The 54975-nt window shown below is 71.0% G+C and carries 55 protein-coding genes, 2 pseudogenes and 1 riboswitch (2 of these 58 running past the window's edge); of the genes and pseudogenes, 32 read left to right on the top strand and 25 right to left on the bottom strand.

What is annotated here, in order from left to right; translation table 11 throughout:
* From ABH941_RS10730 to ABH941_RS10705, 6 genes are all read left to right on the top strand, one after another.
* Positions 1-286 carry the end of an ABC transporter ATP-binding protein gene (locus ABH941_RS10730; protein ID WP_370128557.1) on the top strand. It extends 1484 nt beyond the left edge of the window, so only the last 286 of its 1770 coding nucleotides appear in the window; its start codon lies off the left edge, out of view; it ends in the stop codon at positions 284-286.
* Between the two features lie 138 nt (positions 287-424).
* Positions 425-1189 (top strand): IclR family transcriptional regulator, encoded by a 765-nt coding sequence (locus ABH941_RS10725; RefSeq protein ID WP_133996131.1) that lies wholly within the window; start codon positions 425-427, stop codon positions 1187-1189.
* Between the two features lie 240 nt (positions 1190-1429).
* Positions 1430-2140: an MIP/aquaporin family protein gene (locus ABH941_RS10720; protein WP_370128554.1), complete on the top strand. Its 711-nt coding sequence runs from the start codon at positions 1430-1432 to the stop codon at positions 2138-2140.
* Between the two features lie 95 nt (positions 2141-2235).
* Positions 2236-3768 (top strand): glycerol kinase GlpK, encoded by a 1533-nt coding sequence (glpK, locus tag ABH941_RS10715; protein WP_370128552.1) that lies wholly within the window; start codon positions 2236-2238, stop codon positions 3766-3768.
* 138 nt (positions 3769-3906) lie between these two features.
* The gene (locus ABH941_RS10710) at positions 3907-5508 is read left to right on the top strand and encodes an FAD-dependent oxidoreductase (protein WP_370128550.1); all 1602 of its coding nucleotides are present in this window, start codon (positions 3907-3909) and stop codon (positions 5506-5508) included.
* Between the two features lie 217 nt (positions 5509-5725).
* Complete coding sequence (locus tag ABH941_RS10705; RefSeq protein ID WP_370128548.1) at positions 5726-7396, top strand: molybdopterin-dependent oxidoreductase; 1671 nt, start codon at positions 5726-5728, stop codon at positions 7394-7396.
* 9 nt (positions 7397-7405) lie between these two features.
* Here ABH941_RS10705 and ABH941_RS10700 read toward each other — a convergent pair whose 3' ends face one another.
* The 3 genes from ABH941_RS10700 to ABH941_RS10690 all read right to left on the bottom strand — a co-directional run bounded on the left by ABH941_RS10700 (position 7406) and on the right by ABH941_RS10690 (position 10231).
* Positions 7406-7972, bottom strand: a complete 567-nt coding sequence (locus ABH941_RS10700; protein ID WP_370128546.1) for an isochorismatase family protein — start codon at positions 7970-7972, stop codon at positions 7406-7408.
* Positions 7973-8054: 82 nt separating this feature from the next.
* Positions 8055-9503, bottom strand: coding sequence for a sensor histidine kinase (locus tag ABH941_RS10695; RefSeq protein WP_370128544.1), 1449 nt, complete (start codon positions 9501-9503; stop codon positions 8055-8057).
* Positions 9500-10231, bottom strand: coding sequence for a response regulator transcription factor (locus tag ABH941_RS10690; RefSeq protein ID WP_370128542.1), 732 nt, complete (start codon positions 10229-10231; stop codon positions 9500-9502). Before ABH941_RS10690 ends, ABH941_RS10695 begins: the two co-directional genes overlap by 4 nt.
* Positions 10232-10413: 182 nt before the next feature.
* Between ABH941_RS10690 and ABH941_RS10685 the strand changes: the two genes are divergently transcribed.
* Together ABH941_RS10685 and ABH941_RS10680 are read left to right on the top strand one after the other, a co-directional pair.
* Positions 10414-11811, top strand: a complete 1398-nt coding sequence (locus ABH941_RS10685) for a ferric reductase-like transmembrane domain-containing protein (protein WP_370128540.1) — start codon at positions 10414-10416, stop codon at positions 11809-11811.
* 35 nt (positions 11812-11846) lie between these two features.
* Positions 11847-12332: an FMN-binding protein gene (locus ABH941_RS10680; RefSeq protein WP_370128537.1), complete on the top strand. Its 486-nt coding sequence runs from the start codon at positions 11847-11849 to the stop codon at positions 12330-12332.
* Between the two features lie 26 nt (positions 12333-12358).
* Here the strand turns inward: ABH941_RS10680 and ABH941_RS10675 are convergent.
* Positions 12359-12634 (bottom strand): annotated as a pseudogene (locus ABH941_RS10675) (short-chain dehydrogenase); the annotation flags it as partial.
* A gap of 115 nt (positions 12635-12749) precedes the next feature.
* On the opposite strand from ABH941_RS10675, the gene ABH941_RS10670 reads away from it, so the two are divergent.
* Together ABH941_RS10670 and ABH941_RS10665 are read left to right on the top strand one after the other, a co-directional pair.
* Complete coding sequence (locus ABH941_RS10670; RefSeq protein ID WP_370128535.1) at positions 12750-13217, top strand: N-acetyltransferase family protein; 468 nt, start codon at positions 12750-12752, stop codon at positions 13215-13217.
* Between the two features lie 60 nt (positions 13218-13277).
* Positions 13278-13769 (top strand): hypothetical protein, encoded by a 492-nt coding sequence (locus ABH941_RS10665; protein ID WP_370128533.1) that lies wholly within the window; start codon positions 13278-13280, stop codon positions 13767-13769.
* Between the two features lie 70 nt (positions 13770-13839).
* Here the strand turns inward: ABH941_RS10665 and ABH941_RS10660 are convergent, their stop codons facing one another.
* Positions 13840-14763 carry an LLM class F420-dependent oxidoreductase gene (locus tag ABH941_RS10660; RefSeq protein ID WP_370128531.1) on the bottom strand — a complete coding sequence of 308 codons (924 nt, stop codon included), beginning with the start codon at positions 14761-14763 and terminating at the stop codon, positions 13840-13842.
* Positions 14764-15038: 275 nt separating this feature from the next.
* Between ABH941_RS10660 and ABH941_RS10655 the strand changes: the two genes are divergently transcribed.
* Positions 15039-16751 (top strand): serine/threonine-protein kinase, encoded by a 1713-nt coding sequence (locus tag ABH941_RS10655; RefSeq protein WP_370128529.1) that lies wholly within the window; start codon positions 15039-15041, stop codon positions 16749-16751.
* A gap of 49 nt (positions 16752-16800) precedes the next feature.
* On the opposite strand, the gene ABH941_RS10650 is transcribed toward ABH941_RS10655, so the two are convergent.
* The 3 genes from ABH941_RS10650 to ABH941_RS10640 are packed head-to-tail and all read right to left on the bottom strand — an operon-like array spanning position 16801 to position 19372.
* Positions 16801-17400 (bottom strand): cysteine hydrolase family protein, encoded by a 600-nt coding sequence (locus tag ABH941_RS10650; protein WP_370128527.1) that lies wholly within the window; start codon positions 17398-17400, stop codon positions 16801-16803.
* Positions 17397-18896 (bottom strand): MFS transporter, encoded by a 1500-nt coding sequence (locus ABH941_RS10645; protein ID WP_370128525.1) that lies wholly within the window; start codon positions 18894-18896, stop codon positions 17397-17399. Before ABH941_RS10645 ends, ABH941_RS10650 begins: the two co-directional genes overlap by 4 nt.
* Positions 18893-19372 (bottom strand): MarR family winged helix-turn-helix transcriptional regulator, encoded by a 480-nt coding sequence (locus ABH941_RS10640; protein ID WP_370128523.1) that lies wholly within the window; start codon positions 19370-19372, stop codon positions 18893-18895. Before ABH941_RS10640 ends, ABH941_RS10645 begins: the two co-directional genes overlap by 4 nt.
* A 139-nt stretch (positions 19373-19511) precedes the next feature.
* Between ABH941_RS10640 and ABH941_RS10635 the strand changes: the two genes are divergently transcribed.
* Positions 19512-20738 (top strand): low temperature requirement protein A, encoded by a 1227-nt coding sequence (locus tag ABH941_RS10635; RefSeq protein ID WP_370128521.1) that lies wholly within the window; start codon positions 19512-19514, stop codon positions 20736-20738.
* 246 nt (positions 20739-20984) lie between these two features.
* Here the strand turns inward: ABH941_RS10635 and ABH941_RS10630 are convergent, their stop codons facing one another.
* Together ABH941_RS10630 and ABH941_RS10625 are read right to left on the bottom strand one after the other, a co-directional pair.
* Positions 20985-21635 carry a response regulator transcription factor gene (locus tag ABH941_RS10630; protein ID WP_143600460.1) on the bottom strand — a complete coding sequence of 217 codons (651 nt, stop codon included), beginning with the start codon at positions 21633-21635 and terminating at the stop codon, positions 20985-20987.
* Entirely contained in the window at positions 21623-22870 is a 1248-nt protein-coding gene (locus ABH941_RS10625; protein WP_370128519.1) for a sensor histidine kinase, read from the bottom strand. The genes ABH941_RS10630 and ABH941_RS10625 overlap by 13 nt, the downstream gene beginning before the upstream one ends.
* A 213-nt stretch (positions 22871-23083) precedes the next feature.
* Between ABH941_RS10625 and ABH941_RS10620 the strand changes: the two genes are divergently transcribed.
* The 4 genes from ABH941_RS10620 (at position 23084) to ABH941_RS10605 (ending at position 26278) form a co-directional block, all read left to right on the top strand.
* Positions 23084-23809 carry a class I SAM-dependent methyltransferase gene (locus ABH941_RS10620; protein WP_370128516.1) on the top strand — a complete coding sequence of 242 codons (726 nt, stop codon included), beginning with the start codon at positions 23084-23086 and terminating at the stop codon, positions 23807-23809.
* A 121-nt stretch (positions 23810-23930) separates the two neighbouring features.
* On the top strand, positions 23931-24851 hold the full coding sequence (locus ABH941_RS10615; protein ID WP_370128514.1) for a helix-turn-helix transcriptional regulator: 921 nt from the start codon (positions 23931-23933) through the stop codon (positions 24849-24851).
* Between the two features lie 11 nt (positions 24852-24862).
* Positions 24863-25285 carry an organic hydroperoxide resistance protein gene (locus ABH941_RS10610; protein ID WP_370128512.1) on the top strand — a complete coding sequence of 141 codons (423 nt, stop codon included), beginning with the start codon at positions 24863-24865 and terminating at the stop codon, positions 25283-25285.
* A 447-nt stretch (positions 25286-25732) separates the two neighbouring features.
* Complete coding sequence (locus ABH941_RS10605; protein ID WP_370128510.1) at positions 25733-26278, top strand: AAA family ATPase; 546 nt, start codon at positions 25733-25735, stop codon at positions 26276-26278.
* A gap of 61 nt (positions 26279-26339) precedes the next feature.
* Here the strand turns inward: ABH941_RS10605 and ABH941_RS10600 are convergent, their stop codons facing one another.
* Both ABH941_RS10600 and ABH941_RS10595 read right to left on the bottom strand, forming a co-directional pair.
* The gene (locus tag ABH941_RS10600; RefSeq protein ID WP_370128508.1) at positions 26340-26894 is read right to left on the bottom strand and encodes an XRE family transcriptional regulator; all 555 of its coding nucleotides are present in this window, start codon (positions 26892-26894) and stop codon (positions 26340-26342) included.
* 9 nt (positions 26895-26903) lie between these two features.
* Positions 26904-28934: a transcriptional regulator gene (locus ABH941_RS10595; RefSeq protein WP_370128506.1), complete on the bottom strand. Its 2031-nt coding sequence runs from the start codon at positions 28932-28934 to the stop codon at positions 26904-26906.
* Between the two features lie 96 nt (positions 28935-29030).
* Here ABH941_RS10595 and mug point away from each other — a divergent pair, with 96 nt between their 5' ends.
* Positions 29031-29618, top strand: a complete 588-nt coding sequence (gene mug / locus ABH941_RS10590) for a G/U mismatch-specific DNA glycosylase (RefSeq protein WP_370128699.1) — start codon at positions 29031-29033, stop codon at positions 29616-29618.
* Between the two features lie 36 nt (positions 29619-29654).
* Here the strand turns inward: mug and ABH941_RS10585 are convergent, their stop codons facing one another.
* Positions 29655-30836, bottom strand: coding sequence for a transglycosylase family protein (locus tag ABH941_RS10585; protein ID WP_370128504.1), 1182 nt, complete (start codon positions 30834-30836; stop codon positions 29655-29657).
* A 6-nt stretch (positions 30837-30842) separates the two neighbouring features.
* A riboswitch (cyclic di-AMP (ydaO/yuaA leader) is annotated at positions 30843-31003 on the bottom strand.
* Positions 31004-31287: 284 nt separating this feature from the next.
* Between ABH941_RS10585 and ABH941_RS10580 the strand changes: the two genes are divergently transcribed.
* From ABH941_RS10580 to ABH941_RS10570, 3 genes are read left to right on the top strand one after another with little or no spacing between them, the layout of a single operon-like run.
* Positions 31288-32973 carry an FAD-dependent oxidoreductase gene (locus ABH941_RS10580; protein ID WP_370128502.1) on the top strand — a complete coding sequence of 562 codons (1686 nt, stop codon included), beginning with the start codon at positions 31288-31290 and terminating at the stop codon, positions 32971-32973.
* Between the two features lie 8 nt (positions 32974-32981).
* Positions 32982-34427, top strand: a complete 1446-nt coding sequence (locus ABH941_RS10575) for an ATP-binding protein (RefSeq protein WP_370128697.1) — start codon at positions 32982-32984, stop codon at positions 34425-34427.
* Positions 34420-34773 (top strand): UBP-type zinc finger domain-containing protein, encoded by a 354-nt coding sequence (locus tag ABH941_RS10570; protein WP_370128500.1) that lies wholly within the window; start codon positions 34420-34422, stop codon positions 34771-34773. Before ABH941_RS10575 ends, ABH941_RS10570 begins: the two co-directional genes overlap by 8 nt.
* Positions 34774-34777: 4 nt before the next feature.
* On the opposite strand, the gene cpt is transcribed toward ABH941_RS10570, so the two are convergent.
* The gene (gene cpt / locus ABH941_RS10565) at positions 34778-35311 is read right to left on the bottom strand and encodes a chloramphenicol phosphotransferase CPT (protein ID WP_370128498.1); all 534 of its coding nucleotides are present in this window, start codon (positions 35309-35311) and stop codon (positions 34778-34780) included.
* Between the two features lie 116 nt (positions 35312-35427).
* On the opposite strand from cpt, the gene ykgO reads away from it, so the two are divergent.
* Positions 35428-35550: a type B 50S ribosomal protein L36 gene (gene ykgO, locus ABH941_RS10560; protein WP_133996189.1), complete on the top strand. Its 123-nt coding sequence runs from the start codon at positions 35428-35430 to the stop codon at positions 35548-35550.
* Positions 35551-35690: 140 nt separating this feature from the next.
* A complete protein-coding gene (locus tag ABH941_RS10555) occupies positions 35691-36512 on the top strand; it encodes a pentapeptide repeat-containing protein (RefSeq protein ID WP_370128496.1) in 822 nt (273 codons plus the stop codon).
* A 90-nt stretch (positions 36513-36602) separates the two neighbouring features.
* Here ABH941_RS10555 and ABH941_RS10550 read toward each other — a convergent pair whose 3' ends face one another.
* On the bottom strand, positions 36603-37160 hold the full coding sequence (locus tag ABH941_RS10550; protein WP_370128494.1) for an NAD(P)H-dependent oxidoreductase: 558 nt from the start codon (positions 37158-37160) through the stop codon (positions 36603-36605).
* Positions 37161-37278: 118 nt separating this feature from the next.
* On the opposite strand from ABH941_RS10550, the gene ABH941_RS10545 reads away from it, so the two are divergent.
* Positions 37279-37932, top strand: a complete 654-nt coding sequence (locus ABH941_RS10545; protein ID WP_370128492.1) for a TetR/AcrR family transcriptional regulator — start codon at positions 37279-37281, stop codon at positions 37930-37932.
* 95 nt (positions 37933-38027) lie between these two features.
* On the opposite strand, the gene ABH941_RS10540 is transcribed toward ABH941_RS10545, so the two are convergent.
* The gene (locus tag ABH941_RS10540) at positions 38028-39269 is read right to left on the bottom strand and encodes a peptidase S8 (RefSeq protein ID WP_370128490.1); all 1242 of its coding nucleotides are present in this window, start codon (positions 39267-39269) and stop codon (positions 38028-38030) included.
* A gap of 442 nt (positions 39270-39711) precedes the next feature.
* On the opposite strand from ABH941_RS10540, the gene ABH941_RS10535 reads away from it, so the two are divergent.
* Entirely contained in the window at positions 39712-39939 is a 228-nt protein-coding gene (locus ABH941_RS10535; protein ID WP_133996199.1) for a hypothetical protein, read from the top strand.
* 28 nt (positions 39940-39967) lie between these two features.
* On the opposite strand, the gene ABH941_RS10530 is transcribed toward ABH941_RS10535, so the two are convergent.
* On the bottom strand, positions 39968-40459 hold the full coding sequence (locus ABH941_RS10530; RefSeq protein ID WP_370128488.1) for an FBP domain-containing protein: 492 nt from the start codon (positions 40457-40459) through the stop codon (positions 39968-39970).
* A gap of 153 nt (positions 40460-40612) precedes the next feature.
* Between ABH941_RS10530 and ABH941_RS10525 the strand changes: the two genes are divergently transcribed.
* Complete coding sequence (locus ABH941_RS10525) at positions 40613-41431, top strand: class I SAM-dependent methyltransferase (protein WP_370128486.1); 819 nt, start codon at positions 40613-40615, stop codon at positions 41429-41431.
* Here ABH941_RS10525 and ABH941_RS10520 read toward each other — a convergent pair.
* The 4 genes from ABH941_RS10520 to ABH941_RS10505 form a co-directional block, all read right to left on the bottom strand.
* Positions 41428-42429 carry a glycoside hydrolase family 5 protein gene (locus tag ABH941_RS10520; protein WP_370128484.1) on the bottom strand — a complete coding sequence of 334 codons (1002 nt, stop codon included), beginning with the start codon at positions 42427-42429 and terminating at the stop codon, positions 41428-41430. The two genes, ABH941_RS10525 and ABH941_RS10520, sit on opposite strands and share 4 nt — an antisense overlap.
* 140 nt (positions 42430-42569) lie before the next feature.
* Positions 42570-43595, bottom strand: a complete 1026-nt coding sequence (locus ABH941_RS10515) for a LacI family DNA-binding transcriptional regulator (protein WP_370128482.1) — start codon at positions 43593-43595, stop codon at positions 42570-42572.
* 135 nt (positions 43596-43730) lie between these two features.
* The gene (locus ABH941_RS10510) at positions 43731-45059 is read right to left on the bottom strand and encodes an aspartate aminotransferase family protein (protein WP_370128480.1); all 1329 of its coding nucleotides are present in this window, start codon (positions 45057-45059) and stop codon (positions 43731-43733) included.
* A complete protein-coding gene (locus ABH941_RS10505) occupies positions 45056-46522 on the bottom strand; it encodes an APC family permease (protein ID WP_370128478.1) in 1467 nt (488 codons plus the stop codon). The genes ABH941_RS10510 and ABH941_RS10505 overlap by 4 nt, the downstream gene beginning before the upstream one ends.
* Before the next feature lie 220 nt (positions 46523-46742).
* Between ABH941_RS10505 and ABH941_RS10500 the strand changes: the two genes are divergently transcribed.
* Entirely contained in the window at positions 46743-47633 is an 891-nt protein-coding gene (locus ABH941_RS10500) for a LysR family transcriptional regulator (protein WP_370128476.1), read from the top strand.
* Positions 47634-47646: 13 nt separating this feature from the next.
* Here ABH941_RS10500 and ABH941_RS10495 read toward each other — a convergent pair whose 3' ends face one another.
* The 3 genes from ABH941_RS10495 to ABH941_RS10485 all read right to left on the bottom strand — a co-directional run bounded on the left by ABH941_RS10495 (position 47647) and on the right by ABH941_RS10485 (position 50568).
* On the bottom strand, positions 47647-49197 hold the full coding sequence (locus tag ABH941_RS10495; RefSeq protein WP_370128474.1) for a flavin-containing monooxygenase: 1551 nt from the start codon (positions 49195-49197) through the stop codon (positions 47647-47649).
* Positions 49198-49199: 2 nt separating this feature from the next.
* On the bottom strand, positions 49200-49664 hold the full coding sequence (locus ABH941_RS10490) for a cupin domain-containing protein (RefSeq protein ID WP_370128472.1): 465 nt from the start codon (positions 49662-49664) through the stop codon (positions 49200-49202).
* Positions 49665-49788: 124 nt separating this feature from the next.
* Positions 49789-50568: an IclR family transcriptional regulator gene (locus ABH941_RS10485; protein ID WP_370128470.1), complete on the bottom strand. Its 780-nt coding sequence runs from the start codon at positions 50566-50568 to the stop codon at positions 49789-49791.
* Between the two features lie 81 nt (positions 50569-50649).
* Between ABH941_RS10485 and ABH941_RS10480 the strand changes: the two genes are divergently transcribed.
* From ABH941_RS10480 to ABH941_RS10455, 6 genes and pseudogenes are all read left to right on the top strand, one after another.
* A complete protein-coding gene (locus ABH941_RS10480) occupies positions 50650-51426 on the top strand; it encodes an SDR family oxidoreductase (RefSeq protein WP_370128695.1) in 777 nt (258 codons plus the stop codon).
* On the top strand, positions 51426-51980 hold the full coding sequence (locus tag ABH941_RS10475; RefSeq protein WP_370128468.1) for a cupin domain-containing protein: 555 nt from the start codon (positions 51426-51428) through the stop codon (positions 51978-51980). Before ABH941_RS10480 ends, ABH941_RS10475 begins: the two co-directional genes overlap by 1 nt.
* Positions 51977-52858, top strand: a complete 882-nt coding sequence (locus ABH941_RS10470) for an alpha/beta fold hydrolase (RefSeq protein WP_370128466.1) — start codon at positions 51977-51979, stop codon at positions 52856-52858. The genes ABH941_RS10475 and ABH941_RS10470 overlap by 4 nt, the downstream gene beginning before the upstream one ends.
* Positions 52855-53790, top strand: a complete 936-nt coding sequence (locus tag ABH941_RS10465; protein WP_370128464.1) for a 2,3-dihydroxyphenylpropionate 1,2-dioxygenase — start codon at positions 52855-52857, stop codon at positions 53788-53790. The genes ABH941_RS10470 and ABH941_RS10465 overlap by 4 nt, the downstream gene beginning before the upstream one ends.
* Positions 53791-53875: 85 nt before the next feature.
* Positions 53876-54169 (top strand): annotated as a pseudogene (locus ABH941_RS10460) (4-hydroxy-2-oxovalerate aldolase); the annotation flags it as partial.
* Positions 54166-54333 (top strand): hypothetical protein, encoded by a 168-nt coding sequence (locus ABH941_RS10455; RefSeq protein ID WP_370128462.1) that lies wholly within the window; start codon positions 54166-54168, stop codon positions 54331-54333. The pseudogene ABH941_RS10460 and the gene ABH941_RS10455, both read left to right, overlap by 4 nt.
* Before the next feature lie 105 nt (positions 54334-54438).
* On the opposite strand, the gene ABH941_RS10450 is transcribed toward ABH941_RS10455, so the two are convergent.
* Positions 54439-54975, bottom strand: the 3' portion of a protein-coding gene (locus ABH941_RS10450; protein ID WP_370128693.1) for a response regulator. Its footprint extends 165 nt past the window's final position; only the last 537 of its 702 coding nucleotides appear in the window; its start codon lies beyond the right edge, outside the window — the gene reads right to left on this strand; the stop codon is at positions 54439-54441.

Raw genomic sequence — 54975 nt, 5'->3', positions numbered from 1 at the left:
GATCCTGCTGCTCGACGAGGCGACCAGCGCCCTGGACTCGGAGAGCGAGCTCCTGGTCCAGGAGGCGCTGTGGCGGCTGATGGAGGGACGCACCGCGCTGGTGGTGGCGCACCGGCTGAGCACGGTCGCCACCATGGACCGGCTGGTCGTCCTCGATCGCGGACGGATCGTCGAGCAGGGCACCCACCAGGAACTGCTCGCCTCGGACGGGGCCTACGCGAAGCTGTGGCAGCACCAGTCGGGCGGGTTCCTGAACGACGACCCCGCCCGGGCCGACCTGCTCTGACCCTCCGGCGGCGGGCGTTTCACCGGGCCGATATGGAGTAGCGGCTGCCGGACTGGCACACTCTGGGAAGAAGAGTTAGCGGTCGACATACTCATAAGGTGTTCTACATTGTCGACCGTATCCCAGCGGAGGTGTGCGATGCCCGGCCCGATCCAGTCGCTCGAGCGCGCGGCGGCCATTCTGCGGCTGCTCGCCGGAGGCGAGCGCCGACTCGGCCTGTCCGAGGTGGCCGCCTCCCTGGGCCTGGCCAAGGGCACCGCGCACGGCATCCTGCGCACCCTCCAGGCGGAGGGCTTCGTCGAGCAGGACCTGGAGAGCGGCAAGTACCAGCTCGGCGCGGAGTTGCTGCGCCTGGGCCAGAGCTACCTGGATGTGCACGAATTGCGGGCGCGCGCCCTGGTCTGGGCGGACGACCTGGCCCGGGCCAGCGGCGAGACGGTCTACCTCGGAGTGCTGCACCAGCACGGTGTGCTGATCGTCCATCACGTCTTCCGGCCGGACGACAGCCGGCAGGTGCTGGAGGTGGGCAGCATGCAGCCGCTGCACAGCACGGCGCTGGGCAAGGTGCTGCTGGCGCACGACCCGGTGGCCCGCGGCGAGCTGGAGGAGTACCCGCCGGAGAGCTTCACCTCGCGGACGCTGGTGGACCTGGCCGCCATCGACGAGGAGTGCGCGCTGACGCGCGAACGCGGCTGGAGTGCGGCCGTCGAGGAGACCTGGGCGGGTGTGGCCTCGATCGGCGCGCTGATCCAGGACCGCCGCCGCAATCCTGTGGGTGCCGTATGTATCAGCGGCGCGGTCGAGCGGGTGTGCGAGGCCGGAGTGGTCCGTCCGGAACTGGTCGTCGCGGTGCGCGAGGCGGCCCGCGCCATCTCGCGTGACCTGGGCGCGGCCCGGTTCTGACCGGTCCCGTTCTGCCCATTCCAGCCGATTCCGAGCCGGGCCTTGGCCTGTCCATGCGCGGACAATTTGTCCGTATTCACTGGTGTTTTAACCGCTTTTTCACGAATGAGTGGCGGTCTTGACGTAATGCCGGACAGGGGGAAAACTGCCGCATGGCGGTCGACAATGTCGAACATTGTTCACGGCAGCCGCATCACAAGCCCTCTCCCACCCACAGGGGACACGGACAAAGGAGTCGTTGTGTCCAACGGCCACATCTTCGTAGGCGAGCTCATCGGCACTGCCCTGCTGATCCTGCTCGGCGGTGGCGTCTGCGCCGCCGTGACGCTCAAGAGATCCAAGGCGTTCGGCGCCGGCTGGGTCGCCATCGCCTTCGGCTGGGGCTTCGCCGTGATGATCGCGGCGTACGTCTCGATCCACCTCTCGGGCGCCCACCTCAACCCGGCGGTCACCCTGGCCGTCGCCATCAAGAGCGGCGACTGGAGCCACGTCCCGGTCTACCTCGCCGGACAGATCCTCGGCGCCATGCTCGGCGCGTTCCTGGTCTGGCTCACCTACCTCGGCCAGTTCCAGGCGAACGACGAGCCCACCCTGGGCATCTTCTCCACCAGCCCGGAGATCCGTAACCCCATACAGAACCTGGTCACCGAGATCATCGGCACCCTGGTGCTGTGCATCATGATCCTGGCCGAAGGCCTCACCCCGGGTCTGGGCCTGTCCGGCACCGGCGTGCTGATCACCGCCCTGGGCGTGGTCGGCATCGGCTTCTCGCTCGGCGGACCGACCGGTTACGCGATCAACCCGGTCCGCGACCTCGGCCCGCGTATCGTGCACTCGCTGCTGCCGATCCCCAAGAAGGGCGGCTCAGACTGGGGCTACGCCTGGATCCCGGTGGTCGGTCCGCTGGCCGGCGGCGCGCTCGCCGGCCTGCTGTACAACGCCGCTTTCTGATAGGCCGCTGTCCGAAACACCCGGCCGGGAGACCCCACCCCGCCGCACCACCCTGCCGCACCCCTGTCCGCACCCCGACCCAGAGGACCCAAGCCGTGACCACACTGTCCAATGGCGGCCAGTTCATCGCCGCGATCGACCAGGGCACCACCTCCAGCCGCTGCATCATCTTCGGCGCGGACGGCCGCATCGTCGCCGTCGACCAGCAGGAGCACAGCCAGATCTTCCCCCAGCCCGGCTGGGTGGAGCACGACGGCGCCGAGATCTGGACCCGGGTCCAGTCCGTGGTGGCCGGCGCGCTGGAGAAGGCCAACCTGACCAGGGCCGACATCCGCGCCATCGGGATCACCAACCAGCGCGAGACCACCATCCTGTGGGACCGGCACACCGGTGAGCCGGTCCACAACGCGCTGGTCTGGCAGGACACCCGGACCGAGGCGCTCTGCAAGGAGCTGGGCCGCAACGTCGGCCAGGACCGCTTCCGCCGCGAGACCGGGCTCCCGCTGGCCAGCTACTTCGCCGGCCCGAAGATCCGCTGGCTGCTGGACAACGTCGAGGGCCTGCGCGAGCGCGCCGAGGCCGGCGACGTCCTCTTCGGCACCATGGACAGCTGGGTCATCTGGAACCTGACCGGCGGCGTCAACGGCGGCGTGCACGTCACCGACGTCACCAACGCGTCCCGCACCATGCTGATGAACCTGGCCACCCTGGAATGGGACGCCAAGATCCTGGAGTCGATGGGCGTCCCGGCGGCGGTGCTGCCGGAGATCCGCTCCTCCGCCGAGGTGTACGGACACGCGGTGGGCGTGCTGGAGGGCGTCCCGGTCGCGTCCGCGCTGGGCGACCAGCAGGCCGCGCTGTTCGGGCAGACCTGCTTCGACGAGGGCGAGGCCAAGAGCACCTACGGCACCGGCACCTTCCTGCTGCTCAACACCGGCGAGAAGGCCGTCAACTCCTACCACGGGTTGCTGACCACGGTCGGCTACCGGATCGGCAAGGAGAAGCCGGTCTACGCCCTGGAGGGCTCCATCGCGGTCACCGGTTCGCTGGTGCAGTGGTTCCGCGACCAGCTGGGCATCATCTCCACCGCGGCCGAGATCGAGACCCTCGCCAACACCGTCCAGGACAACGGCGGCGCCTACATCGTCCCCGCGTTCTCGGGTCTGTTCGCACCGTACTGGCGCTCCGACGCCCGCGGCGTCATCACCGGCCTCACCCGCTATGTGACCAAGGGCCACCTGGCCCGCGCCGTCCTGGAGGCCACCGCCTGGCAGACCCGTGAGGTCGTCGACGCGATGGCCAAGGACTCCGGCGTCACGCTGACCGCGCTCAAGGTCGACGGCGGCATGACCAGCAACAACCTGCTGATGCAGAACATCGCGGACGTGCTGGACGCTCCGGTGGAGCGGCCCTTCGTGGCCGAGACCACCGCGCTGGGCGCGGCCTACGCGGCCGGCCTCGCGGTCGGCTTCTGGCCGGACCTGGACACCCTGCGGGCCAACTGGCACCGCGCCGCCGAGTGGACCCCGCGCATGGACGAGGCCACCCGCGACCGCGAGTACAAGAACTGGCTCAAGGCCGTGGAACGCACCATGGGCTGGATCGAAGAGGACCAGCCCTCGGCGTAGCAGTACCGGCACGGGTGGGACCCGGACCCACACCCCGGGTCCGGTCCCGCCCGTGCCGACAGCACCACTTCTGAGACACCCTTCCTGAGAGGAGCACGGCAGGTCCCGCGTCAACCCGCGGCCCCGCCGGACCAGCTGATGAACACCATCCCGACCCTGGGCGCCAACCACTCCGCCAGCCGCGCGCAGTCGCGGCACCTGCTCAGCAGCGCCACCTACGACCTGCTGGTCATCGGCGGCGGCATTCTCGGTACGGCGGTCGCCTGGACCGCCGCCCAGTCCGGTCTGAAGGTGGCCATGGTCGACGCCGGCGACTTCGCCGGGGCCACCTCCAGCGCCTCGTCCAAGCTGGTCCACGGCGGGCTGCGGTACCTGCAGACCGGTGCGGTGAAGCTGGTCGCGGAGAACCACAAGGAGCGCCGGGCCCTGGCCACCGACGTCGCCCCGCACCTGGTCAACCCGCTCACCTTCTTCGTGCCGGTCTACAAGGGCGGCCCGCACAGCGCCCCCAAGCTGGGTGCGGGGGTCTTCCTGTACTCGGCGCTCTCGGCGTTCCGCGACGGCATGGGCCGGGTCTCCACCCCCGCGCACGCGCTGCAGCAGGTCCCGGCGCTGAAGGCGGAGGGGCTGCGCTCGGTGGCGGTCTACGGCGACCACCAGATGAACGACTCCCGGGTCGCGGTGATGACGGTGCGCGCGGCGGTCGACTCCGGCGCGGTGGTGCTCAACCACGCCGAGGTGACCGGCCTGCGGTTTTCTGGAGGTAAGGGGGGTACCGGCGGCCGGGTCACCGGCGCCGACCTGAGGGACCGGCTCGACGGCACCGAGTTCGGCGTGAACGCGCGGCTGGTGCTCAACGCGACCGGACCGTGGGTGGACCACCTGCGGACCATGGAGGACGCCGGCTCCGCGCCGAGCATCCGGCTGTCCAAGGGCGCGCACGTGGTGGTCAAGCGTCGCGCGCCGTGGCATGCCGCGCTGACCATACCGATCGACAAGTACCGGGTCTCCTTCGCCATCCCCTGGGAGGACCACGTCCTGCTGGGCACCACTGATGAGGAGTACACCGGCGACCCGGCCGACGTGCGGGCGACCGAGGCCGACATCGACCAGATCCTGGGCGAGGCCGGGCACGCGATCCAGGACGAGCACCTGGACCGCGACCTGATCACCTACTCCTTCGCCGGCCTGCGGGTGCTGCCCGGCGGCCCCGGGCAGACCGCGGCGGCCAAGCGGGAGACCGTGGTCACCGAGGGCCGCGGCGGGATGCTGTCGGTGGCCGGCGGCAAGTGGACGACGTACCGTCACATCGGCCGGGTGGTGCTGGACAAGCTGGCGCACGTCGCCGGCACCGGCCTGGCCGAGGACATCTCGGCGATCCCGCGCACCGTGCCGCTGCCCGGGGTCGCCAGCCCCAACGCGGTGGCGCACCGGCTGCTGGTGGACCGCGAGCCGGGGACCAGGATCGACCCGCTGGTGGCGCGCAACCTGGCCACCCACTACGGGACGCTGTCCTTCGAGATCGCCCAGCTGATCGCGGACAACCCCGAGCTGGGCCGGCCCATCCACCCCGACGGCCCGGACGTCTGGGCCCAGGTCGCCTACGCGGCCGCGCACGAGTGGGCGCAGACCCCGGACGACGTGCTGCGGCGGCGCACCACCATGGTCGTGCGCGGACTGGACACCCCGGAGGTCCGGGCCGAGGTCCAGGCGTACCTGACCGCGCACCACGTGGACTGACGTCCTGCGCAGAGCCGGCAGCAGGAGGGGAACGGACGGGGCGGGCGACGCGAGGTCGCCCGCCCCGTCCGTGTCCGGGACCACCGCCGTAGGACTTCCGTAAGCAGCCACAACCTCTTCAAAGGCGCTCCGACGCTGTGTGATGGACGCACGCACCAGACACGGCCGGCCACCGGCGGGACGCACACATCCCGCCCCACATCGGAGATGTGAGCGGATGACCTACACCACCAGACCGGCCCACGGGGCCCACAGCAGCAGGCGGTCGCCCCGCTCGGTACGCCCGCCTCATGGCGGACGCAAGCTGCGGGTCCTGTTCGGCGCGCTGAGCGGCCTGGTCGCGGCGTTCTCCTCGCTGGCGGTCGCCGAACTGGCGGCGGTCGCCGTACGCCCACAGGCCAGCCCGGTCACGGCGGTCGGTGAAGCGGTCATCGACCGGACCCCGGGGGCGCTGAAGGACTACGCGGTCCGCAACTTCGGGACCAACGACAAGCTGATGCTGCAACTGGGCATCCTGGTCCTGCTGGCGTTCTTCGCGATGGGGCTCGGCCTGCTCGCGCTGCGTTGGCGCCGGGTCGGCTCGGTGGGCGTGCTCGCCTTCGGCCTGCTCGGCGCGGTCTCGGCGATGTCCCGCCCCGACGCGCAACGGTACGACCCGGTGCCCTCGGTGGTCGGGGCCGTGGTCGGCGCGATCGTCCTCTACCTCCTCGCCGCACGGCTGGCCGCCCAGGCCGCACCCTGGCGGGACGACGGGCTGGGCGCGCAGCCGATGGGCGGCGGACCCGCGGACACCAGCTTCGACCGCCGCGGATTCGTGATGCTCGCGCTCTCGGCGTCGGCGGTGTCGGCCGGAGCCGGTCTGCTGGGCAACAAGCTGAACGCCGCGGGCACCCAGAAGGCCGCCGCCTCGCGCGCCGCGGTCAGCATCCCCACCCCGCGCGCCACGGCCAGCGCTCCGCCGGTCGGCTCCGACCTGAAGCTCCCCGGGCTCAGCCCCTACATCACCCCCAACCCCTCCTTCTACCGGGTCGACACCGCGCTCGTGGTCCCGACCGTGGACGCCAACACCTGGAAGCTGCGGATCCACGGGACCGGCGTCACCAAGGAACTGGACATCAGCTACAAGGAGTTGGTGGCGCGCGGCGTCATCGACCGCGACATCACCCTGATGTGCGTCTCCGACGAGGTCGGCGGCTCCTATGTCGGCAACGCCCGGTGGACCGGGGTGCTGCTGGCGCCGCTGCTGAAGGAGGCCGGCGTGGTGCCTCCGTCCAAGGGCGGACCGGCGGACCAGCTCGTGGCCCGCTCGTCCGACGGCATGACGATCGGCACCCCGGTGGAGGCCGTGATGGACGGCCGCGACTCCATGCTCGCCATCGCGATGAACGGCGAGACACTGCCCTTCGCGCACGGCTTCCCGGTGCGGATGGTCGTCCCCGGCCTGTACGGGTACGTCTCCGCCTGCAAGTGGGTGACCGACCTGGAGCTGGCCAAGTTCAGCGACTTCGACGCCTACTGGGCGAAGCGCGGCTGGTCCGCCCAGGCCCCGATCAAGACCGAGTCACGCATCGACACCCCCAAGGGCTCCGGCAAGCTCACCGCCGGAACGGTCCCGGTGGCCGGGGTCGCCTGGGCCCAGCGCAAGGGCATCGCCAAGGTCGAGGTACGGGTGGACGGCGGCGCCTGGCACACCGCCACCCTGGCCGCCCAGGACACCATCGACACCTGGCGCCAGTGGGTCTGGCAGTGGCCGGCCACCGCCGGCTCGCACCGTCTGGAGGTGCGCGCGACCGACCTCACCGGCTACACCCAGACCGAACAGAAGGTCGATGCCCGGCCCAACGGCGCGACCGGCTTCCACAGCGTCACCGTCAACGTCGCCGCCTGAGCCGCCCTCCTACCCGTCGGTCGGCCGGCCGAAGTCGACGTCCTTGGTCACGACCGTCCCGGCTATCCGCCCCGGGGCGGCGTGGTAGGTCCAGTAGAGGTTGGTGTGGGCGATGACCAGCTCCGGCGACGGAGCCCCCCATTCCGACTGGTCCTCCGTCGTGTGGGCGTCGCTGACCAGGGTCGCGTCGTACCCCCGGACGATCGCGCCGTGCAGCGTCGAGCGGATGCACTCGTCGGTCTGCGCGCCGACGACGAACAGCCGTCCGACGCCGAGGCCCGACAGCACGGACTCCAGGGTGGTCTCCTCGAAGGAGTCCGGGTAGTGCTTGTCGACCAAGGGCTCGGCGTCGTCCGGAGCCAGCTCAGGGACGATCCGCCACGGGTCGCTCCCCTGTGCCAGCCGCTCGTCCGACTGCTGGACCCAGACGACGGGCACCTCCTCCCGCCGGGCCTTCTCGACCAGTACGCCGATGTTGGCGACGACGGCGTCGCGCTCGTGGGTCCCCTCGACGACGCCGTTCTGCACGTCGACGACGAGGAGGGCGGTGTCCGGTCGGTTCTCCAGTGTGGTCATGGTCTCCCCGTACTCTCGTAGTCCCCACACCGTAGACCGAGCCACTGACAACCGGCCGTCAGGCAGGTCGTCAGGCAGGTCGTCAGGCGGTGGGAAGGTCCAGCCGGAACTCGGTGCACCCGGGACGGCTGCTCACGGTCAGGCTCCCGTGGTGCGCCGAGACCACGGCGTGGGCGATGGCCAGCCCCAGACCACTGCCGCCGTCGGTACGCGACCGGCCCCCGCCACCGCGGGTGAACCGCTCGAAGAGGGTGGGCCGCAAGGACTCGGGGATACCGGGACCGTCGTCGGCGACCGTGAGCCGGACCGACTCCGGGAGCCTGGACAGCCGCACCTGGACGGTGCTGCCCGCCGGGGTGTGCAGCCGGGCGTTGGACAGCAGGTTGCCCACAGCCTGGTGCAGCCGGTCCCGGTCGCCGGTGACCAGCACCGGGGTCTCCGGCAGGTCCAGGACCCAGTGCTGCCCGGGTCCGGCGACCTGGGCGTCCGAGACCGCGTCGATCACCAGCAGGGTGAGGTCCACCTCCGCACGGGCCAGCGGCCGTCCGGCGTCCAGCCGGGCCAGCAGCAGCAGGTCGTCGACGATCGCGCCCATCCGAACCGACTCCGCCTGGATCCGGGTCAGCGCCCGCGCCACCTCCGGGGCCTGCGGCTGCGGGTGCAGCCTGGCCAGCTCGGCATGGCCGCGGATCGCGGCCAGCGGGGTGCGCAGCTCGTGCCCGGCGTCGGCGGCGAAGCTGCGCAGCCGCTCCTCGGAGGAGTGTCGGCTGGCCAGCGCGGTCTCCACATGGCCCAGCATCCGGTTGAAGGCGGCCCCCACCTGCCCGACCTCGGTACGCGGATCGCTGTCCGGCAGGCGGTGCGGCAGTGCCACCGCGCCGCTCTCCAACGGGAGTTCGGTGATCTGCACCGCGGTCGCGGCCATCCGGTCCAGCGGACGCAGCGACAGCCGCACCCACAGCGCCCCGGCGATCCCGGTCGCCCCCAGCGCGATCGCGAAGACCGTCAGCTCGACCATCTCCAGCCGGTGCACCGCCCCCTCGACCCCTTCCAGCGGCATCCCGGTGATCAGGATGTCGTTGTCCCTCCCGGCCAGAGCCCTGACCCGGTAGAGGCCGCGGGCCTCCAGGTCCAGGTCATGGATGCTGCCGTCGACCGGCAGGGCCTTGATCGCAGCCAGCTCGGCGGCGGAGAGGGTGACCGCGTCGGCGCTGACGTCGGCGTCGTCCGCGTCCCCGTCGACGATGGCGGCCTGGGTGACCTGTCCGCCCGCCAGCCGGGCCCCGAAGGTGCCGACCGACTGCGCCCGGGTGTCCCCCGCGAGTCCGCCTGCGTCGGGGTGCTCCAGGCTCTGCGCATAGCGGACCCCCGACTGCACCAGCTGCTGGTCCACCTTGGAGACCAGAAAACTGTGCAGCGCCAGCGCCGTGGCGACCCCGACCGCGGCGCAGGCCAGCGCAAGCAGCACCAGCAGCCCGCTGATCAGCCGGGCCCGCAGCGATCGGGGCAGCCCGACCCGGACCCGCCTCACCTGGCCTGCTCTCGCAGGACGTAGCCGACCCCGCGGACGGTGTGGATCAGCGGCGGGTGACCGCTGTCCACCTTCTTGCGCAGATAGCTGATGTAGAGCTCCACCACATGCGCCTGGCCGCCGAAGTCGTAGGACCACACGGCCTCCAGGATCTGCGCCTTGCTCAGCACCCGACGCGGATTGGCCAGCAGGTACCGCAGCAGCTCGAACTCGGTCCGGCTCAGCTCCACCGGCGCTCCCCCGCGCCGGACTTCCCGCGTCCCCTCGAACAGCTCCAGGTCCGCCAGGGCCAGCCGCTCGCCGCGGTCGGTCTCGGAGCGGGGGTCGGTGCCGGCCCGGCGCAGCAGCCCGCGCAGCCGGGCCACGACCTCCTCCAGGCTGAACGGCTTGGTGACGTAATCGTCCCCACCCGCGGTGATACCGGCGATCCGGTCGTCCACGGCGTCCTTGGCCGTGAGGAACAACACACAGACGCCAGGGGCCTCGGCGCGCATCCGCCGCAGCACCTCCAGGCCGTCGAAGTCCGGCAGCATCACGTCCAGGACCACGGCGTCGGGGCGGAACGCCCCCGCCACCGCGACGGCCTCGGCGCCGTCGGCCGCCGTCCTGACCTCCCACCCGTCGTACACCAGGGCCTGGGCCACCACCTCGGTCAGGTCCGGCTCGTCGTCGACCACCAGCGCACGCGGAGGCCCGGCCTGGGGGCGGCGGGGGGAATCAGGAGACATAGCATCACATGATGCACCCCTGCCGGTCGCACCCACGGCCTCCGACATGGCTGTGGATTGCCTGTGACCTGCGGCGGAGACCTGGACTTTCAGAAGGAACTCAGAAAGACCGGTGTCAGGGTGAAGCAGTGCGGCCCGCCGGGCCGGCAGCACCGGCCGTCAGTACCTGACCGAGGAGACCCATGACGAGCACCGTCGGAGCGCGCCACGGCGCCGACGCGCGCCACGGATCGCCCGCGTCCCCGCGCAGCGACCAGGCAGCGCTGCTGGCCCCCGCGCTGCTCACCGCCATCGGCCTCGGCGCGGTCGCCGTGGTGTACCTCTGGTGGAACAACACCGCCTCGGTGGTCTCCGCCGCGGCCTGGATCACCAACGCCGGACGGCTCTGCGGCCTGCTCGCCGGATACGCGGCCCCGGTGCTGGTGGTGCTGATGGCGCGAATACCGCTGATCGACCGCACCCTGGGCAGCGACCGGCTGGCGCGCTGGCACGCGATGGGCGGCCGCTACATGGTCGGCCTGGTCGTGTCCCATGTGCTGCTGATCATCTGGGGGTACTCCCTCACCGACCACAACGGGCTGGTCCACCAGACCACCCAACTGGTGTTCCACTACCCGGACATGCTGAAGGCCACCATCGGCACCCTGCTGCTGCTCGGCGTCGGGGCCGTCTCGGCCCGGGCCGCGAGGCGCAGGCTCAGCTACGAGACCTGGTACTACCTGCACCTGGCCACCTATGTCGCCATCTTCCTCACCTTCTTCCACCAGCTCACCAACGGAGCCGAGTTCGTCCTGGAGGCCAAGGCCAAGGTGGCCTGGTACGGCCTCTACCTGGGCTCGGCGGCGCTGATCCTCTGGTTCCGCTTCGCCGTTCCCACGCTGCTGGCGTTCCGGCACCGGCTCAAGGTCGCCGAGGTCCGCCCGGAGGCCCCCGGAGTGCACTCGGTCTTCATCACCGGACGCCGCCTGGACGAACTGGCCAGGGCGACCCGGGCCGGCCAGTTCTTTCGCTGGCGCTTTCTGCAGCGCGGGCTGCTGCTGGCCGGCAACCCCTACTCGCTGTCCGCACCGCCCAACCCGGACTACCTGCGGATCACCGTCAAGGACCTGGGCGGCCACAGCGCGGCGCTGGCCCGGCTGCGGCCCGGCACCAGGGTCTTCGCCGAGGGCCCGTACGGCGCCTTCACCGCGGAGCGGCGCCCGGGGCGCCGGGGCAAGGTGCTGCTGCTCGCGGCCGGCGTCGGGATCACCCCGCTGCGGGCCCTGTTCGAGTCCATTCCGGCCCGGCGCGGCGAACTGACCCTGGTCTACCGGGCCAGCCGCGAGGACGACCTGGTCTTCCGCGCGGAGCTGGAATCCATCGCCAAGGCGCGCGACGCCAGGCTGTACTACCTGGTCGGCTCCCGTGCGGAGGTCGGCGAACCGTTGCAGGCCGGGACCCTGCTCGGGATACTGCCCGACCTGCGGGAACATGTCGTGTTCCTGTGCGGCCCGGACGGGATGACCCGCACCGCGCGTGAGGCCCTGGAGACGGCGGGCGTCCCGCGCGGCCGGATCCACCACGAGTCGTTCGAGTTCTGACCCCGCAGTATCAAGCAACTGGAGAGGCGTCCCGCATGCGTCGCACCGTCCTGACCGCTGGAGGCACCGCCCTAGGTGTGGTGCTGCTGCTGGCCGCCAAGCCGCACCACACCGTGGCCGTCGCCGTCCCCGCGGTCACCGCTCCCAAGCAGCAGTCGACCGGGTCCGCATCAGGAGGCTCCTCGGGGTCCTCGTCCGCGGCCTCGCCCAGCGCGTCCGCCACCGGTGGAACCGGCAAGAGCACCGGCGTCCGCACCGTCACCGGCGGCGCGGTGGACACCCGCTGGGGCCCGGTCCAGGTCAAGGTCGTCTTCAACGGATCGAAGATCACCGCGATCGACGTGATCCAGCAGCCCAACGGCAACCCCCGCGACCAGGAGATCAACTCCCAGGCCATCCCGATCCTGACCCAGGAGGCGCTGGCCGCGCAGAGCGCGAAGATCGACGCGGTCTCCGGGGCCAGCTACACCAGCGAGGGCTACATCGGCTCGCTCCAGAGCGCGCTCGACGCTGCCAAGTAGCGCCCGGCGGGCCGGGTCTCAGGGTCTCACCCGGCGAGCTGCGGATACAGTGCGCCGAGGTCAGCGGACAGACCCCGCTTCACCTGCCGGGACACCTCGTCGACCAGCACCTCGGCGGCGTTCGCCTCGATACCGTCCAGGGCCTGCCGGGCGACCTCGGCCGGCGCGGTCTTCGGCGCGTCGACATGTGTGACCAACTCGGTGTCGACATAGCCGACATGAAGACCGGTCACCTGGATACCGCGCGGAAGCAGCTCCAGCCGCAGCGAGTTGGTCTGCGACCAGAGCGCTGCCTTGGACGCGCCTGGCCACCGCGACGGCGACCGTCCTCCTGGACGCGGCCGGAGTCGCCTGACGAGTCATCAGGTCTGGGGGCCGATAGGGTCGGAGCATGATCCGCCGGGCAGGATGGCGGCCATGGAGACACAGATCGAACCCGCCCGGGTCGCCGACATCCACCAGGTCCTCGTCGACCATTCCCGCTTCTGGGGCGAGCGTGACCTCCGCTCGCTGCATCTGCTGTCGCTGGTGCGGGAGTTCGGCTCGACCTGTCTCATCGCCCGGGCGCAGGACGGGATCCGGGGCTACCTGATCGGATTCGTCACCCCGGCCGGTGTCGGCTACGTCCACCTGATCGCCACCCGGGACGACTCCCGCGGCAGCGGGCTCGGGCGGAGTCTGTACGCCGCGTTCGCCGACGCCGCGCAACGCCAGGGAGCGGTGCGGTTGAAGGCGATCACCTCGGTCGCCAACGCCGGCTCGATCGCCTTCCACCGCACGCTCGGCTTCGACGTACGGATCGAGGACGACTACAACGGCCCAGGCCAGGCCATGGTGGTCTTCACCCGGTCACTGCCGTTCGAGGGGACCGTCCGGAACTGCTAATCTCTGCGCACCCCACCGTGACTGACGCGGTGACACAACACCATAGAGAGACGGGGAACCATGGCGATTCGCCGGGCCAAGATGAAGGCTCAGGTCATCGAGAAGCTCTCCCAGGCAGCCCCGCCCGGAGAGACCTTCATCGCCTGCGTGCACACCGAGACGGGGCCCAGCCCCTGGCTCAACGCCATATTCGACGAGATTCCACTCGTCGGCATCATCGTCGCATTCACGCGCAAGTTCTACTTCCTGACGCTGACCAACACGTCGATCGTGGTCAACTCCGCCAGCCGCTGGACCAATCGCCCCGGTGACGTCGTCGCGGTCTTCCCGCGGGCCGGCTTCCCGGTCAGCCGGATCAAGCGCGCCTCGGTGTGGAGCTCGATGTACGTGGAGCTCACCCCGGGGTCCAAGCCGATCCGGCTCAACGTCCACCGCTACTGGCGTGCCGAGCTCGACCAGGTGATCGCCGCCTTCCCGCAGGCAGCCGTCTTCACCGGCACCGGCGCCGTCCCCGGCCAGGCGACCGCCCAGGACGCCGCCAAGACGGTCTGACAGCCGAGAACATGACGGACGCGAGGGCCTCCGAACCACTGGTGCGGTCGGGGCCCTCGCGTCCGTGGTCTCACTTCGCCAACTGCCCCAACAGCTCCCAGGTCCGGCGCCGATCCGCGTCCCCGGCGACCTCCGTCCCAGAGAACACCACCTCCGTCGCCCCGGCGTCCCGATAGCGCCGCACCTCGGCGGCGACCGACCTCTCGTCGCCGATGACAGCGACGTCAGCAGCCCGCCTGCCGCCGGAAAGCTCAATGACCCGTGCGTAGGACGGGATCCGCTCGTAGAACGCGAGCCGTTCGGCGACCTTCTCGCGCACCGAGTCGGCATCGTCGGTCACCACACCGGACACGAGCGCCACGATCCGGGGCGCGGGACGACCTGCGGCCTCCGCCGCCTTGTTGACGGCCGGCACGATGTGCTCGGCGAGGGCGCGAGGCCCGGCGAGATACGGCAGGATCCCGTCCGCCAACTCGCCGCTGGCCCGCAGCGCCTGCGGTCCCATGGCCGCAACCAGCAACGGCACCCCGGCCTCGGCGCCCGGCACCCGTGCGGGCAGCGGCGTGGTCGCGGTGAGCAGCTCACCGTGGAAGTCGGCGGCGCCCGTCTCGGTCAACTGCCGGAGTGCGATCAGGAATTCACGCAGCCTGGCAATGGGCCGCTGATAGCGGATTCCGAACGCCGCCTCGGTGAGGGCCTTGGTGCCGAGCGCGAGTCCGAGGTGGTAACGGCCGTGCGTGGCCGCCTGGGCGGTCTGCGCCTGGCTGGAGACCAGCAGCGGATGGCGTCCAAAGACGGGAATCGCAGACGTGCCCACCTGCAGCCCCGGCACCTCTCGTCCGACGAGCGCCGCGAGTTGGGGCGAGTCGGCGCCGAAAGTCTGCCCGAACCAAACCGACCGCAGCCCCGCCGCAGCGGCCTCCCCGGCGAGCTCCACGATGACGTCGATCTGGTTGCCCGCGTCCGGCGCGGTGAGTGCTACTCCGACTGTCATGCCACCTCGAACGACCAACAAGCGGCCCTGCATTCCGGCCTTGCCCATCGGCAGCACCATGAACCTGGCCGCCCTCGCCGTCGCCGCATCCGCGGTCGGCTGATTTCCGGCACCAGTCCAAGGCACTCGGCGTCCGCAGCGTTTTCTACCGGTCAGTACACCATCGTCCAGGCAAACACAGCTTTTCCATAAGGAAGTTGACGTGACGTAACTGTTGTCCGGCGGTCTCGTCGAGCCGCCGCCGAATTCGGTGATCCACAGTATTCTCTCGGGCTGTGACAGGAAACAGAGGGAGCCGGTTCGATCTCTCCGGAAGCGGGGCCGAGCCGCTCGAGGCGGAGGATCCGCGCGCCATCGGGACGATCCCGCTACTGGGCAGGCTGGGGTCCGGCGGTATGGGCCGGGTCTACCTGGGGGTGGCCGACGGCCGGTACGCGGCGGTCAAGCAGGTGCTGCCGCACCTGGCCGAGGACGAGAACTTCCTGCGGCACTTCGGCCACGAGCTCGACAACCTCTCCCGGCTGCCGGCAGCCGCCAGTGCGCCGCTGCTGGCCAGCGACCGAGAGGCGCGGCCGCCGTGGTTCGCCACCGCCTACATACCCGGCATCACCCTGAGCCAGGCACTGGTCCTGAACGGCGGTGCGCTGCCCATCGGCGCACTGTGGCTGCTGCTGCGCGAGGCCGCGGTGGGCCTGCGGATGGTGCACGCGCTGGACATGGTGCACCGGGACCTCAAGCCGTCCAACGTGATGCTGACCCCGGACGGCGTCAGCCTGATCGACTTCGGCATCGCCCGGGCCGCGGACCAGAGCCGACTCACCCAGAGCGGCGTTGCGGTCGGCACACCCGCCTACATGTCCCCGGAACAGGCCAACGCAACGCGGAAGTTGACCAGCGCGACCGACATCTTCGCGCTCGGCTCACTGATCGCCTACGCCGCCACCGGGCAGCCGCCCTTCGGAGACGGCTCCGGCGTGGGCCTGCTCTACCAGATCGTGCACGGCGAACCCGACCTCGCGGCGCTGCACGCGGTGGACGCCGAGCTCGCCGAGACGGTCGCAGCCTGCCTGGACAAGAACCCGCAGGCACGCCCCACCGCGGAGCGGCTGTACCGCCTCGCGGACGACAAGGCCCCCTCCCCCGCCCCTACCTGGCCCGCCCCGGTCGTGGCGCTGCTGGCCCAGCGGACCGCCTTCGCAGCCACACCGCCGGACCAGCACGCCCTCCCCGGCCCGTCCCCGACCATGCCGAACGCCGCACCCGACACCCCAGCGGGGGCGGAGCCTGCCTCCGTCCGGCGCCAACGCCGCTCCAGGCGCCTGCTGCTGTTCGTGCTCCCGGTCGTCGTGGCCGCAGCAACCGCCCTCACTGTGGCGATCCTGCCGCAGGTCACGCAGGCCCAGACCGCGGGCGGCACACCGATCGCCTCGGCGCCGGGCTCCTCGTCCTCCGCCGTCGCAGGCTCCACGGCGTCGGCCTCAGCAGGCGGCTCCCCGTCCAGCACCTCGACCGCCACCATCAGCCCCTCCCCGTCCGCCGCGCCCACCCCCTCCGTGTCCGCCACGCACGGCGGCAGCACGGGCGGCAGCAGCAGCGGCGGTGACTCCACCTCGGTCAGCTCCTCCAAGGCCGCCACCCAGCCCGCGACGGCGACCGGCACCACTGCCAAGGCGACCGCCACGGCCACGAAGACGCTGGGGCCCCGGTGCGTGTTCACACCGACGACCTCGTGCAGCAGCAACAACCCGACAGTCGAGCTGCAGGCGGAGCACAACGGTGACGGAGGCTGCACCTTCACGGCCACCATCACCTGGGGCGACGGCACCACCACCGCCGCCGACTACCCCGGCAGTTCCTCCACCTACACCGTCATCGCCACCCACCGCTACTCGGCGAAAGGCAGCTACTCGATCAACATCACCAACGTCACCGACTCCGGCTTCTGCCCCGCTTTCGGCGGCAGCGGCACGTTCACCCTGACCTCCTGAGCCCGCCGTCGGGGTGACGGCGGCCTCAGGCAGGCCAGGCGTCGCCGCGTCAGGCGGCCTTGAGCAGCTCGGCCAGCCGGGCCGTGTCGATCAGGTGGGCGCGGGACGGGAAGACCTCGTTGACCAGGACCCGGTCGACCTCCGGGTGGGGGTCGGCGACGCCGTCGGTGAGGACGTAGACGCGGTAGTCGCGGTCGGCGGTGTCGATGAGCGTGGAGAGGACGACTCCGCCGGTGCTGACGCCGGAGAGGATCAGGGTGTCGATGCCGCGGTCGCTCAGCTGCTGGTGGAGGTCGGTGGTGGAGACCGAGCCGAAGCGGGTCTTGCGGACGACGATGTCACCGTCCTCGGGGGCGATCCGCTCGTCGATCCGGGTGGCGTCGTCCTCGTGGTGGAACATCTTCGCCGCGGCGACCGCGCTGAAGGTCTTGTTGGTCTCCGGGACTGCCGCCCAGTCGTCCTCGGTGAAGGCGACGCGGACGTAGCCGATGGTGCCACCGGCGGCGCGAACATCGGCGATCGCGCCCCTGACCCGCTCGACGAGCGCGTCGGGCTCGGGGACGGCCGCGACGATCCCGTTCTGGAAGTCCATCGCCAGCAGGGCGGTGCGCTTGGGGTCGATCTCGGGGAGGGCGGGTGCGGTGGTCATGCGTGGTTCTCCTTGCGGATGGTTGTCGCTGCGTTCGCAGTGTTCACAGGGGTGTTGGTCTGGTTCGGGATGCCGGTCCCGCGGTCCGCCCTGCGGGCCATCAGCCGGCGGTCGAGGACGGTCAGCAGCAGGACGGCGACGCCCGCGGCGACCAGGACCAGGCCGAGGGTGTGCAGGCCGTGGTCGCTCGCACCGTGACGGAAGACGATGCTGCCGATCACGGCGGAGGTGATGGTTCCGAGGTATCCGAAGGTCCGGAACAGCCCGGAGGCGGTTCCGATCCGGTCGGGCGGCGCCGCGAGGTAGAGCGCGGTCTGGTTGCCGACCGTGGTTGCGGCCGACGTGACGCCGAAGATCAGCGAGACGAGGACGATCGCGATCGCCGGGCTGTGCGAGCTGAGCAGCACGATGCCGCCCGAGCCGAGCACCATGGTCACGGCCGCGACGAGCAGTGGTCCGCGCACCAGGTTGCGGCTGGCGAGCGGGCGCGACAGCAGTGCGGAGACGGCGCCCATCGGCAGCAGCAGGAGTCCCGCCGTCACGGTGGAGAACCCGTGTGCGGCCTCCATCCACTGCGTCATGCCGTACATCACGGTGTAGACGCCGAGCAGGGTGAGGGCCTGTCGCAGATAGGTGCGGGCCAGGGCGCCGTTGGCGGCGAGTTCGCGGAAGTCGAAGAACGGCGCGGTTCGGCGCAGCTCCCACACCACCGTGGGTATCGCGGTCACGACGAAGACGATCAGCGCGATCCACTCGACGTGCGGGAGGGCCATCAGGAAGACGACCAGTGCGGTCATCGAGGCGGCGAAGCCGAGGATGCCGGTCAGGTCGATCCGTTCGGCGATCCTGCGGAAGCTGCTGTCCGCGCGGTCCAGCGCCGGGTCCCGGGGCAGCCAGCGTACGGCCATCACCAGCGCGATCGCGGTGACCGGGAGGTTGATGAGAAAGGCCCAGCGCCAGCCTGCGGCGCCGACCAGCAGTCCGCCGATCGGCGGGCCGACGGCGGCCGTGGCCATGCCCGCGATCGCGAGGCCGCCGAGCACCCCGCCCGGCGGCGCGTCCAGGCCGGCCTGCTCGGCGCGGCGACGGATCAGCACCATCCCGCAGGGGAAGGCGGCCGAGGTGCCGATGCCGATCAGGACCCGGGCGACGGTCAGCATCGCCAGGTTCTGGCCGAGGCCCCCGACCAGGCCGCCGAGCAGCACCAGCACGATGCCGGCCAGGAAGACCCGGCGCGGGCCGAGCACCTCGGCCAGCTTGCCGGCGGTCGGCTGGGCGACGGCGCTGGCCAGGTAGAGGGAGGAGACCAGGACGGCGGTGGCGCCCACCGCGACGTGCAACTGCGCGGCGATGGGCACCAGGGCGGTCGCGATGATGGAGCTGTTGATCGGATTGAGGGCGGAGCCCACGTAGAGCGGGGTGGTGAAGGGCCACGCGAAGGGCTTGCTTCCGAGGTCGCGCGCCGAGGCGTCGCCCTCGCTGACGGCGATGCTCATATGCCGCCGCCGCGCAGGTCGGCCTCGGCGAGCCGCTCCAGGAGCTCTACGGCCTTCTCCAGGACCTCTTGTTCGTCCGGGGCGACCACCTGGTCGATGGCGCGCGCCAGGAACGAGCCGCGGCCCGCCGTGATCCGGTCGATCAGCTCGGTCGCGGAGGCGTCGGCACTGACCAGTTTCTTGCGGCCGTCCAGCGGGTCGGGCTCGCTGTGGACCAGGCCGGCGGCCTTGAGCACCGTCAGGCTCTGGGTGATGGCCTGCGCGCTGACGTGCTCCAGCGCGGCGAGCCGGGCCGCGGTGACCGGACCCTCCCGTATGACGCTGACCAGGATGCCGAGCTGGGTGAGGGTGAGGCCGGTCGCGTTCTGCCCGGACTCCGCGCGCAGGCGTGCGCGCAGCCGTTTCATCGCGTCCTGGAGACGCTGTGCGGTCGCAGCGGACACGTTGGGCTGCTGCGGCCGGGGCTTCGTGTTCATGAACCCCACCATAGAACTCCTCAAGCAACTTTGCCAAGTTGCTTGAGGAGTTCTATGCGGCGGGGCGCGATCGGGACAGCACGGCACGCCTGCGGGCCGCATCCGGGGCCCACATCCGTTGGCGCTCTACGCTGCGGGCATGACCTCACAACAGGCCCGGTGGGCCCGGCTTCGCCGGCAGCTGTGGCAGCCCCCGCGCGCCCATGGCGAGCAGCCGCGCGAGCGGGTGGTCGGCCCGCTCGAACTGTTCTACGACCTGGTCGTGGTCGTGCTGGTGGCCCAGGCCGCCCACCACCTGGCCGGGCACCTGACCTGGCGCGGGCTGGGCGAGTTCGCCGCGGTGTTCTCGCTGGTGTGGATCGCCTGGCTGAACGGCAGCCTGCACCACGAACTGCACGGGCACGAGGACGCCCGCGGCCGGAGCATGTTCCTGCTGCAGATCCTGGTACTGGTCCCGCTGGGGGCGTTCATCCCCGAGGCGGGCGGCGCACACGGAGCCGCGTTCGCCGTGGACGCGGGGGTGCTGTTCGCCATCCTCGCCATGCTGTGGCTGCTGGCCGCACGCGGGGACAGCGCCGAATTCCGCCGTCCCAGCAGGCTGTTCGTGACCGGGACGGCGATCTGCGCGGTCGTCCTGGCCGCGAGCGCCGCGCTGCCCGCGGGGCCGCGCGTGCTGACGTGGGGTCTGCTGGCCGTGGCCTACCTGGCGGGGTTCACCGTCGTGGTCGGTACCGCCATGCCGGCCCAGGCGGTCGCCCTCAGTGTGACCGACGCGCTGACCGAACGGTTCGGCCTGTTCATCATCATCGTGCTCGGTGAGACCGTGACCGGAGTGGTCGACGGACTGGCCCACGAACCGACCAACGCGCTCACCCTCGCCGTCGGACTGATCGCCGTCGTCGTCGGCTTCGGCGCCTGGTGGACCTACTTCGACTTCGCCGGGCACCGGCAGCCCAAGCCCACCCGGGCGGCCACCGTGCAGTGGATGCTGGTCCACCTGCCGCTCACGGCCGCGGTGGGCGCCATGGGCGCCGCGATGGTCGACCTCGTCGAACAGGCCCACGACAGCCGGACCCCCGCCGACACCGCCTGGGTACTCGGCGGGGGCGCGGCCGTCGTACTCTGCGCGACGATGGCACTGGCGACCACCCTGCCGACCTGGCACCAGGACCGCAGGCTCTACCGCCCCCTGGCCCGCACCTGCGTCGCCGCAGCCGTCGTAGCCGTGACAGTCAGCGCGGCACGCCCGTCCCCGCTCGTCCTCGGCCTCGTCCTCGTCCTGGCCTTCGCCGTCCCCTGGACACTCGCCGTGGCCATCCGCCTGTCCGACGACGAAACAGAACCCGTCTCCAGCACTGATGCCTGAGTCACCGCCCCCGGCGGAACCCGCCGATGCTCGGGAGCCGCCAACCAGCGCTGACCTCGTCGAAGTTCCAGCGTGCTGGCTCCAGCAGCCGCCAACGCGGGACCTCCTGGGCGCACACACCAGATACGCAGGGCGGTTCCCACCACCTCGATCGTTGCTGCACCCTCATGCCTCAGCCGGTCTCTCCGGATCCAGCACCGCTCGCACCAACCTCACTCTGCGTGGCCGCAATGAACGGATGGAGGGTCAGGCCCGGGACGCTCCGAGGAACCGCAGCACGGCCAGGACGCGGCGGTGGTCCGCGTCGACCACGGGCAGGTCAAGCTTGGCGAAGATGTTGTTGATGTGCTTCGCCACGGCGCTCTCGCTGACCACCAGCGCCTGCGCGATGCCGGCATTGGAGCGCCCCTCGGCCATCAGACCGAGCACCTCCCGTTCGCGGGGGGTCAGCCGCGCGAGCGGGTCGCTGTCGCGCCGTAGCAGCAACTGGGCGACGACCTGCGGGTCCAGGGCCGTGCCCCCGTCCGCCACTCGCCGGACCGCCGCCACGAAGTCGGCGACATCGGCAACCCGCTGCTTGAGCAGGTAGCCCACACCGCTGGTGTTCGCAGACAGCAGGTCAGCCGCGTACCGCTCCTCCACGTACTGCGAAAGCAGCACCACCGGCGTCCCCGGCCAGCGCCGACGGATCTCCATCGCCGCCCGCACCCCCTCGTCGGTGAAGCCGGGCGGCATCCGGACGTCGATCAAGGCGAGTTCGGGCCGGTGCTCCGCCACTGCCGCCAACAACCCCTCCGCGTCGCCGGCTTCCGCGGCGACCTGAAACCCGCCCATCTCCAGCACCTTGATCAGGCCGACCCGCAACAACACCGAATCCTCGGCGATCACCGCGCGCACGGCAGCTCCACGGTGATGGTGGTGGGCCCGCCAACGGGGCTGCTGACGTGGAAGGCCCCGTCGAGGGAGCCGACCCGCTTGGCCAGCCCGGTCAGCCCCGTACCGGCGGCGGCGTCGGCACCGCCCAGCCCGTCGTCGGTAACGCGCACGCGCAGCGCCTCGCCGACCTGACGGACTATCACCTCTGCACGCATCGCGTTGGCGTGCTTCGTTGCATTGGTCAGCGCCTCAGAGATCACGAAGTACGCGACTGCCTCCACGTTGGGCGCCACCCGCTCCTCCAGATCGACCCGCAGCCGCACCGGCAGGGGCGTGCGGGCAGCCAGCCCGGACAACGCCGCGTCCAGACCTCGGTCTTCGAGCACGGCCGGGTGCAGCCCCCGCACCAGGTCATTGAGTTCGGCGATCGCCTCCTTCGCCTCCAGGTGCGCTCTCGCGATCACCTCGCGGGCATCACTCGGCAGGTCCGGGCGGGTGGCAATGGCCAGCCCCAGGTTGACCGCGAGAGACACCAACCGCTGCTGGGTGCCGTCGTGCAGGTCGCGCTCGATCCGGCGGCGCTCCGCGTCGACGGCCTCGATCAAGTCGGTCCGGCTCACGGCCAGCTGATCGACCCGCTCCTGGAGCCGCTGCGCCCGGCTGGGCCCGAGCAGGCCCAACGCCAGCCGCGCCTCGGCCCGGGCGACTGCCCGCGCGGTCCAGGGCAGGGCGCACAGGAGCAGGAGTCCAGCCGCTGTGTAAGCCGGCAGCTGGGTCAGGTAGCCGAACCAGTCCCGGCGGATTCCGGTTGGCAGCGCCCATGACCAGGCGCAGGCGATGACGCCCGCCAGGCACGCCGCTGCCACCGCGAGCACCAGCAGTTCCAGCAGCGCGAGCAGCGGGCCCAGCAGGAGGTGGTAGCCGATCTTGCGCCAAGGCCGCGTCGCCGCGAGCCACCGGGCGGTCGAGGCCCACGTCCATTGTTCCGGCGCGGTGGGGGTGAGCCGGGGGACGTCCACACCGATGAGCACCCGGTAGCGGGCCCGCTGAACGGCCGTCAGCACCGGGGTGCCGAGCAGGACCAGGGCGGCCGAGATGGAAACCGTAAGGAGCCAGTTCCCCGTCCTGGCGGTGGTCGTCGCCGCCCAGGCCCACACGGGCACCAGCGCCAGGTGCGGCAGCACACCAGCGGCAAGAAAGCCGCTGTCCCGCCGCGCCCGGAGGACCGTGCGTCTCAGTCCAGCTGGAATCGTCATGGCACGACGCTAGGGCACCGCAGCAGGCCGGTGCCATGAAACCTGTACCCGATCCCACGGTGAACCCAGTCGTCATCAAGTTCTTCGTGGCAACCCATACGGGCCGGTGACGGGAACGAACGGGACAGCGGACACACTCAGCCGACGAGCCGACGACCGAACGGTTCCGAAAGGCACCACGAGCCAGAGCACCTGAGCCGTACCGTCAGACACATGGCTGAGGAGATCTTCGAGCACCCTCGGCTGGCGGCGATCTACGACCCGCTCGATCCGGATCGCAGCGACCTCCACACCTATCTGGACCTCGCCCGGCACATCGATGCGAGACACGTGCTGGACATCGGCTGCGGCACCGGCGTCTTCGCGCTCCTGTTGGCTGATCGCGGCATCGAGGTCGTCGGTGTCGATCCCGCTCGGGCCTCCATCGAGGTGGCCCGGAGCAAGCCGGGCAGTGATCGGGTCCGCTGGATCTGCGGTGACGCAACAGCCCTACCACCGCTGCAGGTGGACCTCGTCACCATGACGGCAAACGTCGCCCAGGCCATCGTCGCTCCATGCGCCTGGCAGCGAACACTCGAGGGGGCTTACGAAGCCCTGCGGCCCGGCGGACATCTGGTGTTCGAGACCCGAAATCCGGCCAAGCGCGCCTGGGAGACCTGGAACCGCACGGCTTCGCACAGGGTGACCGAGATCCCGGGCGTCGGCGCAGTCGAGAGCTGGGTCGAACTGGTCGAGGTGAACAAGCCCCTGGTGACGTACCGCTGGAACTACGTCTTCGCTGCGGACGGGCAACAGTTCACTTCCGATTCAACCCTGAGGTTCCGAGAGCGCCAGGAGATCGAGGCGGACCTGACGGCGCGGGGATATGTGATGCACGAGGTCCGTGACGCACCCGATCGTCCGGGCAAGGAGTTCGTCTTCGTCGTCCAACGGCCCTGACCCTCACGATGGCGCTCGGACCACCCCGACGAAACAGAACCCGATTCCTGAGAACCGTCCGGACCTGCCTGGCACTGGCAGGGGCAGGCACGCGCAGCCGCCGCTGCCCATACTCGAGTCCATGAAGAGCAAGTCGCAGTTGGGGCGGTTCCTGAGGACCCGTCGGGCGCTGCTGAAGCCGTCGGACGTCGGGCTGCAGGAGTTCGACGAGCGGCGGCGGGTGCCGGGTCTGCGCCGGGACGAGCTTGCCCGGTTGGCGGGCGTGAGCGAGTCGTACTACACGCGATTGGAGCAGGGACTTTCACTCAATGCCTCGGTGGAGGTGCTGGATGCGCTCGCCCGCGCACTTCGCCTGGACCGGACCGAGCACCGGCACCTGTACGACCTCGCCGGTGTCGGACGGCTGGGCGGCAAGGACCGTGCCCGCAGGGCGCCGGCGCCCGAGCGCATCGCCGAGCCGACCCGGCGGCTGATCGACGCCTTCGGGGACACCCCGGTGATCGTGCTCGGCCGCCGCAGCGACGTACTGGCGTGGAATCGCACCGGGCACGCGCTCTTCGCCGGACACCTCGACCCGAGCAGCCCGGACGACCCGGCCCGGCGTCCGAACACCGCGCGACTGGTCTTCCGGGACGCCCACACCCGCGAGCTCTACGAGGACTGGCCGAAGAAGGCCAGGGACGCGGTGGGGCGACTGCGGCTGGCCGTCGGCCGGTACCCGGACGATCCGCTGCTGGCCGCGCTGATCGGCGAACTGGTGATGCACAGCCCGGAGTTCACCGACCTGTGGTCCGAACACCGGGTCCGGGCCTGGGACCTGGCGGCCTACCGGATGCGGCATCCGCTGGTCGGGCCGATGGACGTCACCCAGCAGGCCATGCCGGTCCCGGACGGACAGGGACAGCGACTCGTCGCGGTCACCGCCGCGGCGGGATCGGCCTCGCAGGCCGCCCTGACCCTGCTCGCCCAGGCCGCCACCCCGGACGGGCACCCCCGTCCGGCCCCCGACAACCTGACGACCGTCATTTCCGAACACCTGTGATTGGAGACACCATGTCCACGCTCTACACCACCGAAGCCCTCTCGACCGGCGACGGCCGCAACGGAGAGGTCCGCACCATCGACGGGGTGCTCGACGAACTCCTCGCCGTCCCGAAGGAGATGGGCGGCCCCGGCGGCGACCGCACCAACCCCGAGCAGCTCTTCGCCGCCGGCTACGCCGCCTGCTTCCACAACGGCATGCGCCTGATAGCGGGTCAGCAGAAGCTGAAGCTGGGCGAGTCGACCGTCCGGTCCACGGTGAGCCTGGTCACCCTGGACGACGGGGGCTTCTCCCTCGAGGTCGCCCTGTCAGCCCACCTGCCCGGCCTCGACCAGGCCACGGCCGACCAGTTGGTGCAGACCACGCACCTGGTGTGCCCGTACTCCAACGCCACCCGGGGGAACATCCCGGTCGCCCTCGAAGCGACCGTCTGATTCCGGGCTGAACTCCGCACCCCTCGCGGTCGGCCAACAGGTCGCCCGCGAGGCTGTGCCTGAACGCTTCAGCTGGCGAGTTGAGCGCGTCGGTCAGTGGCGATGGTCGGGCGCGGCGCGACCGTCTCTGTCTCAGGAATCAGGGCGCAGATCACCGCCGACGCTGTCGGCTACAGTGGAGGCATGTGCTGCTGCGCTGCCATGACTACCCGTACCGCCGCTTAGCGGCGGTACCGAGGCTGCGGTAACCGCAGCCTCATCCCCCTGCCCCGGTCGGGGGCAGTGCCAGGACGTACCGCCGGATCAGTGTCCTGCCGGCAGTCACTCGCGTATTCCCGTGCTGCCGGGTCATCCTGCCTGATCAGGGGATTCATGTCTCAGTCGCAGCGTTCCGGTTCACCGTGCGAAGAACCCCTCCCATGCCCGTCCGCAGCCGGACCCGTCGTCATGCAGGACCCGCGTGTCGCCACCCTGGTCCTGATGGTCGGGCTCCCCGCAGCGGGGAAAACCACCCGGGCCAGAGAACTCGCTGCAACGCACCGAGCGCTGCGGCTGACCCCGGATCACTGGATGATCCCGCTGTTCGGGGACTCGATGGCCGACGGCAAGCGCTGGGTGCTCGAGGGCCGACTCATCTCGCTCGCCCTTCAGGCGCTGAGACTGGGGACCAGCGTCGTGCTCGACTACGGGCTCTGGGGCCGCGACGAACGGTCGGCACTGCGCTGGCTGGCCCGGTCGGCCGGGGCAGCATGCCAGGTGGTCTACCTACCCGTGGACAAAGACGTCCAGCTCGTCCGCATCGCACACCGCCAGGAAACGACACCGCACCAGACGTTTCCGATGAGCGAGGCCGACGTGGACGCGTGGCGGGAGCAGTTCCAGGTACCCGACACCGCCGAACTCGACGGCGGCGAGATCCCGCCCCCGCCAACCGGATGGCCGGGCTGGACGGAATGGGCAGTAGCCCACTGGCCCTCATGCACCGACGGCTAACCCGACCGTTCTCACGCCGTTCGTGCCGGCCAGCGGAGCCGCTGGCGTATGACGGCCCGCGTCAGTACGAAAGGTCCAGGTAGTCGATGGTGTTGAGGTCGACGACCAGGCCCTGGGCGCGGCGGCCGCGGTCCTTGAAGTACATCTCCTGGAGGCCCTGGGCGACGATCGCGGCCAGTTGCTGTTCGGTGGCGCCGGACGCGTGGGCGTCGAAGAGCTGCTGGGCGTAGGCCGGGGGGAGGTGTTCGGTGATGCGGCGCAGCCGGGGGTCGTCGGTGGAGCCGGGGGCGGCGGTGAAGCCGAAGCGGGCGCGGGTCTCAACGGTGATGCCGCCGGTGTCGACCGCGCGCTTGACGGCACGCTTGCGGATCAGGGGCTGCCAGCGCCGCTTCACTTCAGCGTCGATCTTGGCAGCGATAGCCTGCGGCGGATGCCTGCGGGTTCCCTTGAGGTAGCGCTCGACGGAGCGCTGGGAGACTCCCAGCAGTTGGGCCGTGGCCCTGGTGGTGCCGAGTTGCTTGACCAGGTAGCCGACCCGCGCCGCGGTGGAGACCGGCGGCTTCCGGGTGAAGGTGTCCTCGGCCGCGCGCTCCAGGCTGTCGCCGATCGTTCCCATGGCGGTGTCCTACTCCCCGCCAGCGGCGGCGTCGGTGCCCTTGATGTGCCGGGCCGGATTGTGCGCCTGGTCCAGGAGTTGGGCCGCCCAGAGGAAGGTCTGGGTGCCCTCGTGCTTGACCATCCCCGGGCTCACCCCGAGCCGGAATCCGCCCGGCAGCGGCTTGCCGGTGGCCGGGTCGTACGGCAGCACGTCCAGCGGCGACGGCCCCGGGGAGGGATAGACCGCGCAGTCGGAGAGCACCGCGACCGGGTACAGGTCGGCCTTGGTGGCCAGCGCCAGCATCTTGCGGTGCATGTTGATCCGCGCGGCCGAGATCACCGCGGCGCGGATGTCGGGACGCCAGGTGGGACGCTCCAGTGCCGGCCAGCGCTCACCTGGCCGGTGCCGGGCGCCCTGGGGGCGCTCGCGCAGCTTGCCGATGCCGCCCTTGACGGTGGCTTTGATCGCGGACAGCACCGCGGCCCGCCCGGGGTCGCGCTGCTTGTGCTGCTCCATCGCGGCCAGGAACTCGGCGGGCGTCATCGCCGAAGTGACCCCCAGCTCGGCCATGGTGGCCAGGTAGGCGTCCCGCAGCCGCTGGTACCAGGGATCCAGGTAGGGGCCGTGCTCCGGGCGCAGCCAGCCCTCCAACGGCCTTACGCTGTACCCGAGTTCGACTGCGTAGGCAACGGTCGGGGTGGCGTACCAGGCCGGGCCCTGCGGCTGCTCGCCGTCCGGCGTGAAGGGGTTGGGCAGCCGCGGGTCGAAGGAGACGTGGGAGAGGTCGACGAACCAGGACCCGGGCAACGTCTTGTCGAATGCGGGCTGATGGACGTGGACCGGGGCGCCCAGGCCGACGTTGAGCCGGTTCGCGGCGGCAGCGAAGGCCATGTTGACGTCCACACCCACCGCCCAGGGCAGCTCGCACTCGGCGTCGGTGAGCAGTTCCGGATCACGGATCCACTCGTAGGCCTCCTCGTCGAGTACCTCGCCCTCGGCCCGGCCGACCGCGACCGGGTGCTCGTCGGGGGCCTCCGGCGGGGCCGGGTCGACCGCGACCGCGAGCGAGCCGGGGACCGGGCCGGACTGCCAGACGCCGTCCTCGCCGCGCACCGCACGGGTGGGCGGGCGCAGCGCGGACATCAGCTCCAAGCCGGAGACAGCGGTGGAGCCGCGCGGCGTGATCACCCGGGTCGCGTACTCGCCCAGCACCTGGGCGAGTTCGGGCGGCGGCAGGGTCGCGGCGTCGTTCCAGGCGCGGGTGTCCAGTGCCTCCCAGGGCAGTACCGCGAGTTGGACGCAGTGGCGCCGGCCGCCCTCGGCCGGGCGGTAGATCCGGGCCCAGGGGCCGAACCCACGCTTCGTCAACTGCCACTTGGCCTTGGTCAGTTGCTTGATGACGGGGTGGTTGTCGGGGAGCCGCAGGCCGCGCCGGTCCGCGAGTTCCAGCGGCAGCCCGAGGGATTCGGCGGCCGCTGCGGTGAGGACGACCAGGGGGTCGCCGTCCCGGCCGGAGCGGTGCAGTCGGGGCGAGCCGATCTGAGCCTGCGTCAGAGTCCAGTCCACCAGCGCGGGAAGAGTACGGGCCGGGCAGTCCAGGACCAGGCCGCCGATGCCGTAGGCGGTCCCGTCGCCGTCCAGGACCAGGAGCGGGCCGTTGGCGAAGCGGCGCTCGGCCTGCTCGTCGGAGAGCGGCACCGGGGCGGGGCGGGAGCCGCGCGACTCGGACCGCGCGGGCGGCGCCGGGACGGGAACGGGCGCGGGCACCTTCTCAGCCGCAGCCTCACCCTCGGCCTCGCCGGGGAAGCGCTGCGCGAGGCCCTCCAGCAGGCGGCGGTACGCCTCCCGCTTGGCACCCGACGGCTCGCTGCGGCCCTCCTCCCATGCCTGCACCGAGGCCGGCCGGGTTCTCAGTGCCTGGGCGACCGCCGCCTCGGTGAGCCCGGCGGCCCGCCGCAGCCGCACCCGCTCTTCCGGGACCGGCAGGACCTGGCCCGACTGCACCGCGGCCAGCAGCGCGTCGACGCCCGCGAACAGCGGGTCCGGCTGGTCGGGCATGGTGCGGGCTCTCCTTCGAACGACGGCCTGGCGGCGTCCCTGGATGCTAACGCAGCGGAGGGGCCGTTCAACGGACCGCCGGTCGCAGCGGGCAGACTGTCGTTCGTGAAGCCCACAGCAGAGCAGCTCGCCGCCGCCCCCGACCTGACCATCCCCGATGTGATCGCTCCCGGACTGCGGGTGCTGTTCTGCGGTATCAACCCCGGGCTGTGGTCCGGGGCCACCGGCCACCACTTCGCGCGCCCCGGCAACCGCTTCTGGCCCGCGCTGCACCTCAGCGGGTTCACCCCGCGCCGGCTGCAGCCGGAGGAGCAGCAGGAACTGCTGGGTTTCGGCCTGGGCATCACCAATGTCGTCGCCCGGACCACCGCCAAGGCCGACGAGCTGACCGCCGAGGAGTACCGGGAGGGCGGGGTGGCGCTACGCGAACGGGTGGAGCGGCTGCGCCCGCAGGCGCTAGCCGTGCTGGGCATCGGCGCCTACCGGGTGGCGTTCGACGCGCCCCGAGCCGCGGTCGGCCCGCAGTCCTCCGCCCTCGGCGGGACGGCGGTGTGGGTCCTGCCCAATCCCAGCGGCCTCAACGCCCACTACACCCTGGACGCCATCGCCGAGCGCTTCCGCGAGCTGCGGCTCAGCCTGGACGGAACTCCCTCAGGGGCGCGGCCGGACCGGCCGCGCCCCTGACGGGTGGAGATGATGTCGCGTCAGCTGGTCAACAGGTCAGCTGATGCGGCCCGCGAAGGCGGGGGCCCAGTTGCTGATGGTGTCCGTCTTCACGCCGGAGCTCGGGTTGGCGGCCTCGACGTACTCGCCGTTGCCGACGTACATCGCCACGTGGTAGGCGCCGGACGCGGTGCCGTCGCTGGACCAGAACAGCAGGTCGCCGACCTGGAGCGAGTCCAGGGAGACCCGGGTGCTGGCGGTGGCCTGCTCCTCGCTGGTGCGCGGAGCGGAGATGCCGGCCTTGGCCAGGGCGGCCTGGACCAGGCCGGAGCAGTCCCAGCCCGCGTCGCTGGTGCCGCCGTAGACGTAGGACTCGCCGACCTTCGACAGCGCGAAGGCGGCGGCCGCGGCCATGCCGCTGCTGGAGCTGGTCGAGGTGCTGCTCGCGGTGGTGGTACTGGAGCTGGAGCCGCTGCTGGACGTGGTGGCCGAGGCGTCGGTGGCCGTCGAGTCCGAGCTGCTGCTGGAGGAGGTCGAGCCCGAGGCGCTGCCCAGGGTCAGCTTCTGGCCCGGGTAGATCACGTTGGGGCCCGAGGTGAGCACGGAGCGGTTCAGCGCGTAGAGGCGCTGCCAGCCGCCGGAGACGTGCTCCTTGGTCGCGATCGTCGACAGCCAGTCGCCCGCGGCCACGGTGTAGCTGCCGCTGCTCGCGGTGGACGAGGAGGACGTGTCCGAGGAGGAGGACGAGTCCGAGGAGCTGGACGTGTCCGAGGACGAGCTGCTGGAGGAGGTCGAGGAGGAGCTCGAAGAGGAGCCGGCGGAGGACGAGGTGTTCACCGAGGCGGCCGCGCCGCCCTGGGTGAGACCGGCCTGCGGCCCGCAGACCGGCCAGGCGGACGGGCCCTGCGAGGCCAGGACCTTCTCCGCGACCGCGATCTGCTGGTCCTTGGTGGCCTGGTCGGCGGTGGCGGCGTACTGGGTGCCGCCGTAGGCGGCCCAGGTGGACGCCGAGAACTGCAGGCCACCGTAGTAGCCGTTGCCGGTGTTGATGCTCCAGTTGCCGGTGCTCTCGCACTGCGCCACGGCGTCCCAGGTGGAGACGCTGGCGGCGGAGGCACTGCCGGCGGTGACGAGCGGGACGGTGAGGCCGACGCCGGCCAGTCCGGCCGAGGCGATGAGGCGCTGGGCGGTGGTGCGTCGGGGCTTCGGAGCGCGGTGACGCCCGTGGACGGACAGCATGAAGCAGCGTTTCCTCTCCCACGCCTACGAGGTGAGCTGTCGGATTCGGGCTGGAGTTGCCCGGTCGTGCGCAGCACGACTTCACCCCAAGCCACGTCGACGACCAAGGTCGACGTGGCGGCTTACCTGGTTCCCCCGCTCCTGCCGTGGTGCGGTAGCTGGTGTCGCAACTTCTCCGGCGGCAGGACTCGGCGTTCCGGAGATGTCGGTTCCGCTTAAGTGCGAACGCCAGAAAGGTAGACAGACCTTGATTGAAACCACAACAGACTGTGGGATCCGTCACGCCGCCGTTCCATGATTCACAGGTTCCCGACCCGGTTCGCCGCACCCAGTCACACGTCCGGAGGATCGGACGCGCCCGAGCGGATAGCGTAGGAACCCGGCCCTCTCACGACCTCTGGGCCGGGCAGACCCGACGACAGGGCAGATCCGACGACAGGGCGGAGCGGCGATGCCGACGACGACCGGACCGGAGAGCACCAAGCGACCGGTGATCGTGACCGTGGACGACGACCCGGCGGTGTCCCGGGCTGTCGCCAGGGACCTGCGGCGCCGCTACGGCGAGGGCCATCGTATCGTCAGGGCCGAGTCGGGCCCCTCGGCGCTGGAGGCGCTGCGGGAGATGAAGCTGCGCGGCGAGCTGGTCGCGGTGCTGCTGGCCGACCACCGGATGCCGGAGATGAACGGCATCGAGTTCCTGGAAGCGGCCATGGACATCTACCCCCAGGCCCGCCGGGTGCTGCTGACCGCCTACGCGGACACCGGCGCCGCCATCGACGCCATCAATGTGGTGGACCTGGACCACTACCTGCTCAAACCGTGGGACCCGCCCGAGGAGAAGCTCTACCCGGTCCTGGACAGCCTGCTGAAGGCCTGGCTGGCCGACGACCCGCACCAGGTGGACGAGACCAAGGTGGTCGGGCACCGGTGGTCGGCCCGCTCCTCCGAGGTCCGCGAGTTCCTGGCCCGCAACCAGGTCCCCTACCGCTGGTACCCGGTCACCGAGGCCGAGGGCCGGCAGCTGCTGGCGGCCGCCGGCGAGGACGGGGAGCGGCTGCCCGTGGTGATCACCACCGACGGCGACGCCCTCGTCGAGCCCAGCAACGAGGAGCTGGCCCAGCGGGTCGGCCTCTCCACGACCCCCGCCGCCGACTTCTACGACCTCATCGTCATCGGCGGCGGCCCGGCCGGTCTGGGCGCGGCCGTGTACGGGGCCTCCGAGGGCCTGCGCACCGTCCTGATCGAGCGCACCGCCACCGGCGGCCAGGCCGGGCAGAGCTCCAGGATCGAGAACTACCTCGGCTTCCCGGACGGGGTCTCCGGCTCGCAGCTCGCGGACCGGGCCCGCCGCCAGGCCACCAAGTTCGGCGCTGAGATCCTGACCGCCCGTGAGGTGACCGGCTTCGAGATCTGCGGCTCGGCCCGGACGGTCCGCTTCGCGGACGGCAGCGCCATCTCCGCGCACACCGTCATCCTGGCCACCGGCGTCGCCTACCGGCAGCTGACCGCCCCCGGCATGGAGGAGCTGACCGGCCGCGGCATCTTCTACGGCTCCGCGCTGACCGAGACGGTGGGCTGCGCCGGCCAGGACGTCTACATCGTCGGCGGCGCCAACTCCGCCGGGCAGGCCGCGGTCTTCCTGTCCAGGGGCGCCAAGTCGGTCACCATGCTGGTCCGCGGCGAGTCGCTGACCGCCTCCATGTCGCACTACCTGATCCAGCAGGTCGAGGCCGACCCGGTGATCACCGTCCGCACCGGGACCGAGGTCGTCGCCGCGCACGGCGAGGACCATCTGGAGCGGCTGACCCTGCTCGACACCGCGACCGGCCGCACCGAGGAGGTCGACGCGCAGTGGCTGTTCGTCTTCATCGGCGCGGTGCCGATGACCCAGTGGCTCGACGGGGTGGTGGTGCGCGACGACCACGGCTTCGTCCTGGCCGGTCCGGATCTGGGCGAGGCCGGGCAGCGCTCCGGCGGCTGGCCGCTGGACCGTCCGCCGCACCATCTGGAGACCAGCGTGCCAGGGGTGTTCGCGGCCGGTGACGTGCGCTCGGAGTCCGCGAAACGGGTCGCCTCGGCGGTCGGCGAGGGCGCGATGGCGGTCATGTTCGTCCACCGCTACCTGGACAAGCTGTGACGGGCGAGGTGAGCGGTGTGATCTGTTCTCCGGAGGAGCTGCGCTCGCTGTTCCTGTTCGAGAAGCTGACACCCGATCAACTGGCGTGGCTCTGCCGGGTGGGCCGGGTGGAGTGCTACGAGCCCGGCCCGGTGTACGCCGAGGGCGAGCCGGCGACCCGCTTCTACGTCATGGTCGAGGGCACCGTGGTGCTCTCGCGCCGGGTCGGCCCCGACGACATCGAGGTCAACCGGTCCTCCAGCCCCGGGGTCTATTCGGGCGCCTTCCAGGCCTATCTGGGCGAGCGGGTGCCGCAGGTGTATGTGAACTCGATGAGGGTGGTCGTGCCCACGCGGTTCTTCGTGCTGTCGGCCCACGATTTCGCCGGGCTGATGCACGACTGGTTCCCCATGGCCGAGCATCTGCTGGAGGGGCTGTTCTTCGGCACCCGGACGCTCCAGCAGGCGGTCGGCCAGCGCGAGCGGCTGCTCGCCCTGGGCACGCTGTCGGCCGGGCTGACCCATGAGTTGAACAACCCCGCCGCGGCGGCGGTACGTGCCACCGCGGCGCTGCGGGAGCGGGTCGCGCAGATGCGCGGCGCGCTGGGCGAGCTGGCGGGGAGCCCCGGCAAGGGCGCGGCGCTGGACGAACTGGTGCGGCTGCAGGACGACGCGGTGCGTGCCGTCGCCGGACAGCCGGTGCTGGGGCCGCTGGAGGCGTCCGACCGTGAGGACGCCCTGACGGACTGGCTGGACGACCACGATGTGGCCGAGGGCTGGGAGCTGGCCCCGGTGCTGGTCCAGGCCGGACTGGACGCGGACTGGCTGGAGCAGGTCGACGCGGCGGTCGGCCCCGAGGGCCTGCCGGGGGCGCTGCGCTGGCTGGTCCACGGCGTGGAGACAGAACTGCTGCTGTCCGAGATCGAGACGGCGTCCTCGCGGATCTCCTCCCTGGTGGGGGCAGCTCGGCAGTACTCCCAGCTGGACCGCGCCCCCTACCAGCAGGTCGACCTGCACGAGCTGCTGGACAGCACCCTGGTCATCCTGGGCGGCAAGCTCGGGCCCGGCGTCACCGTGGTACGCGACTACGACCGCTCGCTGCCCCGGGTCCCGGCCTTCGCGGCGGAGCTGAACCAGGTGTGGACCAATCTGATCGACAACGCCCTCTACGCCATGGCCGGGCACGGCACGCTGACCATCAGCACCCGCACGGAGGACGACCAGGCGGTGGTCGGCTTCCGCGACACCGGCCCCGGGGTGCCCGCGGACATCCAGGGGCGGATCTTCGAACCCTTCTTCACCAGCAAGCCGGTCGGCGAGGGCACCGGGCTCGGGCTCGACATCTCCTGGCGGATCGTCGTGCACCGTCACCACGGGGACCTTAGGGTCGAATCGGTACCGGGCGACACCCTGTTCCGGGTGACGCTGCCGCTGACCGCACACGATCCCGACCAGGAAGAAGCGCACGATGAGTGACATCCCCGCGATCGACCCGACCGCAGCCCCCAGCGGTGCCGGCTGCGCGGAATGCGACGCTGCCGACGGCTGGTGGTTCCACCTGCGGCGCTGCGCCTTCTGCGGCCACATCGGCTGCTGCGACAGCTCGCCCTCACAGCACGCGAGCGCCCACGCCGCCGCCGCCGGCCACCCGGTGATCACCAGCTTCGAGCCCGGCGAGGCCTGGTTCTGGAGCTACCCGGACGAGCAGTTCTACGAGAGCGGCCCTGCCCTGGCCGGACCCGAACACCACCCACTCGACCAGCCCACCCCGGGCCCGGCCGGCCGGGTGCCCATCGACTGGCAGCAGCGTCTCCACCAGTAGTCGGTCACCCGACCCGGGCGGCGACAGCCCGCGCACACTCCAGCGACTCCGTGTGCGTGGTGTCCACCTCCAGGTCGTAGACCACGCCCCGGTGGACCATCTCCGCCTGCGACGCGGCCATCCCCCGGCCCCGATCCCCACGGGCAACCTCGCGACCTGCAGCGACCGAAGCCTCACACCTGACCCCGACCCACAGCACCTCCAGTCCGCCCAGAGCCTTCTGCCACCGCTGCTGCGACGCCGCTCCGCCGAGGAACACGTCATCGACGATGACCCGGGCCCCCGCCCGGGCCATCGCTGCGACCCCCTCCATCCATGCCGCTTCCAGCTCCCGGAACTGCGATCCCACCTGCACACCGCCGTCCGCGGCGAAGTCGATCCCTGCCGACGAGCTCCGCAGGGAAGCGGGCATCGCCTCCACCAGCGAGTCAATCGCGGCGGCAAGCCACGGATCCGGCAGCACCGCCTGCAGACACCGGACGATCCCGGACTTCCCCGAACTGGACCCACCGTTCAACACGATCACCTGAGTCGCCACCGGGCCACGGTAAAGGCAACCGCCACGGCGTCCGAAGCGATTAACGGCAAGTCCAGGAGGAATACGGCAACCCGCGACCGCGTTGTCATGGCCACAGAGCAAGGAGAGGAACGCCCATGAAGGTCCGCCAGTCGCTCAAATCGCTGAAGGCCAAGCCGGGCGCCCAGGTCGTCCGCCGCCGCGGCCGGGTTTTCGTCATCAACCGCCGCGACCCCCGCTACAAGGCCCGCCAGGGCTAAAGCTGATCCAGCCCCGACGCCCATCAGGACGCCGGGGCTGGCTGACGCTGATCGAAGCCCTGCGCTCGGCCGCGGGTAGCCCGGACTGCGGCTAGGGTTCCGGGGTGAGCGCCCGACCCCGTCCCCGGAGTGACCGCACCGTGTCAGGAACGTCAGGAACCATCGACCCGTCCGAACAGCGGGCCGACTGCGGCAGTTGCTTCGCGCTGTGCTGCGTCGTGCCCGCGTTCGCGCGCTCGGCGGACTTCGCCGTCGACAAGGGCGCCGGGCAGGCCTGTCCGAACCTGGGCGGCGACTTCCGCTGCGGCATCCACACCCGGCTGCGGGACGAGGGGTTCAAGGGCTGCACCGTCTACGACTGCTTCGGCGCGGGCCAGAAGGTCTCCCAGGTCACCTTCCTGGGCCGGGACTGGCGGCAGGACCCGGGCTCGGCGCGGCGGATGTTCGCGGTGTTCCCGGTGATGCGCGACCTGCAGGAGCTGCTGAGGTATCTCGCGGAGGCCCTCGCCCGGCCTGCGGCCGCCGCCGTCCACGGTGAGCTGCGGGCCGCCTTCGCGGAGACCGAGCGGCTCACCCTGGGCGACGCGGACACCCTGCCGGGGCTGGACGTGGACGCGATCCGGGGCGGCGTCAACCCGCTGCTGCTCCGGGCGAGCGAACTGGTCCGGGCCGCGGTGACCGGGAGGAAGCGGGACCACCGCGGGGCGGACCTGATCGGGGCGCGGCTGAAGGGGGCCGGCCTGCGCGGCGCCAATCTGCGCGGCGCCCTGCTGATCGGGGCCGATCTGCGCGGCGCGGACCTGCGGACCGCCGATGTCATCGGCGCCGACTTCCGTGACGCGGACCTGCGCGGAGCGGATCTGACCGGGGCGCTGTTCCTGGTGCAGTCGCAGCTGGACGCGGCCAGGGGTGACCGGACGACCGTGCTCCCCGACACGATGCGGCGCCCAGCTCACTGGTGAACGGCGACGGGCCCCGGCGGCCCCGGTCCGCGCGCTGCGGAACGGGGCCGGCCAGGGCCCGAGGCGTGGGAACGCCTGTGCGGCGAGGCGTCAGGCCGAGACCGCGGTGGCCTCGGCGAGCTGGGCCAGGACCGCGGGGAGCTGCTCGACGATCTCGGCGTCGTCCTGCGGGTGCAGCTCGGCGAAGCGCACCACGGAGCCGGGGACGGACAGCTTGGCGTCGGCCAGCACGTTGGCGCCGGCGATGCCGAGGGACTTGCGGGCCTCGTCCTGGGCCCACAGGCCGCCGAACTGGCCGTAGGCGGTGCCGACCACGGCGGTGGGCTTGCCGGAGAGGGCGCCGGCGCCGTAGGGGCGGGACAGCCAGTCGATGGCGTTCTTCAGCACGGCGGTGACGGTGCCGTTGTACTCGGGGGAGAAGAAGAGGAAGGCGTCGGCCTGGGCGGCGGCCTCACGCAGCGCGGTGGCGGCGGCGGGGACGGAGCCCTCGACGTCGATGTCCTCGTTGTAGAAGGGAACGTCGGCAAGACCCTCGTGGATGACGACCTCGACGCCCTCAGGGGCGTGCTTGACCGCTGCCTCGGCGAGCTGGCGGTTGTGCGAACCGGCGCGAAGGCTGCCGACGAGGGCGAGAACGCGAACAGACATGACGTGCTCCTGAAGGTTGGGCAGAGCGTCCACGGAAGTGGACTGTGGTCCGGGTACAGTCGTAGCACGAAAAGCGGACCCGAGTCCACTTTTCCCGGACTGGGGCTATCGTGGAGCCATGACCGCGCAGCTCCCCCGCCCCGCCGAGACGCCGTCGCCCTGTCGTCCCGAACTTCCCGTCGTCGACCAGACGCCCCGGGAGCGCTCCGACGCCGCCCGCAACCGGGCCCGCCTGCTCGACGCCGCCACTGCGCTGGTGCGCGAGCACGGCGCCCAGAACGTCACCATGGAGGCCGTGGCCGACGCGGCCTGCGTGGGCAAGGGCACGCTGTTCCGGCGCTTCGGGGACCGTGAGGGCCTGATGCTGGCGCTGCTCGAACACGCCGAGGAGGAGTACCAGCGCGGTTATCTCTTCGGCCCGCCGCCGCTGGGCCCGGGCGCCGAGCCGCTGGAACGGCTGGACGCCTTCGGCGCGGCCACCATCCGCCACCTGCTCTGCAGCATGGACCTCTACCTGGCCGCCGACGCCTGCGCGAGCCGGCGCTACACCGTGCCGGCCGGGGTGCTCCGGGTCACCCATGTGGCGATGCTGCTGCGCCAGGCCGGCGCGGTCGGCGATGTCGAGCTGGTGGCCCAGACGCTGGCCGGCTATCTGGACCCGGCCCTGATCCACCATCTGGTGCAGCAGCGCGGCCTGCCGCTGGAGCGGATCGAGGCCGGCTGGCGCGAGCTGGTGGTACGGGCGGTGGCGCCGCTGTCCTCGGCCTCCTGAGCGGATGACGGCAGGGCCGGGTCGCGTGCGCGGCGCGCCCGGACCCGGCCCTGCCGGTGGGGGTGTGTCGGTGGGGGTGTGTCAGTGACGGTCCGTCAGCCGGTGAAGGCGGTGAGACCGTTCGGGGTGCCCAGGCCGGTCGGGCCGTCGTAGCCGGTCTCGGCGGTGCACAGGTAGGCCGGGGAGCAGCTGGTGGTGGAGCCGCTGGTCACGTCGTTGAGCGAGGACGTGTTGGCGTACAGGTCGGCCGCCGGGTAGTCGACGGTCGGGGTGCCCGCGTCCGCGTAGACCGCGGCGATCAGCGGCGAGGCGACGCTGGTGCCGCCGTACACGGCCCAGCCCGAGGCGCCGTAGGTCTGGTAGACCGCGACGCCGGTGGCCGGGTCGGCGACCGCGGAGACGTCGGCGACGGTGCGGTTGGAGCAGCCGGCGTCGGTCTGCCAGCTCGGCTTGGCGTCGTAGGACGAGCAGCCGGAGCCCGCACCCTCGGTGCTGCTGGTGGACCACACGCTCTCGGTCCAGCCGCGGGAGTTGGACGAGGTCGACAGCGAGGTGCCGCCCACCGCGGTGACGTACTGGGACGCCGCCGGGTACTCGACGCCGTAGCCGGAGTCGCCGGAGCTGGCGGTGATGACCACGCCCGGGTGGTTGAAGTAGCTGCTGTCGTACGTGGTGTCGGAGCTGGACTCCGAGCCGCCGTAGCTGTTGGAGACGAACCCGGCGCCCAGCGCCACCGCTTCGTTGACGGCCGTGCCGAGGTTGGTCATCGACGCGCTCTTGGCCTCCACCAGGATGATGTTGGCCTCGGGGGCGATCGCCGAGACCATGTCCAGGTCCAGCGAGATCTCCCCGGCCCAGCCGGTGTTGCTGGTGGGCAGCGAGGTGGTGCTGCCGGTCTGGCTGACCTGCTTGAAGCAGCCGCTGGCCTTGGTGCAGGCCGGCAGCCCGTACTGGGAGCGGTAGACGGCCATGTCCGCGGCGGCGTTGGGGTCGTTGTAGGCGTCGACGATCGCGACGGTCTGACCGGCGCCGCCGTCGGCCGGCAGGTTGTACGCGCTCAGCAGGCTGCTGGGGCCGAAGCCGGACGGCGTGGCGTTGGCGGTGACGCCGAGCGCGTGGACGTGCTCGGTGGTGCTGGTGACCCGGAGCGCGTTGCAGGCCGCCTGGCCCACGGTGTGGACCACGGCGCAGGAGTGCACCCAACTGGTGTGGGCCGAGTGCGCGGTGGCCGCTCCGGCGGGAGCGGCGCCCAGCAGACCGGCCGCGGCGAGGGCCGCCGAGCCGAGCAGCGGGAGCGCTACGCGCCGGGAGGCGCGGGAGTTCGGGGTGGTACGCAACGTACTGCCTCCAGAAATGGGGGTGTGCCCGGGGGCTTGTGACGGAACATCAGCGCAGGGGTGGGGGTACCCCGGCCGCTTCTGCCTCCCCGGTCCGGGGTGGCAACTTCCGAGTACGTTAGGCGAGGTGTCCGTGTGCAGACAAGACCCAACCGACGATCATCTATTCGACGTCACTACGGGAAACATCGCGGAAACGCGGCCGCAAAGAAGGGCCGACGGGCCCTCAACTCGGAGGCAGGGCAAAGCGTTCAGCAGGAGAACACAAGATCTCCAAAAAAATATCTGATCGCCTGCACACTTTCCCGGCAGTTCCTGCACATGCCTATCGCATATGCGAAAGGATAGGGAGAGTACACGTCAAATTCCCCAGGAGACCGCCGTGGGCCGTCACGCACCAGACCCCCTACCCAGTCCGAGTGCCACCCGCACTCATCTGCGCGTGCTTTCCATTCTGCTCGCGCGGCACGCAGCCGATCTGCCGGACGCCACCCTGAGCGACAGCTCCCGCCAGGACGCCGTGCGACTGTTGGCCTGGGCGACCTCGGCGGCGGCACTGGCGGCGGCGGCACTGACCGAGAGCGATCCGGCCCAGGCCGTCAGGTATCGCATCCAGGTGCGGGACACCCTCGCCGAGGCACACGCCCTGGCCTGGTATCCCGGCACCTAGAAAAAGGCGATCCAGAACCATCCAGGGCTCATGCGGTGACCTTGGCGATGAACGCGGCGAGGTTCGCGACGGTCCGCTGGATCTTCTCCTCCAGGGTGAGCGACTCGTGGGGCCGCGCTCCGACGCCCACCTCCTTCTTGCCCCGCACATACAGCGGGCAGGCGAGGTCGCTGCATATGTACGCGCCCACGGAGTTGCCCTGCTGCCCGGCCTTGCCCGCCCTCGCGGCGACCATCAGCGAGACGCCTCCGGAGTGGGTGGTCACGCACATCGAGCACATGCTGAGCCGGGTCTGCCAGGAGGCGGGGCTCGGGCAGCGCAGGGCGAGCGCCGCCACGCCTCCGTCCAACTCGGTGGCGAGGTAGGCCCGCTGGGGGGCCTGGGGGTCCCGCCAGCCGAGGAAGTCCAGGTCGTCCCAGGGCTGCTCGACCAGGTCGCGGGGGACGGCCAGGCGCTTCGCCTCGCCCTTGGTGCAGTTCACGAACGCGGAACGGATCTCTTGCTCGGTCAGTGGCCTCATGCATGGCAGGCTAATTTACCTAAATCCATTAGGCAAATACACGACCACTGTCGTCAGATGGAAGCAAAGCTATGGTTCGAGCAGGGCCACCGCCCGCCGACGCCGGCGCGTAGAATCAAGGGGGTGGTTGCGGCAGAGCGGAGACATGTGGACGTGACCGGTTCCGATGCGGTGTTCGCAGGCGCGATCCCCGAGCTCTACGAGCGGTACCTCGTGCCGCTGATCTTTGAGCCCTACGCCGAGGACCTCGCCCGACGTGTCGCGGAACTGCGTCCGGCCCGGGCCCTGGAGATCGCCGCCGGCACCGGCGTCGTCACCCGTGCGGTGGCACGAGCGCTGTCCGAGCGGGTGGAACTGGTGGCGACCGACCTGAACCAGGCGATGCTCGATCAGGCCGAGGCCGTCGGCACCGCGCAGCCGGTGCGGTGGCAGCAGGCCGACGCCCTGCGGCTGCCCTTCCCGGCCGCCAGTTTCGACGTGGTCTTCTGCCAGTTCGGCGTGATGTTCTTCCCGGACAAGGTCGCCGCGTTCAGCGAGGCACGACGCGTGCTGCGTCCCGGCGGAACCCTGGTGTTCAACGTGTGGGACCGGATCGAGGAGAACGAGTTCGCCGACATCGTCAGCAGCACCCTCGCCGAGGTGTATCCGGCCCGCCCGCCGCGCTTCCTGGCCCGCACACCGTACGGCTACACCGATCCGGACGCCATCTCGGCCGACCTGGCGAGCGCGGGCTTCTCCGCCGAGCCGCGCCACGAGACGCTCACCGCGCACAGCCGCGCGGCATCGGCGCAGGTGCCGGCCCTCGGGTACTGCCAGGGGTCGCCGTTGCGCACCGAGATCGAGGAGCGCTCCGGTGCGGATCTCGCCGAGGCGACCGCGGCGTGCGCGGCGGCGATCGCCCGACGATGCGGCCCGGGTCCGGTGGACGGCAGGATCCAGGCGCGCATCGTCACCATCACGAGCCCGTACTAGTAGCCCCAGCCCCAGCGCAGCTGGGTGACTCCCGAGGCGTTGTTGTTCGACAGGCCGCTGCCGTTGTGCGCCTCCGCCGAGAAGCTGTCCCCGGTCTTGAGGCCGGCCCAGTAGACGCTGCCCATGCCGTCGGAGCGGGCCAGGTCGGTGACGGCGGCGAAGTAGGACTGGTTCAGGGCCCCGTTGTGGTTCGTCAGGTAGTTGGTGCCGGTGGTCATCGGCACGCCGAACTCGTCGATGATCGTTCGGCTGCTGTAGCTGCCGATACGGTTGTTGAGGTCCGACTGCCACTGCGATTCCTGGGTGTAGCTGTTCCAGGTGGGGTAGTAGTGCAGCGACAACAGGGTGCCCGCCAGCGCGGAGGCCGCCCCGACGCCGGTCACGCTGTCGTTGTAGCCGGTGCCGCTGACGATGACCCGTGCCTTGGGGACGCTGGAGTGGGTCGAGAGCCAGGAGGAGCAGATGGAGACCCACTGGCTCAGCGAGTAGCCGTACGGCTCGTTCAGCGGTTCGAAGTACACATTGCTGTTGCCGCCGTACTGGCCGACGACGGTGCTCCACATCGACTGCCACGCCGTCATGTCGGTGATCGTCCCGGTGCTGGTGCTCTGCGTCCAGGCGCTGATGATCACTTTCATGTTGTCCGCGAGGGCCGCGTCGATCGCCCCGCGGTAGGCGCTCCACCAGGACTCGCTCACACTCGGCGGGTTGATCGGCAGGCGCACGGTGTTCGCGCCGAGGTTGTTCTGGAACGCCTTGATGTAGGTGTTGGCGATCGAGTACACCTGCGCGTAGCTGTCCGACGCGGCCAGTCCGTCCGGGATGACCCACCCGGTGTTGTAGTTGTCGCGCGTGTCAGCCCAGTTCACACCTTTGAACTGGTTGGTGGCGGCTGACGCCGGCTGCGCCGGTGCGATGAAGAGCACGGAGGCCGCAGCCACCGCGACGGCCGAGACGGCCCCTGCCGACTTCCTGTGCATCCGTACCCGAGCGAACATGCGGCTCTCCAGTCGTTGGCGTCTCTGTGGATGTCCAACTTTGTGCGCTCTCGTTTATGGTTGCGTAACCATGGCGACATATTTGGACAGCGACGTCGTACTGTCAAGACTCTGGACAGACACAAGGAGTTGACGGCCGCTCAGGCCGGGCTGACGGGACCCCGCCCCGTGCTCTCGCGCACGACCAGCGAGGTGGGCACGACGTGCTGGCGCAACTGCCGATCCCCATAGTCGAGTTCGCCGTGGTCGAGACCGCCGTGGTCGATCTCGCGCAGCAGAGTGTCGACGCACCGGCGGCCGACCTCGGCGAAATCCTGGTGCACCGTGGTGAGCGGCGGCCAGTAGGAGTCGGAGTCCTCGGTGTCGTCGAACCCGACGACACTCACCTCGCCGGGGATGCGCCGCCCCGCCTCGTGCAGGGCGCGCATCACGCCCAGCGCCATCTGGTCGTTGGCCGCGAAGACCGCTGTGACCTGCGGGTCGGCGGCGAGCACGGCGCCCAGCCGGTGGCCGGAGTCCGCCGTCCAGTCGCCGACGAGCACATCCGGAGGAGTGACCCCGCGCGCGAGCAGGACTTCCCGCCACCCGGCCGCCCTGCTGGCGGCCGCGAAGGCGTTGAGCGGTCCGCCGATGTGCCGGACGGACTCGTGCCCCAGGTCGAGCAGGTGCTCCGTGGCCAGGCGGGCCCCGCCGTGCTGGTCCGAGTCCACCACGCAGTACCGCGACGCTCCCCCGCTGTCCGCGACCACGATCGGGACCCGGGGCGGCAGCGAGAGCGCCGGGCTGTCCAGGAGGCGCGCCTCCATGATCACGATGACCCCGTCCACTGCCTGCTTCGACAGCCGGTCGACCGCCCCCCGCACCCTGTCCTGCCGGACCGAGTCGACCGGCAGCAGGCACACGGAGTACCCCCGCTGCTCCGCCGCGGTCGCGATGGCGTTCACGGTCTTGGAGTTCCCGTACGTCGCCAGCGTGAACGTGACCACACCGATCATGCCGAACCGGCCGGTCACCAGCGCGCGGGCAGCCGTGTTCGGACGGTAGCCCAGGCGCTCCATGGCCTCCAGCACCCGTTGCCGTGTCCCGTCCCCGACGTTGGCATGCCCGTTGGCCACCCGGGAGACCGTGATCGGGGCGACGCCGGCCACCCTGGCCACGTCGGCCATCGAGGGCCTGGACCGGGCCGATGCCCTGCTGTCGTCCCCGCTCAGGGAGCCACCTCCGCGAATTCCGCTGCCCGGCGGACAGCATCGTATCGAGTACAGGATGCCCTGAGGAGGTGGTCACGCGGCTCCGCACTGCTACCGGGCGAACTCCTTTTCGACCTCGCCGATGACGTCCTCCAGCACGTCCAGTGCGCGGGCGAGCTGGTCCCGCTCGATGTCCAGCGGGGGCTTGACCTTGATGAGGTTGCCGCGCCCGCCGTACCTGCTCTCTCCGAGGATCACCCCGCGCTCCAGGGCGCGCCGGAACACCTCCGTGGTCTCCTGCGGGGCGGGTTCCTTCGTCTGCCGGTCCCTGACCAGTTCCAGGGAGACCATCAGCCCCGGGCAGCGGACGTCGCCGATGAGGGGGTGGCGCTGCTGCATGTCCAGGAGTCGCCGGGTGGCGTAGTGGCCGTGCTCCGCGGCCCGCGCGGGCAGGTCGTCGGCGAGTATCGCCCGGACGGTGGCCAGGCCGGCCGCCATGGCGACCGGGAACTGTCCGAAGGTGAGCTGGTCGTCGCCGGCGACGAACCGGGCGTGTTCGGCCTTGGCGAGTACCCCTGCCAGCGGGAATCCGCCGCCGACGCCCTTGCCGAAGACGATCATGTCGGGCTCGATGCCGTAGTACTGGCACGCCCACATCGTCCCGGTGCGCCCGAAACCGGTCTGGACCTCGTCCGCGATCAGCAGGATGCCGTACTCGTCGCACAGCTGCCGCAGGCCGCGGTGCCAGTTGTCCGGGTATTCGTTGTGCCCGCCGTTGCCCTGGATCGGCTCGTAGACGATGGCCGCGACCTCGCCGTCGATGCCCTTGTCGATGGTGTCGCGCAACAGACCCAGGCACAGGTCGGCGTCCGCCTCCGGCGTCAGGCCGGCCCGCGGCCGGTAGAGGTCGGGCCGCGCCACCCGGGTGAAGCGCGGCTGGAGCGGGCCGAAGACGTTGTTCGGGTGCGGCCAGCTGGCGGCCATCGTCGCCAGCGACCGGCCGTGGTAGGCGTCCTGAAGGGTGATGATGTGCTGAGCGCCGGGGCGGTTCCGCAGCGCCAGTTTGAACGCCATCTCGACGGCCATGGAGCCGTGCAGGGTGAAGCCGACCCGGTCCAGGCCGTCGGGCGCGACGGCCACCACCGCCTCGGCGAGTTCCAGCAGCACGGGGGTGTGGAAGGTGGGGCGGGCATGGGTGATCCGGTGCAACTGCGCCTCGGCGGCGGCGATGACCCGCGGGTCGTTGGCGCCCAGGTTGTTCGACCACGCCTGGGCGGTGCAGTCGATGTACTCCCGGCCCTGGTCGTCCCAGACCAGGGAGCCGCGGGCCCGGACCAGGGTGAGCTTGCCGGGGTCGCCTCCGGCCGGTTCGTGCAGCAGCGCGCGACGGCCGCGCTCGGCCACCTGACCGGGGCTGATGGTGTCGGCTGCGTGGGTCATTCGCTTGCTCCTTCGTGGTGGGATGCGGTCGCAGCGGCGGCGCCGAGGTACGGGGTCGTCCCGGTGGGCGCTTCGACGACCCTGGACCGGACGCCGGCCGTGCCCGCGGTGATGCGCCTGCGCAGGTGCGCGACGTACCACAGGGCGCCGAGCGCGAGCACGTACACCGTGGTCAGGCCGGTCGAACGGTTTGCCGCGGGAAAGATGTAGAAGGCGATGACGATCAGGCACCAGGCGATGCCGGCCAGCATGGTGGGCATCAGCCAGCGGCCGAGGTTGAAGTAGCCGTCCGGCGCCTGGGGCATGGTCCCGCGCCGATGGGCGATCAGCGCGCCGACGATGGTGAACAGGTAGGTCAGGTAGTACGTCAGGCCGACGATCGCGAAGATCTCGTTGACCAGGCTCGCCGACATGAAGTTCACGGCCACCGACAGGACGGTGACGACCAGGACGGCGTTGACCGGCACCTTGGAGCGTCTGCCGATTCTCGCCAGCCAGCTCGAACCGGGCAGCATCCCGTCCCGCGACAGGGAGTAGCACATGCGGGTCGCGACGGCGAGATTGGCGACCAGGGCCGCGGCGATCGCGGCGAAGGAGATGACGATCACCGCGTTCGCGGCGAAGCTGCCGTAGTGGGTTCTGGCGATGTGGAGCAGCGGGTTCTCGCCCTGTCCCAGCAGGGCGTCGGTGCCGTGCGGGATGGCCATGGCGAAGATGGCGAAGCCCAGGAATCCCAGGACGCCGCCGGCCACGACGCTCCGCAGCATCGCCCGGGGAGCCGTGCGCCGGGGATCCTTGGTCTCCTCCGCCAGGTCGGCGGCGCCCTCCCAGCCGAGCAGGGTGGTCAGCGGCATGAAGGCGGCGAGCCCGAAGATCACGAAGTCGAGGTGGCCCCCTCCGACGACATGGTGGTCGAACAGGATCGAGAAACCCGCCTTGTTGTGGAAGAAGAAGAGTCCGATGCCCGTGACCGCGATCAGCACGACCGTTCCGGCGAACTCCAGGGTGGCGCCGATGTTGTTGGCCCAGGTCGCGATTTTGACGCCGAGCAGATTCAGGACGGCGGCGACGAGAATGGCGGCCACGGAGAAGAGCTGGATGTCGTGCTGTGTGGGGTGCTTCCAGACTTCCGGGGCGAAGACGGTCGCCAGTGCGATGGCCTCCGCTGCTGTGCCGGCGAAGAAGGAGAACATCGCCACCCAGCCGGTCGCCCATCCGTAGTGGGGGCTGACCAGCCGGCTCGACCACTGGTAGGCGTAGCCCGTCACCGGCATGCGCGCCGACAGGTGCATATAGACCAGCGTGACCAGCAGGACCCCGGGGGTCACCAGGAACCACAGCCAGATGCCGACTCCGCCGACCTTGGTGAAGGGGTCGGAGAACAGCGTGTACAGCGCCGTGGTGATGCTGATCATGGAGAACGCCACAGAGAACGAGGTGAAGGCCCCGATCGTTCTGCTCATGCGTTGCTGATAGCCAAGAGCGGCGAGCTCCTGGTCGTCCTTACTCGTTTCCACTGGCACGGTCATACGAGCTTCTCCCGTCACCCCGACCCGGCTTACTGTTTGAATGGGGGCAACAGTAATCCTTTGTTTTATCAGGGTGAATGACGAATTCATCCGTCGATTGTTCAGCCCGGCGATACAATCGGATGCAACCCCGCTCGACGTCCCTGGAGCGCCCATGCCACTCAGCATCACTGTGCGTCAGGTCGAGGCGTTTCTGGCGGTCTGCGAGGAGCAGCACTTCTCCCGAGCCGCGGCGCGGCTGTGCGTCTCACCCCCGTGGCTGAGTCAGACCATCAAGGAGCTGGAACGCCATGTGGGTGTGCGGCTACTGGAACGCACCACCCGCAGCGTGGTCCTGACCGAGGCCGGCACCGTCTTCGCGAGCCTGGCCGGCCGTGCCCTGAGCGACCTGGACAACGCGGTGGCCACCACGCGGAGCCTCGCCCGGGCGGACACGCAGAGCCTGAGCCTCGGGTACACCATCGGCGCGGGCCTGGAGATCCTGCCGCGGCTGGTGCGGACCTTCGCCGCCCAGTACCCCGAGGTGCACGTGGCCACGGTCGAGTTCGACTTCGCGGACCCCTCGGCGGGGCTCCGCGACCGGAAGGTCGACGCCGCCGTCGTCCGGCCGCCGATCGGCCTGGCCGGGCTGGCCTCGCTCGACCTCCTCGCGGAGCCACGCGTGGCCTGCCTGCCCGAGGGCCACCGCCTGGCCGGCCGCGCGTCGCTGCAGGTCGCCGACGTCCTCACCGAACCCATCATCGCCGCACCGGCCTCGCCGGGTCCCTGGCGGGACTACTGGCTGCTGACGGAGTACCGCGCCACGGCGGCACCGGTCGTGGCGGAGGCCAGCACCTTTGAGGCCGAACTGCACATGGTCGCGCGTGGTGAGGGCATCAGCATCACCGCGACGTCGGCGTCACGCTGGTACACGCGACCGGGCATCGTCTTCATCCCGATCGACGACCTCGAACCGTGCCGGGTCGCCCTGGCCTGGTGGCCCGAAGACACTCCGCTGGTCGCCGGCCTCGTCTCGGTCGCCACCCACCTGGCCGGTGCCAACTGACGCAAGGACTGCGTCAGTCCTGTTCCACCTGCCGGCCGGCAGCGGCGACCGCCGGGCCCGAACCGGGCCTCCGCTGCTGGAGGCGCTCGGTGGTCGGGAGCCTGCGCAGCAGGGCCGGGGTGATGCGGCGGTACGCCGCCGGATCGATCGGGTTGAGCCAGTGCGAGGCGCGCACCAGGACGTTGATGTTGAGATCGAGGTCGCCCAGCACTTCGTCGACGTTGTGCATGGAGTAGGGGATGATCTTCGTGCCCTTGCAGTGGTGCCCGTCGGTTGCGGTGTCCATGAACGCCAACTGGTCGACGACCGCCTGACGGATCGACTCCGTGCTGGGCAGCGGTACCGCTCGCGCGATCGCCGCAGCGATCCACACGGCCGCCATCTCGGCGTTGAGCGGGCTGAAGAACGAGGAGTTGTAGCCGTTGAAGTACAGCCCGGGGATGTCCACCGGCAGGATCTGACGGTAGAGCATGAAGTTCCCGCGCTCGTCCAGCAGCCGCTCCTGCAGTTCCGCGGGGAGGAACGGCACGGCCTGGGTGAAGCCGGTCGCGCACACGACCAGGTCGGCCGGCAGCTCGGCTCCGTCCGAGAGCTGGGCGAACGGCCTGCCGTCCCGGGCGAGCAGCCGAACGATGGTCCGGTCCCGGCGCACCCCGATGCGGCCGTCGGCGACCGCTTCGAAGAAGCCCTCGGTGGCGAGCCCGATGGCGCCCCGGACGATGTCCTCCATGCTGCCGCGTGGGACCAGGGCGAGTCGCCTGAGGCCGAACTGGCGCACCGAGACGGATCCGATGGAGTCGACCATCCTACGGCGCACTCCGTTGCCGGGGCCGTGCAGGAACTTCTCGAACCCGCGCAGCCGCAGATAGCGGAAGAGCGCCTCGCCCATGCGGGTCAGCAGCAGCATCTTGAAGTTGAGAAGGCCGCCGATCCTGCGCGGCACCTTCCACAGCAGTTGCCGCGCGATCACCTCGGTGCTCCCGGCGACCTCGCTGATCGCCACGGCGACATCGCACGCGGACTTCCCGTAGCCCACGACCAGAACGTGCCTGCCCCGGGCCTCCTCGGCGTCGTGGAACTCGGTGGCCGCGCACAACCGCCCGCCCGCCGCAGTGAATTCGGCCGTGCCCGGGTAGGCGGGGACGGCCGGTTCGCAGAACACGCCGTTGGCCACGACGAGTCGGTCGAACTCCTCGGTCGAGTGACTGCCCGCGGCGTCCGTCGCCTCGATGGTCCAGCCGTCACCCCGTGGGCGCGCGGCGGTCACCTCGGTGTTCAGCCGGAGCGTGCGGTCGAGGCCGAACGCCGTGGTGTATGCGGCCAGATAGGCCTGGACCTGCTCGCCGCTGGGCCACTCGGGGAACTCCTTCGGCATCGGGAAGTCCGAGAGCGAGTACTGGGCCCCGGGGCTCTGAGTCGTCAGTCCCGGATAGCGCCGGGTCCGGCTCCACACTCCCCCGACGTCGGGCGTCCGGTCGAACACCTGGACCTCGTGCCCGGCCTGGGTGAGCACCTTCGCGGTGGCGAGACCGGCGACGCCGGCGCCGATGATGGCGATCCGCATGGTCAGCCGACCTCGGGTGGGAGCTGGAGCTCGATGCCGAACTCGGCCATGACCTTCTGGATGAGCGAGATGTCCTTCGGGCCGGGGGGCATGTCGGCGAGCGCCTCGTAGTACTTCTCCAGGCCGGCCGGCGAGACCACGGAGATGACCCGCGACTCCTCCCCGTACGGGTTGCGGAACGCGTGCACCACGTCGCGGGGCAGATAGAGGTAGTCGCCGTGCTCCAGCACGAACTCCTCGTCGCCGAGCCGGACGTCGAGCCGTCCGGCCAGGCAGATGAAGGATTCGTCCTCGCGGGTGTGCAGGTGCGGGGGCGGGCCGTCGACCCGGGCGGGGATCGTGTACTCGAACAGCGAGTAGGCGTGGCGGGTGGACGCGCCGTCCGTCTTCAGCGTGATGCCGAGCCCGATCGCCGCGATCGCGTGTCCCGCACGCGAGGGGAGCATGTAACCGCCACCGAGAGTCATCGTCGTCTCCTCAGGTCACCGCACCGACACGTCGTCGGTATGCCGGCGGTCACAGCATTGGAGTCACTGGCACGAGCCGCAAGCAGCCGTCCCACTCAGTGGGACAGCGCGTGTTCGGCACGGCTCAGCGACGGTGTGAGTAGGCTCTGGACGCGGCGGCCGCTGCCAGCCGGACCGCGGGCCCGATCCGGTCCGCGCGCACCAGGCCGGTGGGGCCGGTCACCGACAGCGCTGCCACCACCTCGCCGAGCGGTCCGAAGAGCGGGGCGCCCACGCAGCTCACGCCGATGTTGCCCTCCTCGCGTTCGACTGCCCAGCCCCGGGACGGGATCGCGGTGAGCTCGCGCAGGATGGCGACCGGGCTGGTGAGGGTGCGCGGCGTCCTGGCAGGCAGGCCGGCGCCGAGCACCGCCTCGATGGTCGCGGTGTCGCTGTAGGCGAGAATGGCGCGGCCCAGGGCCGAGCAGTAGGCCGGGACGCTGCCGCCGACCTGGGAGAGCATCGGCATGGGCCGGTGCCCGGTGATCTTCTCGACGACCAGGACCTGCGCCCCGTCGAGGACTCCGAGCTGCACCGTGGTCCTGGTCGCGTTGTGCAGGTCCTGCAGGAACGGCAGGACCGACTCGCGCAGTTCGTGCCGGATCGGCGCCAGGCCGGAGAGCTCGAACAGCCGGTTGCCGATGCGGTAACGGTCCTTGGGCTTGTCCAGCCAGCCGAGGCGGATCATCCGCTCGGCCGTACGGTGCGTGGTCGAGCGCGGCAGACCGCACCGGGCCACCAGGGCCGCGAGGGTCAGCTCCCGGTGCTCGGCGTCGAAGGCGCCCAGGATGGCCGCCGCGCGGTCCAGCCCGCCGAGGCTGCCCTGATCGCTGCGCTGATCGCTGTCCCGCTCAGTGGGACTCATCGTTGGCTCCGGGATCCATGGGGGCCAGGCTAGACCCGTCGCGGACCACGACGCGAGGCCCGGAACCCTTCGGAGGCAGACATCAGCAAGCGAACCGCTCTCGTCGGCGGCGGCAGTGCGGGCATCGGCTACGCCGTGGCCGAGCACCTGGCGCGTTCGGGACACCGGGTGGTCATCACCGGCCGCCGGGCCGACCCGCTCCGGACAGCCGCGTCCGCACTGCGGGAGAGCACCGGAGCCGTGGTCGAGGCGCTGGTCAACGACGTGTCGGAGCCGGCCGCCGCCGCGGCGGCGGTCGCCTGGGTCGAGGAGCGCCACGGCACGCTCGACGTGCTGGTGCTCAACGCGGGCGGACCGGCGCCCGGCCGGATCCTGGACGTCGACGACAACCAGTGGCAGCAGGCGTACGAACTGCTGCTGCTCGGACCGCTGCGGCTGGCACGGCTGCTGCTGCCCCGGATGGCCGCGCAGGGTTTCGGCCGGGTCCTGTTCGTGACGTCCGCGGCGGTGCGTCAGCCACAGCCCGACCTGGCGACCTCCGTCGTGCTCAGATCCGCGGTCACCGCGGCGGCCAAGCTGCTGGCGCGGGAGTTCGCGGCCGAGGGCGTGACGGTCAACTGCGTGGCGCCCGGCGCGACCGCCACCGGACGCCGTCGGCAGATCCTGGAGAACCGCGCCCGGCTGGAGGGAAAGAGCTACGTCGCGCTGAACACCGAGGACGCCGCGGCCGTTCCGGCCGGCCGGGCCGGGCGTCCAGGGGAGATCGCGGCCGTGGTGGCATTCCTGGCCTCGGAAGCCGCAGGCTACGTCAACGGCACCGTGATCACGGTCGACGGCGGACGAACGGAGACCATCTGATGGCGCAGTCAGGACCCGAATTCTCCCTGCCCGAGTTCCTCGGCGCGATCTCCGGGACCGTCCGGCCGAGCAGCGCGCGTCCGATCGTGGTGACCGCCGCCGAGCTGGAACCCCTTCCGGCGGGGCAGGTGCACAACCCCACGAGGCTCTCCGTCGCGGGCCGGCTGCCGACCGCCACGTTCGAGATCTTCCGGCAGTCGATCCCGCCGGGCCTCAGCTCCGACATGCAGCGCCACCACCACGAGACCGTCCACTTCGTCATCTCGGGCCGGGGCCACAGCGAGGTCGAGGACGAGACCGCGTCCTGGTCCGCCGGCGACTTCGTCTACACCCCGCCGTGGACCTGGCACCGCCACTACAACGACTCCGACCGTGACCCGGTCGAGTTCCTGACCATCGAGAACTCACGCCTGCTCAACCTGCTGGGGGTCGGCCGGCGCCAGAGCGCCGGCCTGGTGACCGTCGAAGAGGCCCGTGAGCGCTTCCGCGAGGACGCACGTCCGGACGACCACCCGCAGGCCCACGGGCCGACAGCTGAGGAGCACACGCCATGAGCGACCTGCCCGCCCATATCAGCGTCTGGGGCGAACTCGCGGACGTCGACCACGAACTGCGCCACGTCGACGTCGGCGGGGTCCGCACCCGCGTCCTGCGGGCCGGGTCCTCCGGCCCGCACCTGATCCTGCTGCACGGCACCGGCGGACACCTGGAGGCCTACGCCCGCGATGTGGCCGGGCTGGCCGAGGACTTCCGCGTCACCGTCTACGACATGGTCGGCCACGGCTGGTCCGACCTGCCGGACCAGCCGTACACCACCGACGTGCTCTCCGACCACCTGCTCGGGCTGATGGACGCCCTGGGCATTGAGGCCGCGCACCTGTCGGGTGAATCGCTCGGCGGCTGGGTGGCCGCCTGGACGGCGGCGCACAGCCCGGACCGGGTGGACCGGCTGGTGCTCAACACCCCGGGCAACATCGCGAACAAGCCCGAGGTCATGGTGCGGCTGCGGGAGAGCACCATGGCCGCCGTCCTGGACCCCAACGACGAGGTGGTGCGCCGCCGGGTGGAATTCCTGTTCCACCACAAGGAGATGGTGACCGACGAACTGGTCGGCCTGCGCCGCGCGGTCTACAGCCGCCCCGGCTTCGTCCGGGCCATCACCAACACGCTCGTGCTGCAGGATCCCGAGGTGCGCAGGGACTTCGCCTGGGACCCGTCCTGGGTCGGGAAGATCGCCGCGCCCACGCTGCTGCTGTGGACCGACCACGACCCGACCGGCGGGCTCGACGAGGCGGCGCTGCTGCTGAAGTGGCTGCCCCGTGCCCGGCTGCATGTGATCGAGGACGCCGGCCACTGGCCGCAGTGGGAGAAGCCCGAGGAGTACCTGCGCGTCCACCGGGACTTCCTGCTCACCGCGGAGGCCCCGGTATGAGCGAGATCGTCGGCCTGGTCGGCATGTCCCACTCGCCGTTCGCCACCATGACGCCGCCGCAGGGGCCCGAACAGCCGGGCGGCCGGTTCATGGCCGACGCCGCCCGGGTGGCCCGGGCCGTGGCCCGGCTGACCCCGGACGCCGTCGTGGTCATCGGCCCGGACCACTTCCACGCCAACTTCTACGACGCGATGCCGCCGTTCGTGCTCGGCGTCGAGCAGGTTGCCGGGTTCGGTGACTTCGGCAGCAGGTCCGGCCCGCTGCCGGTCGCGACCGGACTGGCCTGGTCGGTCCGCGACGCGCTGGCCCAGTCCGGATTCGACCTGTCGCTCTCCTACGCGCTGACCGCGGACCACGGACTGGTGCAGAGCTACGACATGGTCTGCGGCACGGCCGGGATCCCGCTGGTGCCGCTGATCGTCAACACCGCCGCACCGCCGCTGCCCAGCCTGGAGCGCTGCGTGGACCTGGGCAGAGCGCTCGGCGAGGCCCTGCGCGCGGCGGAGTTCGCCGGGCGGGTGCTGGTCGTCGCCAGCGGCGGACTGTCGCACTGGCTGCCCTCCAACGACCCGCGCGACCTGTCGGCGGCCGACCAGCGGCGCACCGCGATGATCCACGGGCGCAGCGACCCGCACGCCTACGACGCGGTGCGGGTGCCCCGGATCCGCGCGATGGGCGGTGACCCCGACGCCCACGTCAACACCGCCTGGGACACCTGGTTCCTCAAGCAGCTCGGCACCGCCGACGCGGCACCGGTCGTGGCACTGGGCGACCCCGGCCTGGAGGAACAGGCCGGAAGCGGCGGACACGAGGTCAGGACCTGGCTGATCGGGCAGGCCGCGGTAGCCCTGCCACTGGTCTGGACCAGCTATGAACCGGTTCCGGAGTGGATCACCGGCATGGGCATCGGCACGACCTTCGAGGTGGACTGACATGCCGTCGGCTTCCCGAACACTCGACACGGGCGCCGCCGAGGCGCTGCGGCAGCTCACCGAAGCCCGCGCCCGCCGCCGCCCCGGCTGCGACCTGCACGCCCTTCAGGACGCCGCCGACGACCTGGTCCGTCCCCTGCACGACCGTCCGGTCCGGGTCGACCGCGAAACCCTCACCCTCGACTACGCCGGGGTCTACTCCAGTTTCCTGCGGCACGCCGAGACCGTCTCCCGCAGCTACGGCGTCGACGTCCGGACCCTTCTCCTGGAGGCGGGCCGGCGCGGCCTGGTGGGCGGTCAGGAGGACATGCTCGTCGACATCGCCCTCGGGCAGCCGCAGGGCGTTGCTCAGGGGGCCGGACCGAGCAGGACCGCATGACCGTCGGGATGGTGGTCGGAGCCGGCTCGGGTGGTGGCGGGCCGGAGGCGGCCGGACCGGTCGACGGTGAAGAGGAGGTCGTGGCCCGGCTCCAGGGGCAGGTTCGCGGGGCGGACCTGGATCGTCGCTCCCGAACGGTGGCGGCCGGCCAGGGCGTGAGCTGACAGTCCGGGGGCGAACAGGACTTCCCCGCTCAGGAACGGCGCCACCACGCCGCGGCCTTCCTCGCGCTCGGCGAAGCGCCATCGGGGTGAACCCGGTGGCTCCGGTCAGCGACCCGCGGCGCGGTAGCGGTGCTCGGGGCGGCCAGTGGTGCCGTAGCGCAGCTCCAGCCGGGCCGCGCCCTCCCGTACCAGGTAGGAGAGGTAGCGCTGGGCGGTGGCCCGGGAGACGCCGGTGAGCTCGGCGACCTCGCTGGCCGAGAGGTCGCGGTCGGCCGCCCGGACGGCCTCGCGGACCAGGGCCAGGGTGGGCGCGGAGTGGCCCTTCGCCGGCAGGGTCGGGGCCGGGACCGGCCGGGCCGCGTGGAACAGGGCGTCCACGTCGGCCTGCTCGGTCACCGCAGCAGGACCGAGCGCGGCCATCCGCTGCCGCAGCTGCTGATACGCGGTCAGTTTCTCGGTCAGCATCGGGAAGCCGAAGGGCTTCACCAGATAGCCCACCGCGCCGAGCTGCATCGCCTCCCGGACCGATCCGACGTCCCGGGCGGCGGTGATCATCAGCGCGTCGGGCCGCTCCGCCGCCGCGGCGGCGCTGTCGCCGCTGAGCCGCCGCAGCACGTCGAGGCCGCTGCCGTCGGGCAGGTA

The sequence above is a fragment of the Streptacidiphilus sp. EB103A genome (genome assembly GCF_041261405.1).
Taxonomy (GTDB): Bacteria; Actinomycetota; Actinomycetes; order Streptomycetales; family Streptomycetaceae; genus Streptacidiphilus.
The sequence above is the reverse complement of the archived record's forward strand: the minus strand, read 5'-3'. Positions and strand labels throughout refer to the sequence as shown.

Coding starts and splice junctions, on each gene's coding strand:
- ABH941_RS10710 (WP_370128550.1), top strand. CDS start 3,907: ATGAACACCATCCCGACCCTGGGCGCCAACCACTCCGCCAGCCGCGCG.
- ABH941_RS10690 (WP_370128542.1), bottom strand. CDS start 10,231: ATGTCTCCTGATTCCCCCCGCCGCCCCCAGGCCGGGCCTCCGCGTGCG.
- ABH941_RS10615 (WP_370128514.1), top strand. CDS start 23,931: ATGAAGAGCAAGTCGCAGTTGGGGCGGTTCCTGAGGACCCGTCGGGCG.
- ABH941_RS10495 (WP_370128474.1), bottom strand. CDS start 49,197: ATGCGGATCGCCATCATCGGCGCCGGCGTCGCCGGTCTCGCCACCGCG.
- ABH941_RS10500 (WP_370128476.1), top strand. CDS start 46,743: ATGCCACTCAGCATCACTGTGCGTCAGGTCGAGGCGTTTCTGGCGGTC.
- ykgO (WP_133996189.1), top strand. CDS start 35,428: ATGAAGGTCCGCCAGTCGCTCAAATCGCTGAAGGCCAAGCCGGGCGCC.
- ABH941_RS10585 (WP_370128504.1), bottom strand. CDS start 30,836: ATGCTGTCCGTCCACGGGCGTCACCGCGCTCCGAAGCCCCGACGCACC.
- ABH941_RS10505 (WP_370128478.1), bottom strand. CDS start 46,522: ATGAGCAGAACGATCGGGGCCTTCACCTCGTTCTCTGTGGCGTTCTCC.
- ABH941_RS10685 (WP_370128540.1), top strand. CDS start 10,414: ATGACGAGCACCGTCGGAGCGCGCCACGGCGCCGACGCGCGCCACGGA.
- ABH941_RS10680 (WP_370128537.1), top strand. CDS start 11,847: ATGCGTCGCACCGTCCTGACCGCTGGAGGCACCGCCCTAGGTGTGGTG.
- ABH941_RS10640 (WP_370128523.1), bottom strand. CDS start 19,372: ATGAACACGAAGCCCCGGCCGCAGCAGCCCAACGTGTCCGCTGCGACC.
- ABH941_RS10635 (WP_370128521.1), top strand. CDS start 19,512: ATGACCTCACAACAGGCCCGGTGGGCCCGGCTTCGCCGGCAGCTGTGG.
- ABH941_RS10625 (WP_370128519.1), bottom strand. CDS start 22,870: ATGACGATTCCAGCTGGACTGAGACGCACGGTCCTCCGGGCGCGGCGG.
- ABH941_RS10455 (WP_370128462.1), top strand. CDS start 54,166: ATGACCGTCGGGATGGTGGTCGGAGCCGGCTCGGGTGGTGGCGGGCCG.
- ABH941_RS10520 (WP_370128484.1), bottom strand. CDS start 42,429: ATGTTCGCTCGGGTACGGATGCACAGGAAGTCGGCAGGGGCCGTCTCG.
- ABH941_RS10645 (WP_370128525.1), bottom strand. CDS start 18,896: ATGAGCATCGCCGTCAGCGAGGGCGACGCCTCGGCGCGCGACCTCGGA.
- ABH941_RS10550 (WP_370128494.1), bottom strand. CDS start 37,160: ATGTCTGTTCGCGTTCTCGCCCTCGTCGGCAGCCTTCGCGCCGGTTCG.
- ABH941_RS10515 (WP_370128482.1), bottom strand. CDS start 43,595: ATGGCCGACGTGGCCAGGGTGGCCGGCGTCGCCCCGATCACGGTCTCC.
- ABH941_RS10570 (WP_370128500.1), top strand. CDS start 34,420: ATGAGTGACATCCCCGCGATCGACCCGACCGCAGCCCCCAGCGGTGCC.
- ABH941_RS10595 (WP_370128506.1), bottom strand. CDS start 28,934: ATGCCCGACCAGCCGGACCCGCTGTTCGCGGGCGTCGACGCGCTGCTG.
- ABH941_RS10610 (WP_370128512.1), top strand. CDS start 24,863: ATGTCCACGCTCTACACCACCGAAGCCCTCTCGACCGGCGACGGCCGC.
- ABH941_RS10620 (WP_370128516.1), top strand. CDS start 23,084: ATGGCTGAGGAGATCTTCGAGCACCCTCGGCTGGCGGCGATCTACGAC.
- ABH941_RS10475 (WP_370128468.1), top strand. CDS start 51,426: ATGGCGCAGTCAGGACCCGAATTCTCCCTGCCCGAGTTCCTCGGCGCG.
- ABH941_RS10470 (WP_370128466.1), top strand. CDS start 51,977: ATGAGCGACCTGCCCGCCCATATCAGCGTCTGGGGCGAACTCGCGGAC.
- ABH941_RS10705 (WP_370128548.1), top strand. CDS start 5,726: ATGACCTACACCACCAGACCGGCCCACGGGGCCCACAGCAGCAGGCGG.
- ABH941_RS10725 (WP_133996131.1), top strand. CDS start 425: ATGCCCGGCCCGATCCAGTCGCTCGAGCGCGCGGCGGCCATTCTGCGG.
- ABH941_RS10510 (WP_370128480.1), bottom strand. CDS start 45,059: ATGACCCACGCAGCCGACACCATCAGCCCCGGTCAGGTGGCCGAGCGC.
- ABH941_RS10605 (WP_370128510.1), top strand. CDS start 25,733: ATGCAGGACCCGCGTGTCGCCACCCTGGTCCTGATGGTCGGGCTCCCC.
- ABH941_RS10530 (WP_370128488.1), bottom strand. CDS start 40,459: ATGAGGCCACTGACCGAGCAAGAGATCCGTTCCGCGTTCGTGAACTGC.
- ABH941_RS10600 (WP_370128508.1), bottom strand. CDS start 26,894: ATGGGAACGATCGGCGACAGCCTGGAGCGCGCGGCCGAGGACACCTTC.
- ABH941_RS10490 (WP_370128472.1), bottom strand. CDS start 49,664: ATGACTCTCGGTGGCGGTTACATGCTCCCCTCGCGTGCGGGACACGCG.
- ABH941_RS10665 (WP_370128533.1), top strand. CDS start 13,278: ATGGCGATTCGCCGGGCCAAGATGAAGGCTCAGGTCATCGAGAAGCTC.
- ABH941_RS10580 (WP_370128502.1), top strand. CDS start 31,288: ATGCCGACGACGACCGGACCGGAGAGCACCAAGCGACCGGTGATCGTG.
- ABH941_RS10660 (WP_370128531.1), bottom strand. CDS start 14,763: ATGACAGTCGGAGTAGCACTCACCGCGCCGGACGCGGGCAACCAGATC.
- ABH941_RS10670 (WP_370128535.1), top strand. CDS start 12,750: ATGGAGACACAGATCGAACCCGCCCGGGTCGCCGACATCCACCAGGTC.
- ABH941_RS10465 (WP_370128464.1), top strand. CDS start 52,855: ATGAGCGAGATCGTCGGCCTGGTCGGCATGTCCCACTCGCCGTTCGCC.
- ABH941_RS10700 (WP_370128546.1), bottom strand. CDS start 7,972: ATGACCACACTGGAGAACCGACCGGACACCGCCCTCCTCGTCGTCGAC.
- ABH941_RS10650 (WP_370128527.1), bottom strand. CDS start 17,400: ATGACCACCGCACCCGCCCTCCCCGAGATCGACCCCAAGCGCACCGCC.
- ABH941_RS10545 (WP_370128492.1), top strand. CDS start 37,279: ATGACCGCGCAGCTCCCCCGCCCCGCCGAGACGCCGTCGCCCTGTCGT.
- ABH941_RS10485 (WP_370128470.1), bottom strand. CDS start 50,568: ATGAGTCCCACTGAGCGGGACAGCGATCAGCGCAGCGATCAGGGCAGC.